Below are 57,671 nucleotides of genomic sequence, written 5' to 3' on the forward strand. Positions count from 1 at the left end.
GCTGGCCTTTATCCATAGTATTATTTTGTGTTCCATTAGCCTATTTGAGTCAAACCGCCCATGTAAGGACGCAGAACTTCAGGGACTGTGATACTGCCATCAGCATTTTGATAGTTTTCTAAAATAGCCACTAAAGTACGACCTACAGCTAAACCTGAGCCGTTTAACGTATGCAATAGCGCAGGCTTATTATCTGCTTTCACACGGTAACGCGCTTGCATACGACGGGCTTGGAAATCCTTCATGTTTGAGCAAGAAGAAATCTCACGATAGGTATTTTGTGCTGGTAACCAGACTTCGATATCGTAGGTTTTGCTTGAGCCAAAGCCCATATCGCCAGTACATAAAATCACAGTTCGATACGGTAAACCTAAACGCTGCAGCACGGTTTCAGCATGACCAGTCAGCGCTTCAAGTGCCGCCATTGAATCTTCAGGCTTAACAATTTGCACCATTTCAACTTTATCGAATTGGTGCTGACGGATCAGACCACGGGTATCTTTGCCGTATGAGCCCGCTTCGCTGCGGAAACATGCAGTATGCGCAGTTAACTTTATTGGCAGCTCGTCTTCATCAACAATGCTATCGCGAACTAAGTTCGTTAATGGCACTTCTGCGGTTGGGATAAGGCTCAAGCCTTGGCCTTCTTCAGTCGCAGGTTTAGTGTGGAATAAGTCTTCACCAAACTTAGGTAGCTGGCCTGTGCCGAGTAAGCTTGCCTCGTTAACCAGTAATGGCACATAGGCTTCGGTATAACCGTGCTCTGTGGTATGTAAGTCCAACATGAACTGACCAATGGCGCGATTTAAGCGGGCGACTTGGCCTTTCATTACGATGAAACGTGAGCCAGTAATTTTAACGGCATTTTTAAAATCTAAGCCGTTTAAGCCTTCACCTAAATCGATATGATCTTTAATCGGGAAATCAAAAGTGCGTGGCGTCCCCCAACGTCTCACTTCAACGTTCTCTGTTTCATCGGCACCCATTGGTACTGATTCATCAGGCAGGTTAGGCATAGACATGGCAATGGCATTGACTTCTTCAAGTACAGCGGCCAGTTCAATCTTTTTGGCATCCAACTGTGAACCTAAATCGCCCACTTGCGCCATGATTGCGTCAACATCTTCACCACGGGCTTTAGCTTGGCCAATGGATTTGGAGATGGCATTACGCGACGCTTGTAATTCTTCGGTAGCCACTTGCAGTGACTTACGCTTTTCTTCTAATTGAATGAGATGAGCTATGTCTAAAATAAAGCCACGGGTAGCCAGTCGCTCAGCGGTAACTTCTAATTCGTTGCGCAAAAATTTAGGATCTAACATGTGATATATTCTTAATAGTTAAATGCGAGAAAAAACCAGTTGTTGACCTAAGTACACCATGAATAAACATAGACTTAGATTCAACACCACATTCAAAATCGCCTTCAGCCAATCCCCTTCTTGCATCAGCAACAAGGTTTCATTAGAGAAAGTCGAAAACGTTGTCAAAGCACCTAATAGACCGATACCTATAAGCGCTTTGAGTTCAGGGCTGATATGACTCATTTGCCCCAGAGCGTAAATTACGCCCATAAAAAATGAACCTATAACATTAACCAACAGTGTACCAAAAGGAAAACTGCTGCCAAATACTTGGATCATGAATATTGAAATAAGATAGCGTAAAACTGCTCCAATTGACCCGCCGAAAGCCACTAATAAGATGTTAGTCATATCTTTTGTTCTCACTGGCTTGATCTAACTGGGCTAATTGCGCCAATTTATCTTTGATCCGCTTCTCAAACCCTCGCTCAGTCGGAAAATAAAACTGTGCTGTTTGCAGGGATTCGGGGAAATAATTTTCACCACTGGCATAGGCATTGGCTTCATCGTGGGCATATCGATACCCAGCTCCCATGCCGATGTCTTTCATTAACTGAGTCGGTGCATTGCGTAAATGGTGCGGCACTTCGACTTGCCCTGTTTCGCGAGCTAACGCACGCGCCGCCTTAAATGCGGTATACACAGCGTTGCTCTTAGGCGCACTGGCAAGATAAACAATGGCTTGTGCTATTGCTCTCTCACCTTCGGCGGGGCCAACACGGTGAAAACAATCCCAGGCATTTAGTGCGATTGTCATCGCCGCAGGATCGGCATTGCCCACATCTTCAGAGGCAATCGCCAGTAAGCGCCTTGCCACGTAAAGCGGATCGCCACCGCCTTCTAATATTCGACAAAACCAATACAACGCGGCATCAGGTGCTGATCCGCGAATGGATTTATGTACAGCCGAGATTAAATCGTAAAACTGATCACCGTTCTTATCAAAACCAGCAACTTGGTGCCCCGCCACTTGAATTAACATTTCAGTGGTAAAGGTGCCACCGTCGATGAGCATATCACTCATCAACTCAATAAGATTTAACGCTTTACGGGCATCACCATCACAAAGTTGTGCCAATGTGGTGAGCACATCGGTTGGCATTACAAATTGTCGTAGGCCTAAACCGCGCTCGTTATCGTTTAAGGCTTGAGTCACTATATGGGCGATTTCATCATGGCTTAAGCGCTTGATAAGATAGACCCTTGCCCGCGAGAGTAAGGCATTATTGATTTCAAAAGACGGATTTTCTGTGGTCGCGCCGATAAAGATCACTGTGCCATCTTCAATAAATGGCAGAAAGGCATCCTGCTGACTCTTATTAAATCGGTGGACTTCATCGACAAACAATAGAGTACGTTGGCCACGGGATTCTGCAACGGCTTTTGCTTGCTCAATCGCGGCGCGAATGTCCTTAACGCCAGAGGTGACCGCGGAAATGCGCTCAACGTGAGCATTTGAATAATGTGCGATTAATTCAGCTAAGGTTGTTTTACCTGTGCCCGGCGGTCCCCACAACATCATGGAATGGGCGCGCCCAGCTTCCAATGCTTTGCGTAGTGGTTGGCCCTCACCCAGTAAATGGGCTTGACCTATGTACTCGCCAATCGTTCTTGGCCGCATGCGTGCGGCCAAGGGACGAAAATCGGGTGCAAAATTAAACGATAAACTGCTCACGCGATAGCCTAATGCGCTGCTTTACGACGTTGATCATCAACATCGACGCTGTCTGGGATCACAAAGGTGAACAAGGCTTTGTCTTTATTTGTGATGGCTTGCTGATTGCTTAAATCAAACAGGCTTAAATTACCTTTATCATCGGCAACATTAAAGTTGACTAACTGGGTATTTTTGAAACACACATTGACGGACAATATGCCCGAATCAATCGCCTTAGGTTTGATCTCATAGCAATCTTGTTTCTTGGACACTGAATACTGTGACCAAGTCGCATCGTCGCGGTGGACGAGCAATGCGATGGGAGATGCATTGATTGCTTCAGCAAAATCCATGATGACCACCTCCTCGGCGAAAGGATTGTAGATCCACAAATCTTTACCATCAGCGACAATCTGCGATTCATCGGGCTGGGTTAAATGCCAATAAAATTGATTCGGATACGCTAAGGCAAAAATGCCAGACCCCGTTTGAATAACCTTTTTATTGACATCTGTTACGGTTTGTTTGAAATCGGCTTTTAGTGAAGCGGTACCAATCAATTTTTCCCTGAGCTGCTGCGCATCATCGGCAAACACAGCCGCGCTAAATAGCAAAGGTGAAGCTAACAACACAGCGCATAATCGTTTTTTCATTTTATTCCTTACCCTGTAAACCCTTGGGTGTATCAAAGCTACGCCTTAGCGCGGCTTAATAATGTTTTGGTGCTGGCGGCGCTAAGACTTCACGGTTACCGTTGTGGCCTTGAGCAGAAACAATACCTTGTGCTTCCATCTGTTCAATAATGCGGGCTGCACGGTTATAACCAATCTTAAATTTACGCTGTACGCTTGAAATCGAGCCGCGACGAGTTTCAGTCACAAAGGCGACTGCTTCATCGTATAACGGATCATATTCTTCGTCTGATTCAGCGGTTTCACCAGGCAATAATACTTGTTCACCATCACTGGCACCGTTGAGGATTTCTTCGATATATTGCGGTTTGCCACGGGCGCACCAGTCGGCAACGACACGGTGAACTTCATGATCATCAACGAACGCACCATGAACACGATTCGGTACCGCGGTACCCGGTGGCAAAAATAACATGTCACCCATACCAAGCAAGGTTTCGGCACCCTGTTGATCTAAAATGGTGCGCGAATCGATACGAGATGACACTTGGAACGCCATACGTGTGGGAATGTTGGCCTTAATCAAACCTGTGATCACATCCACTGACGGTCTTTGGGTTGCCAAGATCAAATGTATCCCTGCAGCACGCGCTTTTTGGGCAATACGGGCAATCAACTCTTCAACTTTTTTACCAACAATCATCATCATGTCAGCAAATTCATCGACCACGACAACAATCGATGGCAGCTTATCTAACGCAGGCGCTTCAGGCTCCATGCTGTCGGATGACTTCCACATAGGATCTAAAATCACTTCGCCATTGGCTTTCGCTTCGGCAATTTTAGCGTTATAGCCCTTGATGTTACGCACGCCCATCATAGACATCAGCTTGTAGCGACGTTCCATCTCGCCGACACACCAACGCAGCGCATTGGCAGCTTCTTTCATGTCGGTCACGACTTCACATAGCAAATGCGGAATACCTTCATAGACAGACAATTCCAACATTTTGGGGTCGATCATGATAAAGCGTACATCTTCTGGGCCAGACTTATACAGTAAGCTGGTGATCATCACGTTTACACCCACAGACTTACCAGAGCCTGTAGTACCGGCTACCAATAAATGTGGCATTTTACCAAGATCAACAACAACGGGGTCACCAGCAATATCTTGGCCTAACACCATAGTTAAGTTGGATTTACTCTCAGTAAAGGCGGCACAATCTAACACATCGCGCATAAACACGGTTTCGCGGAATTTATTGGGCAATTCGAGTCCGACATAAGCCTTACCCGGAATAACTTCAACCACGCGCACACTTTCAGCCAGTAATGAACGAGCTAAATCCTTTGATAGATTAGAGATTTTTGACGCTTTAACGCCCGGCGCTAATTCTAATTCAAAGCGTGTGATCACAGGACCTGGATACACACCCACTACATTGGCGATGATGTTGAAATCGGCCAGTTTAAGCTCAACAAGGCGGGCGACTTGATCCAATTCCTCTGGGCTGATCGGATTCTTCTTACGGTCAGGTATGTCGAGCAAGTTAATACTCGGCAGAGGATCCATCGGTTTTTTCGGTGCGGGTTTATCTTCTTGTCCTGGCAATACCACAATGCCATCGACAATTTTAGCTTTTTGATCTTGCTTATTACGCTGCGCTTGATTCACTGCACCTGTTGACACTTTAGTATCAAAATCAATGACGTCATCATCGCTAAAACCTAGACTTTCATCATCATCCTCATCTTCTGTAAATGCTTGACTGCTAAACACTGGCTCATTGTCATCATGATCGAATGAATGCGAATTAAAATCGGCACTGTCTTGCTCATTGGCATTTGAATGTTGAGGCTCAGCTAACCAAGGTGGCGCTTCAAAATTGCCATGGGCGGCCAAATCATCATTATCGATTTGTGGCTCAACCCGTTGTGCACTCTTACTTTTACTGCCATTCAAGCTCAGAATTTTTGCAAGCGCCGATAGTTTGTTTTTTGGCGACGAATTATTCTCAGTTTCAGTAATAATACCTTCTGGTTCAATGACCATATCATCAGTGGCAGCATATAGCGTTGGGGTTATCTCAGCTCTACGACCAATATGACGCTCACGCACCTTAGGCTTTTCAACTATGGGGGGCTTTTCTAGCACGTACTGGGATTCACGGCGCTGTTTAAACTTATCCACCACGGACATAAAACCACGGGTATCCTCGGTTTCATGCTCACGCTTCATCGCTTGCGGCAATAATTTTAACTTTTTATAAATCCAAATAGAGACTAAGCCGATTTTCTCGACCACAGTCAGCCAGCTAATCCCAGTCAACAGCGTAAAGCCTGAGCCCAAGAAACACAGCAGTAATAAGGTAGTGCCGAGTTTATTAAAATACGGCAACATGGCTTGGCCTATGACATCACCCGCCACTCCGCCTGCCGAAAACTCGTAGATGTTGTTGGCATTCATACTCGCCAAAGCAGAAAATCCTAGAATGATCAGTAAAAATCCAATCAATCTCAGGGCCACAGAAAAGTAATCAATTTCAAGTAAATGATGGGCACGTTTGAACAATAACCAACCTGTCGATGCGACAATGATTGGCATGATATAAGCCGTAACGCCGAAGAAATATAACAGAATATCGGCAATCCAAGCCCCTACTGCCCCGGTCCAGTTTTTAATATCGCCTTGAAAATGCGACTGACTCCAACCAGGATCAGACGGACTAAAACTCGTCAATGCGAGCAAAATATAAGTGGCGAGAACACAACAAATGATGAGTCCGCCTTCCAGCAGACGTTGCAGGCCAGTGAGCGTGCGTACACTATTTCCTTGAGACAAACGACGTAATCCATAAAAGTGAAAACAGGTGGGCTAACGATACCAGAATCCCACTAAATGTGGAGCACATTAGCCTGTTTTTCTATACAGAATTGGTCATGATTGGCAAAATTTAGTCTATTGAGGTGTTTTAGTGTGCTTTTAGGGAGGAATGAGTTATTACACAAACACTTCCGTTAACAAATTTGTTTAAAAATGCCACAAAAAGAAGCCCCTAAGTTAGCAAACTTAAGGGCAATACAAGGCTAATAGCAATAAGCGTTAAATGAGATGGATATATCGACGTTACTGATAAATAAGGGGCCTAAGCCCCTTATTGTAAAACCAAACAATCAGGATAATTTAGATATCTGAGAGTAGATGATTTATCGCTACACGACTGGTGTGCTTAACTTCTTCCATCACAACATAAGTACGCGTGTCGGAAACAGAAGGTAATTTCAATAAAGTTTCACCTAACAAGCGACGATAAGCCGACATATCTGAAACACGAGTTTTCAGTAAGTAGTCAAAATCGCCTGAAACCAGATGACATTCTTGAATATCATCTAGTAGTTGCACTGCACGGTTAAACTTATCAAACACTTCGGGAGTATCACGGCTTAATGTGATTTCCACGAATACCAGTAGGGATGCACCCAAGAAATGAGGATTCACCAATGCGGTATAGCCATTGATGTAACCTTGCTTTTCGAGACGTTTTACTCTTTCTAAACACGGAGTTGGACTTAGTCCGACTCTTTTTGACAATTCCACATTTGAAATGCGGCCATCAAGTTGTAGTTCATTAAGAATGTTGCGATCGATGCGATCCAAGTCTTTTACAGGACTCTTTTTATTATATGCCATTTATTTAACCTTGCTTTATCACTAAAACAACATTTTATTCTACGTATGCCGAAAGTTCAGCAGCATAAACTGCGTCGCCGATACTATACTAGATATCCCTGAATTAATCACGTTCAGGTCACGATAAAATAACAATTATGCCCATTAAAAGTGGGATTTCAGGCAATTGAGGCTCAAAGATGATTATTGGTGTTCCCAAGGAAATTAAAAACCACGAATATCGTGTCGGTATGGTTCCTTCTAGTGTTCGCGAGTTGGCGATCAAAGGTCACGACGTTTTTGTTGAAACAAATGCAGGCATAGGTATTGGTTTTTCAGATCAAGATTATATTGATGCTGGCGCCACAATTTTAGCGACTGCTACTGAAGTTTTTGCTAAAGCGCAGATGATTGTAAAAGTAAAAGAGCCTCAAGCAGTTGAACGCGCTATGTTGCGTCACGATCAGATTTTATTTACTTATCTGCATCTTGCTCCAGATTTACCGCAAACTGAAGATTTAATCAAAAGTGGTGCCGTATGTATCGCTTACGAAACTGTGACAGACGATCGTGGTGGCCTGCCTTTGCTTGCTCCTATGTCTGAAGTCGCTGGTCGTATGTCAATCCAAGCTGGCGCTATGGCATTAGAGAAATCTTCTGGTGGCCGCGGTATGTTGCTGGGCGGCGTACCGGGAGTTGAGCCTGCTAAAGTCGTCATTATTGGCGGCGGTATGGTTGGTACTAATGCAGCACAAGTGGCAGTTGGTATGGGTGCTGATGTTGTTGTTCTTGATCGCAGTATTGATGCTCTGCGTCGTTTAAATGTGCAATTCGGTTCTGCTGTAAAAGCCATTTACTCAACTGCAGATGCAATTGAACGTCATGTTATTGAAGCCGATCTTGTGATTGGTGGTGTACTAATTCCAGGTGCTGCGGCGCCAAAATTGGTTACTCGTAGCATGATTTCACGTATGAAGCCTGGCAGCGCTATCGTTGACGTGGCGATCGATCAAGGCGGTTGTGTTGAAACTTCACATGCCACTACTCACCAAGATCCTACCTATGTCGTTGATGATGTTGTGCATTACTGTGTTGCAAATATGCCTGGTGCGGTCGCTCGCACTTCAACATTTGCGCTTAACAATGCAACCTTACCGTACATTCTCAAGTTAGCAAATTTAGGCTATAAAGAAGCGCTGTTGCAAGACAAGCATTTTCTTAATGGCTTAAACGTCATGCACGGTAAAGTGGTGTGTAAGGAAGTGGCTCACGCCCTAAACTTAGCGTTCACATCTCCTGCGACACTATTAGTATAAGTTTTTAATTAACTTAACTTTTTATGTGGATTTAAGCTGACTTTACTTAGTATGTAATTCAAATCGGTCTCGATACAATTGAGGCCGATTTTTTTATTGGGTAGAAATACGCTCCACTACGATCACACCATCATATTTATACAAGCTCATCCCGTGCTTCATTTCGTGGTTCACACTTAAGCTATTTATGTTTTCACAGTAAAGTAAAACTGACACTCTCCATACCAAAACGGATGGACTCGATTAGTGCAATCTAAAAGAATCGCCCTCCAACACTTTACCCCCACAGGTAAATTCCCTACAATCCTTGCAATTTGCTAAAGGCACGGAGATAAAAATGAGCCAGGTCAGACATTGTAACTTATTGATTTTGGGTTCAGGCCCAGCAGGATATACCGCAGCCGTTTATGCTGCGCGTGCGAATTTAAAACCTGTGATGATCACAGGTATGCAGCAAGGTGGTCAATTAACCACGACGACTGAAGTTGAAAACTGGCCAGGCGACGCGGACGACTTAACGGGTCCCGCCTTGATGGAACGTATGCAGAAGCATGCTGAAAAGTTCGATACTGAAATCTTGTTCGATCATATCAACGAAGTGACCCTTACCGAGCGCCCTTTCCGTTTGAAAGGCGATAACGGCGAGTACACCTGTGATGCGCTGATCATCGCAACTGGTGCATCTGCCCGCTACTTAGGGTTAGAGTCAGAAGAAGCTTTCAAAGGTCGCGGTGTATCAGCCTGTGCAACCTGTGATGGCTTCTTCTATCGCAATCAAAAAGTCGCAGTGATCGGTGGCGGCAACACCGCCGTTGAAGAAGCACTGTACTTAAGCAATATTGCTGCTGAAGTTCACCTCATCCATCGCCGTGACACCTTCCGCTCAGAAAAAATCTTGATCGACCGTCTGATGGACAAAGTCGCCAATGGCAACATAATCCTTCACTTAGATCAAACCATGGATGAAGTGGTTGGTGATGCCATGGGTGTGACGGGTCTGAAGATGAAGAGCACTAAAGATGGCTCGATCACTAACTTAGCCGTTGCTGGTGTGTTCGTCGCCATTGGTCACAGCCCTAATACCGGTATTTTTGAAGGCCAGTTGGAAATGAACCACGGTTATTTAAAAGTTCAGAGTGGCTTGCAAGGTAACGCCACGCAAACAAGTATCGAAGGTGTTTATGCCTGTGGTGATGTGATGGACCAACATTATCGTCAAGCCATTACTTCTGCCGGCACAGGCTGTATGGCCGCACTCGATGCAGAGCGTTATTTAGACGCTAAAAAATAACTAGACTCGATTATTCAACGAATAGCAGGCTTAGCCTGCTATTTTTTTAGGCCAAAATCGTTAAGCAATAGCAAAATTTTTTGCAGGCTGTGCCAATTAATATTGTTCACGCACGCACATTTCTTTCCTTTGCGATTCTTAATTCCGCACCACTTAGATAGTACTTATATAAGTTCTTAGGTAAGTAAAATCATTTCGTTAAGCCAAAAATGGCGCACAAAAAAAGGGACCAAATGGTCCCTTCTCTACAGCAACAAACTAATTTCTTAGTTTAACGCTTCTTTTGCTTTTTCAACTAAAGTTGCAAATACAACTTTATCGAATACAGCGATGTCAGCCAAAATCTTACGATCGATTTCGATAGACGCCTTTTTCAGACCGTTGATGAAACGGCTGTAAGACAGACCATTTTGACGAGCAGCAGCATTAATACGTGCAATCCAAAGTTGACGGAATTGACGTTTTTTCTGACGACGGTCACGGTAAGCATATTGACCAGCTTTAGTTACTGCTTGAACAGCAACACGGTAAGTACGGCTACGAGCGCCATAATAACCTTTAGCTAGTTTTAAAACTTTCTTGTGACGAGCACGAGCGGTTACACCACGCTTAACTCTTGGCATTTTCTAATCTCCTAAATTAAGCGTAAGGTAATTGACGCGCGATTGCTGGAACGTCAGCTTTTGATACTAAACATTTGGCACGTAAGTGACGTTTACGTTTAGTGCTTTTTTTCGTCAAAATGTGACGTAAGTGTGCTTGCTTGCGCTTGAAACCATTAGCGGTTTTCTTAAAACGCTTCGCTACACCCTTGTCTGTTTTCATTTTAGGCATTTCTAAAACTCCGCATTGGGATGTTTAATAAAAAGCAAGGCGAGCAAAGGCCATAGACCTTTGCTACTTTAAGTTTTGCCCTACTTATTTCTTTTTAGGCGCTAGCACCATAATTGCTTGTCGGCCTTCCATTTTCGGGAAAGATTCAACAACCGCATACTCGTCCAAATCAGCCTTGATACGGTTCAATAGATCCATACCCAGGTTTTGGTGTGCCATTTCGCGACCTCGGAAACGAAGCGTAATCTTCGCTTTGTCCCCGTCTTCCAGAAAACGTATCAGGTTGCGTAGTTTTACCTGATAGTCGTTTTCGTCAGTTCCAGGACGGAATTTAATTTCCTTGACCTGAACCTGCTTTTGCTTCTTCTTTTGTTCCTTGGCTGACTTAGCCTTATCAAAAAGGAACTTACCGTAGTCCATAATGCGACATACTGGAGGTTCAGCATTTGGGCTGATTTCTACTAGGTCTACACCTGCTTCATCTGCCAAATTCTGAGCATCTCTGATGCTTACCACACCAATAGCTTCACCATCAATGCCTGTTAAGCGTACTTCTGGTACACCTGTGATTTCTTCATTGATTCTATTAGGGGCCGGCTGACGCCCTGCTGTTTTTTTGATCTTTATGACCTATTCCTCCAACAATTTGAGACTACGGAGCGAAATCTGTTGATGGATTTTAGTGGCGAAATCTTCAAGTCGCATCTTACCTAAATCGATACCATCACGGGTACGCACCGCTACTTCCTTATTTTCCATTTCTTGATCGCCAACGACCAACAAATAAGGGACACGCCTTAAGGTGTGCTCGCGTATTTTAAAGCCTATTTTCTCATTCCTCAAGTCAAAAGACGCTCGAATACCTTGTTCTTTGAAGAATTTTACGACTTCTTCAACATAATCAGCCTGTTTATCGGTGATATTCATCACGACAACTTGCATTGGGGCTAACCAAGTTGGGAAACGTCCTGCATATTCTTCTATCAAGATACCCAAGAATCGTTCCAAAGAGCCTAAAATAGCACGATGGATCATCACTGGGGTCTGACGGCTGTTATCTTCGGCAACGTAAGTTGCACCAAGACGGCTTGGCAACGCATAATCGAGCTGCACAGTACCACATTGCCACGCTCGGTCCAAACAATCGTGTAAAGTAAATTCGATTTTTGGTCCGTAGAACGCGCCTTCGCCTGGCAAAATAGTGAATTCAATATTATTGGCACGCAGAGCTTGCTTAAGTGCTTCTTCCGCTCTGTCCCACATAGCATCGTCACCGATACGTTTCTCTGGGCGAGTCGACAGTTTTACTACGATATTTTCAAAGCCGAAGGTGGCGTAAGTATCGTAAACCATCTGGATACAGGCACTCACTTCTTCTTGAACTTGGCTGTCAGTACAGAAAATATGGGCGTCGTCTTGCGTAAAACCACGTACACGCATTAATCCATGTAACGAGCCTGAAGGTTCATTACGGTGACAGCAACCAAATTCCGCCATACGCAATGGCAGATCGCGGTAAGATTTCAACCCTTGGTTGAAGATCTGCACGTGGCCTGGGCAGTTCATTGGCTTGATGGCGTATTCGCGGTTTTCGCTGCTGGTCGTGAACATGGCTTCTGAGTATTTATCCCAGTGACCAGAACGTTCCCACAACACGCGGTCCATCATTAATGGACCTTTCACTTCTTGGTAAGTGTATTGGTTTAGCTTACGGCGAATGAATCTTTCTAATTCGAGGAAGATGCTCCAACCGTCGTTATGCCAAAACACCATACCCGGCGCTTCTTCTTGCATGTGATACAAGTCGAGCTGTTTACCGATTTTACGGTGGTCACGCTTAGCCGCTTCTTCAAGACGGGTTAAGTGTGTGCTCAGGGCTTTTTTGTCGGCCCAAGCGGTACCATAGATACGTTGCAACATCTTGTTTTCTGAGTTGCCACGCCAATAAGCGCCGGCAATGCTCATTAATTTAAAATGTTGGCAGAAACGCATGTTAGGTACGTGCGGTCCACGACACATGTCAGTGTATTCTTCGTGATGATACAGCGCAGGCGTCGCGTCTTTGCTGATGTTCTCATCCAGAATGGCAATCTTATAATCTTCACCGCGCGCAGCGAATGTATCACGGGCTTCTTGCCAGCTAACGACACGTTTTACTACGTCATAGTTAGTTTTTGCCAGTTGAAGCATGCGCTTTTCTAATGCGTCGATGTCATCTTGAGTCAACTTGTGCTCAAGGTCGATATCATAGTAGAAGCCATTATCGATAACAGGACCAATCGCCATCTTGGTTTCTGGCCACATTTGCTTAATCGCGTGACCTAATAAATGCGCGCAAGAATGGCGAAGAATTTCAACACCTTCTTCGTCTTTGGCGGTAATGATTGATAGCTCAGCATCGGTTTCAATGAGATCGCAAGCATCTTTTAATTCGCCATTAACGCGGCCAGCGATACAAGCTTTCGCTAAACCAGGGCCAATATCGGCGGCAACATCGAGGGTCGATACAGCATGAGCAAACTCGCGTTTGCTACCATCGGGAAGTGTAATTACAGGCATGAAATGTCCTTTCCAGTGGTGACCCACACGTAGGGCCACTTGGTTTTAGTTAATGTAAGAGAAATGCTCGCTAGGTTAAGACAGTACAGGAGTCTTAGCCGCCTTGCGTAGCAGGGCGTTTATTCTAAGGGATTGTAGCTAAAAGGCGCAAGCATATTGACCAGAATTTGGATTGGAAACAAAAAGCAAATTCATGATTTTGCAGTGTCTTGGTAACTTCTTGGTCATCTAACTCCCCTATTCTAGCGCCAGTTTATTGGGCATCACTGAAAACATGACAAGGGAGTTGATATGTTGAACTGCATTCTACTGGCTGTAACACTCACGCACACTGCAACCGCTTTACCTGAGCCGCAGGTGAAAATTACAAGCAAACCTTTGATTGATACTCAAGTGTTACTCGTTGATATTAAAAGTGAACTTGAGCAACAGATGCAGCGTTTAACGCTGGATATTACCCAAAATGCCCGCGATGGCGTGTTACACAGCAATGAAATGGAGGAGTTAGTGACGGCAAAGGACTAGTTTTTAGAAGAGATAATGATCCAACAAGAAAATATTTAACCAGAAGGTCTATCATGCTGCGTTTTGAGACCGACTTCATCTAAGTCAGTGCACTGCACTCTGCTGTATACTCAAATGGAAAGCACATAAAGCGCACTCAGGTTTCGAATATCGACAAAGCGCAGACAATATAAGCGTACGAAGTATGAGATGCATTGATTGAGCAGAGCGATTCGCTCTATTGGCGATAAGGAGTTGCACCATGAGAGTCATGAACAAAGTTATTGCTTGTCCCCACTGCGGGCACCATCAAGATATCAGTATCGATGCCAGCTGTGGAGACCAAGATTATTACGATGACTGCCGAATTTGTTGTAATCCGATTCACTTACGCTTACACATCGATGAATCGAGACGGACGGTTGAGTTGTATATCGATTCAGACGACGAGCAAATCTATTAAACAAGATTGCACTAAAGGCTGCGATGTCACGAAACTAACGGGCTTGTTCGTTAAAACGTCTGGCCAGCACACGCTCGACTGTGTCGACGATAACTTGCGTTTGGCTGTCGATCTCAATATTGAGTTCATCACCCACTTTATACTGACTTAAATTGGTCAGTTTTAAAGTTTCAGGAATTAAGTGCAACTTAAAGCCGGAGTCACTCACCTCGCCTACCGTTAAGCTGCAGCCGTTAACGCCAACAAAACCTTTATAAAAAATGTAATCCATCCATTTAGGCTCAATGCCCAGTGTCAGATCATAATGCTGTTCTGTATGGCTAATATCAACGATTTTAGCCTTGGTATGAATATGGCCAGAGAGAATGTGGCCACCAATCTCACTACCAAAAGTTAACGAGCGCTCAACATTAACGCTTTGACCTATAGACAAATTAGCCAGATTCGTCAGTCGCAAGGTCTCTTCCACTACGTCGAAAAATACCCTATCATCGACTACCTGAGTCACAGTAAGACATACCCCGTTATTTGCCACACTTGCACCAATCGCAAGTCCCTCATGCAAATCAGGTTCGAACGCTACCTCAAGGGTATTTAGGCCATCTTTCTTATGTATTGCAACCACCTCGCAGGTGGCTTGAACTATACCTGTAAACATTTTCTGCTCGCTTAATCGTTAAAGGCTGTATTTATGAATAATTCAGGCTATCAAGCCAAACGTTTAATCCAATTGGCGCTGCCAGTACTGATAGCTCAGGTCACTCAGACCATGATGGGCTTTATTGATACTGTTATGGCGGGCCGTGTTAGTGCTGTCGATATGGCCGCCGTCGCAGTCGGCACTAGCCTTTGGTTACCCGCTATTCTGTTCGTCCAAGGTTTGCTGATGGCTTTTACGCCTTTATTTGCCCACTATAATGGCGCGAATAATCAAAAAGCCATCCAACCTTTGGCCTTTCAAGGTGCCTATCTTGCCATTATAGGCGGCATTGGTGTGATGGTTTTCCTTGCATCAGCCCCCTTTGTGCTTGGCCACATGGACTTGGAGCCTGAATTATACCGCTTAACCATAGGATATCTCGACGGTATTTTATGGGGCGCGCCCGCATTTGTGCTTTATCAAGTACTACGTGGCTGCAGTGAAGGTATATCCTATACCTTACCGACCATGGTCATTGGTTTTGTTGGCCTAGCCGTAAATATCCCCGCTAACTATATTTTTATTTATGGACACTTTGGCATACCGGCAATGGGCGGCGCAGGCTGTGGTATCGCCACTGCCCTCGTATTCTGGGCCATGCTAGTTGCCATGACCATTTACATGCAGTTGCATAAAAAATTCGCGGCTTTAGCTCCCTTCAGTAAATTTCATCGCCCAGACTTTGAAACGATGAAGAAAATGACCAAACTCGGCATGCCAATAGCAATGGCGCTGTTTTTTGAAGTGAGTTTATTTGCCATCATAGCGCTGTTACTCGCGCCACTTGGCGCAACAGTGGTCGCAAGTCACCAGATTGCGCTCAACTTTTCTGCCATCGTATTTATGCTGCCGTTATCTATCGGTATCGCGGTATCGATTCGGATTGGTTATTACTTAGGCCGTGATCGCGCTGATATTTCCGCGGTGGTCACTAAAGTGGGCTTATGGCTGGCACTATCCCTTGCTCTAACGACAGCGGTTTTGACCGTCTTATTTAGATTCCAAATTGCGAAACTTTATAATGGTGATCCTGAAGTGGTTGCCTTAGCCGGCAGCTTGATGTTGATGGCAGCCCTGTATCAATTATCTGATTCAGTTCAAGTGGTCGCAGCGGGTGCTCTTCGCGGTTATAAAGATACACGCAGCGCCTTTTATATCACGCTGTTTTCCTACTGGGGGATTGGTATGTCACTCGGTTATACCTTAGCTTATACGGACCATATCGTTCCCGCGATGGGCGCCCATGGATTCTGGGCAGGATTGATTGCGGGCTTGACCTCAGCAGCGCTGTTATTTTTCATTCGTCTGCGTTACATCCAAAAGCATGGCGTGCATTTGAGCCTTATTGAAGGTGACAGTGTTCACCATTGATTGCATTAATGGCGAGCGACAGTGCTCGCCTTTTGGTTTATCAGTTTGATTTCGATGCATTCTCTGAAGTAAAGCGAATAAAAAATTGCGGTTTTATCGGCGGCATTGTTGAAACACTGGGCAAGTTGCACAGCAATTCACCATTTGACGACAAATTTGTTTTTTTTGCTTGCCAGCCCTGCGCTATGCCCCTAATATAGCGCTCGTTCCAAGGCGCAACGCTTTTGAATAGCTTGTTAAATTTTGCGATGCACGCGTAGCTCAGTTGGTTAGAGCACTACCTTGACATGGTAGGGGTCGGTGGTTCGAGTCCACTCGGGTGTACCACTCTCTTCAAAGAGTATAAATTTTGAAATTCAAACAGTGCACCCGTAGCTCAGTTGGTTAGAGCACTACCTTGACATGGTAGGGGTCGGTGGTTCGAGTCCACTCGGGTGTACCATTTCTTACTTTAACTCCCTTTAACTCCCTTTAACTCCCTTTAACTCCCTTTAAAACCTCAATTTAATATTGTCTTACCTTAAGACGCTCTGTTTATATTTGTGACAAATAAAAAATTTTCGTGCCTAAACTAGGTGTTTTGCAGAAATATTCAAACACACCCTGCCCCCTCTGATCTGCCTAACTATGCCTCGATTGCTTAACCCACATCTATCACTGTTACCCCCCAATTAGCCATTTTTCTAAATTTGTGCCCGTTTCGTGCCAAACATGTTGGCACAAGATGTTTTTTATGTTTTTGACACTGACCACTACCAAGATAGGCACACCGCTGTTGATTGTAATAGCCGTAAAGATAATAGTCGCCTCCGTAGAAACGAGTCTTAAGTGTCTTAGTTCAATCGATTTAGGAATATTATACGCCGAGATACAACAGCTAGAATCATCACTACAGGTATTTATACAACGGACTCTTACATTATCGCTAGGCACTTAAACTTTACATGCTGTACAAAAAGTGGTTTTAGTGGTTTTAGTGGTTTGTTGGTTGAGACATTGGTAGCCCATCTACTATTCACCTAGGAAGTGGCTAAATGTGTTTAGGGATTGAAGACTTGCTCATTATTTTCTAAATTTCGCTAATGGACTGTTCAGTCCCTTTATGCCGACTAACGGATAAATAAATACATCACCTGCCTGGGACTCTTTTGATAATTGTTCAGCACTTAAAGAATGCTTTGCGCTGGTGATGATAAGCCAGTCCATGTTTGGCCCACCTATGGAGATACTGGTTGGATTGGTAACGGGTAATGTCAGTGTAAGATCGACTTGGCCGTTGGGACGATAACGAACCACTTGACCGCCACCCCATTGAGCGTTCCAAATATATCCAGCGGCATCGACTTCAGAACCATCAGGGAAAATCATTTGGCCTGTTGTGACAAATGATCGTTTATTGCTGACTGATGCTGTGTTTGGATCAAAATCATATTGAAATATTTCATGTTTTGGTGAGTCGGCATGGTACATAGTCAGTCCATCTGGACTCCAGCAGAGCCCATTTGAAATGCTGATGTTCTCGCACACTTTTAAGCATTGGCCTTGATGGTCTATGCAGTAGAGTGCCGCATCACTGCTTGGATAAGAGCCATTTTCAACCATAGTTTCAACCATCGTACCGGCCCAGAAGCGCCCCTGCCTGTCGACTCGACCGTCGTTGAATCTATTATTCGTAAGGTGTGATTCTGGCGTAGCAAGCCATTGTACTTCATTATTTTTTAAATGGTATAACGCTATACCACGGTCAAACGCGACTATCAGTTGTTCTGCATTTTGCGTTAGACCAAATGAACCGACTCGATACGGCATGGCAATAGTTCGAAGACTTTGAGTCGTAATTGAGTAATTGAGTATCTCAGCAGCTTCAATGTCAGTCCACCAAATGGATTGGGTTTTATCATCCCAAAGCACGCCTTCCCCTAGAATATTACCTACGGAAATGGTCATCAGTAATTTGTCAACACCAACAATATTGTTCATAAAATCACTCATTTGGGATGAGGTATTATCTTTCAACAAATAAACATTTATAGCAATGCTACCAAAGAGAATGAGAAGTAAGAACTGTGTAAATACTGTAAATAAAAAAGCACCCTTTCGGATGCTTTCGTGATAAGCGTCAATAGCTTGGGTGTTGCTTGCCTATTGATTGGATTCGCCAAACAGATCTTGCACGTCTTGCTCGGTTATCGCTTCGTCATAGAACTTGATTTCATCGACAGAACCGGTGAAAGGTGTATCCCAGAAGTTAACGCCGACCGCAAATTTTGTGGTGGGTACAGAGAAAACGTTCGGGAAGTTGGCGCCAGTAAACAGTAAGTTACCATTGATGTAGACCTTCACATCCCCACCATTAACCGTGTACACCATGTGTGACCAAGTCTCTTTTGGCATAGTAAAGCCAGTTCTACCGTCATACCAAGCTTCACCAGACCATAATACCGCATGTTCATAGTCGTTTTGTCCGCCAGGTAATACGCTGGTCCAGCTTGAAGCACTGGCATAACTAAAGAGCGCACTGGTGTATTTGTTCAAGACTTTAGGATTCAGCCACAAAGAGACTGAATAGCTATTGTCTTTGATCAGGTTGTTTGGCAGTTCAATACCCGATTTTCCGTCAAATACTGCCGCTTTGCCCACAGCACCATCAGCGTAAGCAATGGTTCCACCAGTTGTACCAATTAAGTTACCCACCACAGTGCCAGCACCAAAGTGAGCAGTGCTGTCCGTTAGGTTATCTTCAAAGCTATAGACAGCTACAGGTGTTGGTGGCGCCATTGACTTCACATTTGCTGTGAACACTTTGGTTTGAGTGGCTTGTCCCAGCTTTATGGTTGCCGTCAAGGTCACCACTTTATCGATTTCCTCACGACCAGGTTGAGTCACACCGCCAGTGGTATTAATGATAGTCGGATCTGAAGATACCCAAGTTATTGCTGCCGCATAAGGACCCGTGACAGGTAAATGCAAATCTTCACGTACTGATGATAAATCGCCTAAATCGAGGATATCCACTGCAGATGCTAGTAATTCGCTGTCTGGTAATTTATCAATATCCAAAGCTTTGACTTCACCTGCAGTCAATGCCGCTTCATATACTTTAAGTTCATCAATCAAACCGTTATAGGGTAGATCCCAGTAGTTAACCCCAAGCCCAAAGACGCCCTGTTGGCCGCTGAAATAATCGCTGAGATTGCCGCGACTGAATTTTTCAACACCGTTGATAAAGACACGTACCAGCCCATTGCTCACCGAAAACGCGACATGTGACCAAGTATTTTCAGGTATGCGCTCACCGGTAACGCCATCAAACCAGGCACTGCCGTTACTCCAAAACATGGTATTGCCATCCCAGCCTTGGGGCAGCATGCTGATCCAAGTGTTAGAGAACTTACCGCCATCGGCTGCGGTTTCCTCATTGACTGCACCAAAAAATGCCGTTGAAAACCCAGTGATGACTGTCGGATTGGCCCAGAATGAGACAGTGTACTCATAGCTTGAAATGATCCCTGTAGGCAGTAACACGCCGTGGGTGCCATCGAGTGCCAGTGCTTCTCCTTCAAGTCCCATGCTATAACTAACTGAATCAGCAGGTTTAAATATTCTATCACCTGTAGGTTGACCAGCTGCAAACAGCCCTAATGAGTCTGTCAGGTTGTTCTCGAAACTGTACTGCGCGATACGGTTATAGGTTTTTCTCGCAAACACAGTCACTTGATACGTCTTCGAGACTTTTTTACCGTTAATCATAATAGTGGCGGTCAAAGTTACTACCTTGTCACCTTCCCCTACATTGGGGAGAACCACTGTGCCGTCGGGGTGAATTACAGTAGCATCGCTTGATGTCCACTCTATTATCGCACCGCGTGTACCGCGCGTTGGTAGCGCAATCACACCATCCGTCGCTTCACTGACAACATCTATGCTGTTGCCTATGTCGGTTAATAGTTGTTCTGAGGTCTTATCGAGCAGTTTTGAGCCCCAAACGGAGACGCCCTCATTTGACAATGCGCTGAAGGTGGGTACCAATTTAGCGAGGGTCTCATCCCACTGCCATGCGAGAGTACCTTCGAATGTACCCAAATTATCAAGGGTTAACGTGATTCTGTTCGGTTCGTTATCGTATAAACGATATTTACCCGTGACTTCCCCTTTCACCAGACGACTCTCAGTCAGTGTGAGGTAAACGGATGTCTTTGGTGAAGTGTTGGTATCTTTTTCAAAATTAATAAAGCGATAGTCACCGACGAGATCGAGTGAATCGACAACATTATCACCGTCAATTGGCGCATAACGATGTGGTGATACCACTAACCAACCATCTGCATTGATAAACATCTCATGAACACGTACAGAGTGTTGCTCATCGCGGTTAGGGAAACGAGTATGAGTAACGAGAAAATATTTACCTGTATTTTTATCAAAATAGGCTGAGTTATGGCCTGGTGATAAATAACCCTGAGTGCTTCCCGTATCGCCTTTCTCCGCAACAAATTCGAAACCACCGAGTATCTTATTACCATGTTCTTCAGGATTTTTATAAACTTGAGTCATGTCAAAACCACTGGCATCGACATAGGGGCCGTCAGGATTTTCAGAGCGGGAAACGCGAATGTTATAACCACCATTGGCTGCAAAGCCACCAATAGAAGTAAACAAATAGTAATAGTTAGTATCAGGGCTATAGAGAATGTATGACCCCTCATTAGCCGCAAATTCACCACCGGTTAGCCGCTTACCATAGCCTTGATTCGGGAATGGTTTTGCTGTGGTCTCATCTATTTTTAAGATCCAGATCCCACCGAAGTAAGATCCATAGGTCATCCACAGTTGTCCATCTTTGTCATAGAAAACAGCGGGGTCAATGGTATTTGGCATAGTGCCACCGTTATAGGCGGTTACACCATCAGGTCCTAAACCTTGAGTAATCTCATCCGCCGTTAAGCCTGAGCGCAAAAATACACCTTTATCGACATATGGGCCTTCTATCGCGTCAGCTACGGCAACGCCGATAAAAGATCGTGGGGCATTACAGACAGGTGTTGGATAGACAGGGTCATCTGGATTATTACAAAAATCGTAATAGAAATAATACTTTCCATCTTTAAGCTTGATAACATCCGGCGCCCACGAGCCTTGAACTTTATCGCCAGTCCATTTAAAAGCGGCCGCCATTTCGCTCGAAACTGTATTAAATAATGGATTTTGATCTGTGGGTGCATTTGCAATGCGTGTGATGGTGACAGGATTATTATCATCATCGAGAACCGGTTCGCCATTGGCATCAAGTACTGGCTCAATACGAGTCAAATATTGCCAGTTCATCAGATCCGTTGATTTAGCCGCAGCTAAATGTGAACCAAAAACGTAATAGGTATCGTCAGCTTTAATGATTGACGGATCATGCACTGCAAGATCATTAAAATCTAACATTTCCTGCTTGATTGTCGGATCCGGTAATTGTTGGTTCTCTGGAACCATATTGGGAGGTAATGAACCAGAATCCCCATCGCCGCCACATCCCCCAAGAATGATGATCCCCGTCATAGCAAGCATCAATTTACTCAATTTCATATAGTCATCTCCCCCATTAATATTTATGTACTTAATTTTAAAGTGCTTTTAAAGAGTTCTATGTTTTTAGGTTGATCACTTTTAACCCATGCCCTATGGGAGATGATCACGACAATCACAATTCATCATACAATAGTATGTTTGTAAACAGCAAAGATATCTTTTAACAAGAAACTGACAAATTAGGTGTTGACAGGTTATTAGTCATACAATAGCATCATTATAATTAACATAACAAAATATCTACCAAAAATTAAACAAACTTATGAAATAACTGCACTTGGGGAGCTCTTTCATGTTTACACGTTCACTGCTCAGCATAGCGATAGCCTCATCAATATCTTTGATGTGCCAAAACGCTTATGCAGAAGAAGAAGAAGAAGAAAAAAAAGTTGATGAGATAGAAGTGATTCAGGTTACTGGCATTCGTGATTCGTTAACGAAGGCTATCGAGCTGAAGCGACAGAACGTTCAAATTGTTGATTCCATCATTGCGGAAGATATTGGTAAGTTTCCCGATAATAACGTGGTTGAGGCCCTGCAAAGGGTTACAGGCGTTCAAGTGACTGGTCGAGGCGGCGGAGAAGTGAGTGGAGTCACTATCCGTGGTCTAGGTGATGTATCTACCACGATTAATGGTCGTCAAATTTTTACTTCAACGGGTCGTTCTGTGGCATTAGCGGATATTCCCGCCTCACTACTGAACAGTGTTGACGTGTATAAAACGCGTTCTGCCAACCTGATTGAAGGCGGCATCGCGGGTCAAATTGACATAAAAACCCAGCGGCCCTTCAACTTCTCTGGGGAGAAGATTGTCGTTGCCGCCCGTAGTATCTACAGTGATGCAACCGAAAAAGTTGATCCTAATTTCAGTATTCTTGCCAGTGATCGTTGGGATACCAGTTCTGGTGAATTTGGCGCCTTGATTAATGCTTCGTACGCCGAAAGTAATTATCGCGATCAAAATATTTGGGTTGGTTCATCTGATCCTTATCGTGCCGATAATTTTGAACGTATTAACTCCGCATTTGTGAATCGTGGTGAAGCACTATCAACAACACCGGGCTCAACGCTCAATGTTAACGGGGTTGATACTGAGTATGTGTTGCTGCGCGATGCGATGGGCTTAACCGATTATACTGGTACCCGCAAACGCCCTGCCGTTAACTTATCGCTACAATGGCAGCCTAATGCCACTTCAGAGTATCTCTTTGAAGCTTTCTATAACGGTTATCGCAATGAAGATTTCAACTCGCTGCTGTTTTCATTTGTTAATGGTAACAGTCACTTCAGAAACCCAGAATTCTACGACAATACGAATGTGGTGAAGAAGAATTACATCAATAACGCAGCCTTGTTTACCAGCGGTGATGGTTCTACGGGCGAGACTGATAGCTATGTTTATGCATTAGGGGGTAAATGGGATATTGGTGACGACTTAAGATTACGATCCGAAATCAATTACCAAACCAGTCAATACACCCGATCTTTTGTGGCAATGCAAACCAATGCAATACGCAATCAGTTAGCAGTAGATTTTAACTACAATGGCACAGGTAATCCCGCCTTTGCGTATTTAGATGATCCTAGCACAACCGATATTAATGAAGGCAGTTTGACCAACGCTGCCGACTTCAATATGGGCAGTTTGTTTGACAATAGCGGTAAAGATGAAGGCGATGCGATATCGTGGAACTTAGATGGCGACTATGCCATTGAACTAGGTCTATTTGACACGATCGATTTAGGTGTGCGTTATGATAAACGTACCGCCAAATCGAAATCGAAAGATCAAAGCAGTGGTAGCTGCTCTATCAATGGTTCAAATTGTCGTTTAACGGATATTACTGGCTTATCAACAACCACGGAACCTGGCTTTTATGACGGTCAAGCCTATGTGCCAAGCAACTGGTTGTCAGCTGACGGCGGTTATTTATTGGATAATGTAGGGCAGATGCGTGAATACTATGGCCTAGCTGTCAATGGCGGTGGTTATTTAGATTCGCGTTCTTTTGATATTGAAGAACAAACCATGGCGGCCTACCTGCAAACGAACTACAGCACTGAGCTCTTTGGTTTGCCTTTAGATGGTCAGATAGGTGTACGTGTGGTTAACAGCAGTACCGATTTGGCTTTTAATGAATCGGCGGCGAGTAAAGTTACACAATCTACAGACTCTACCGATGTGCTGCCAAGCTTTATGGCACGTTACTATTTAACGGATGACCTGTTATTACGTTTCTCTTACGGAAAAACAATCAGTCGCCCAGCTTTTGGTGATTTAAACCCTACCATGACACTGACACCTCCAAATGCTGGCACAGAGGCTGAGTTTGGTTATGCATCGAGCGGTAACCCTGATTTAAAACCGGTTGAATCGCAGAACTACGATCTGTCATTAGAATATTATTTTGCGCCAAGTAGCAGCTTATATGGCGTGCTGTTTAAGCGTGAAGTCGATGGTTTTGTCTACACCACGAGTCGCAACATTGAAGTGACAGACAATTCTAATCCAGAGTACAACGCTAAATACGTACTCACACAACCTTCCAACGCGGGTAAAGGTAGCTTAGATGGTTTAGAGCTTGGATTTACCTACTTCCCCGATGAACTGCCTAATTGGTTGCAAGGTATTGGCATACAAACCAGTTACACCTACATAGATGGCAAAACCAAAGATCCGATCTTTGCCGCTGATACTGATGGCGGTGCGGGCGAGCTTATTGGTTATGAAACTAAGCCGTTAGTCGGTGTCTCTAAAAACTCATACAGCGTGGTATTAGCCTATGAAAAAGAAGAATATTCTGCACGCTTGTCCTATGTGTACCGTGACAAGTTCCTAACGGGTTATAACTTCTGCTGTTCAATGCCAACGGGGATTTACAGCGACTCAGAAGCGAACATGGACTTTCAATTTAGCTGGGATGTTACCCCTGACTGGGTACTTACCTTCGATGCTACTAACTTAACCGGTGAAGAGTTCCACTCTGCTTATACTGACTTTAACTTGTATAACAGTGGTTCATCTTTGTATAGCCGCACCTTTGCGATTGGTACGCGTTACTCTTTCTAAGCCTGATGCTTCAGCCATGACAGAAATCAAAAAGCTAATCAATTGATTAGCTTTTTCTTTTGGTCATCCACATGATGGCCTACTATCACGACATGCATCAACGATGCAGCTAAATCAGTTATTGGTTAACTTTCATAGATCGACTTTACTAAGTGGTCTGGGCAGGACTTACCCTAACTCGTTGAGACACCAGTGGGAATCTAAGTGACAGCTTATGAGCTTTGAAAGCCTCAAGCGATTTTGCTACTGTTGGCACCCTCACACTTCTCGAATACGACTTATGCCCTCTTCATGGTTTTCATTTAATGTGATCCCCGCTGACATGTTTGCCCTACTCACCCTTAGCGCCGCATTTACCTCTTTGTTACGGCCTGTTTTGGCATTGGTGGCGCAACCTTTGCCATGTTGATGTCACTGCAGCACGGAGTTAAAATTGCGGTGTTTGAAGGCATGGGGGTGTCGCTAGCGGATTGGTGGCCGCTTTTAGCATTGTGCTTACTTTGCGGCCATTCGATTAGTTTGGCAGGCGATGAGTAAGTGGTAGAGGTATAAAAAAGCAGTAACTGTTAAACAGTTACTGCACAGCGCTGAGCAACATAGGCTCAACCAAGATGTCGTTAAGCGACCTCAAATCAAACGACATTTCAAGCACTCGTTACAAACTATTTGTTGCTATTTCACCTCTCTGAAATAGAACTGCTGCGAAATGGTATTTTTCCAGACATCCTCAACGATATTATCGCCATTGGCATAGGACTCGCCTGCCACTTTCATCGATGAACCGCCCTTACGCGATACGACACGCAGTGAACCATTTGGCATAAACTCAGTTCGCCATTCACTGTCCGCCTGCTCGCAACCACCCAGTTGTAAGTTGCCATCAACACTCACTAAGCATTGGGCTTGTTTGTTCGCCGTTAGCTGCTTCGATTGCAGGCGGTAATAACCATCAGTGGTGGATGTTGCTTGCCATTGCTGGCAGGCATTGGCGGTATATTCATGTTGAACCACATTGGCATTGGCTTTAACGTCGCATTGTTGCGCCGACACCACTCGTCCACTGTGGGCATTTACAATCGCTAAATGAGATACCGGTTCAATCCGCCAGTCAGTACAATCGCTGACGCGGTTTTCACCAGTAACCACAGCTGCGCCCTTTTGGGTACTGCAATTGGCGGCTTGTAGATTTTGAATAGAACGCTCATTGGCAAAACGGAACCAGCCATCATGACTGGCATCCACTGACCAACGCTGACAACGAGAGGCGACCCAAGGCGCAGCATTCACGCCCAATGCTTCACTGTCTTGGCAATTTTCTTGGGTGAGAAAAGTGCCTTCGGCCACGTTAGCAAATCGATAAAGCCCGTCATTGGTGGGATCAATCACCCAAGTACTGGCTTTATCGTCACAACGGCTAACGCTGACATCGCCCTTGGCATTAGTGATGAGGCACTGGTCAGTATCATGGTTAACAATGCGGTATTTTACCCCTTCAACTTTGGCTTTCAATGGCCCAAACTCGCCACTAGGAACGCGTAAGGGTTGCTTATCTGCCATTGGCTCACCAAAGTGAGGCAGGCCTTTGTCATCCCACTTAAAGGGTTGGGCTCTAGCGGAACGTGTGCCACTGCAGCCATCTGTGGGTGAAGAGTTGCCGTGGTAAACCAACCAATCTTCACTGCCGTCGGGGGAGGTAAAGAATCCGTGATGTCCAGGACCATAAACCCCATTGGCTTTACTGAAAAAAGGCTTGTCGTATTTAGTCCACGCTGCGGGATCCATAGGATCGGCGCCCGTGAGCTCGACCACGCCAAGTGAGTAATCTTCTGTATTACAAAAACTTGCCGAATGCACAAGGAAGGTGCGCCCTTGGTGCTGAATGATTTCTGGTCCTTCGTTAACGTTTAGACCGGACTTTTCCCACGCATAAATAGGCTGAGTGATCACCTTATGCTCGCCTTCAACGGTCCAGGGATTGCTCATTTTAGCGATTAAATTGACTTGATCTTTACCGTGCCACTCAGACCAGAGGAAATACAACTGTCCCTTATATTCCAAATAACTGCCGTCGATATTCCAATGATCCGGCATAGGCGTACCTTTATAGGTGTATGGCCCCATGGGATCGCTGCCTTCACTTTCAAGGATATGATTGCGCTGACCGTCGAAGTTTTCTGCAACGCCTGAGGTATAAATGACATACCAGCGTAGACCATCGACGGTTTGCATCGGATGGAATTCAAATGCCCAAAAATTACAGCAACGGGATTTATCTGTACCAGTCCAAATATTGTGCGCGGGAGCATCGGCAAGCCCGGCAATCGTGGGCGATTTGCGCATCACTAATTCAGAAGTCCACGTTGTCGTGGTCAGATAATAGTTACCATTAAAGTATTCAAGCCAAGGATCTGCGCCATTTCTAAACAAAGGGTTGGCAAACGTTTCGCTGGTGATGCGGTTATCGTCCGTTGATATGGGCGATGCTTGAACCATACCTGCCCCCAAGCAGGATGACAGCGCCATTACGGCGACTAATTTAGTCAGAGAATGAGTCATTGTTATTTATTTCCTACTGAGTCAACTAATACACTTTGATATTGGGTGAGCGCGTTAGGGTCGACCACTGGCCAACCTTGGTTCCATGTCAGTTCAGCAATTTTGAGTTTTTGTAAGCCATTATCGACGGATTCGTAGGCGTGAAAGACTAAATAATCTTTTCCATCAAATTGATACACGCTGTTGTGCCCCAATCCTGGCCATGCCTTAGTACCGTTAAGCAACACGGAGCCGCCACCTTGAGCCATGTCTTTACCGGCTTTATCAAGATAAGGGCCCGTCACTGATTTCGAGCGGCCAACCGCTAAATGATAGGTACTGTCGTCACCACGGCAGCAAAGACCGTAGGAGACAAATAAATAGTAAAAATCCGCTTTTTTATAAATAAACGGGGCTTCAATTTGCGCTGGGCCGGGTTCGGTTTCTGCTAGCAGTGCAGGACGTGCTAGCTTGGCTAAGGTATGCCACTCCTGCGGCTCGGCAATCGAGATAAAGTCACTATTGAGTTTAACGAGCTTCAACCCTTGCCAGAATGAACCGAAACTCATCCAAGGCGTGCCTTGTTCATCGACAATAATATTCGGGTCAATGGCATTCCACGCATCGCGGTCGGGAATAGACTGCAACACCATGCCCTTATCAAGCCACTGATAATTTTTTGATTGTTTATCAAGAGTTTTATTGACGGTTACACCAATCGCGGAGGTATTTTTACCAAAGGCCGAGACAGAGTAATAAAGGTAAAAACTGCCGTTATGCTCAATGATATCCGGCGCCCATAGGTGACCATTAAAACCCGGTGCAACACTGCGGGCCCATGTGGGCTCAGTGTCGAATACCCTGCCCGCTAATGCCCAGTGCACTTTATCCTTTGAAGAATAATAAGTAATGCCAGGGCCTGTACTAAACAGATAATAGTTCCCCGCTTCTTGCGCCATTACCGGATCATGAATACTCACCTGTTTTGCGCTTACGTTACCGACAGTGCCAAGAAGGCCGAGCAGCAAGGCACAGTTGAGCCGCTTAAGGTGTTTTTTAGATGAAACATATAGTGGTGGCATCAATTCTCCTTAATGAAACAAGATCCAAATATAACAAAATAGCTATTATGCTATTGTATGATGATTAAGGTTATCATACTATCAAGACAAATAAGTAACAATCCAACATGGGAAAATTAACAGTTAGAGAATGTATTAACATGGGGAATACGGTATAACGTGTTGCTGATACATTAACTCACTGTTTATAAAAAATATAATAAGGATTTCTGATGAGTTCTCATAAACTGTCGGTCATTGAAAAGATCGGATACGGCTCTGGGGATATGGCCGTAAACGTGGTGATGTCTTCAATGATGTTAATTATTACCTTCTTTTATACTGACATCTTTGGCCTAAAACCTGCTGATGTGGGGATTTTGTTTTTGCTGGTTCGTTTAATCGATGCCATTACCGATCCACTCATGGGCATTATTAACGATAAAGTAACCACACGTTGGGGTCGTTATCGCCCTTACTTCCTGTTTATGGCGGTGCCGTTTGGACTGTCAGTCTTTTTAACCTTTAGTACACCGGACTGGGACTACAACGCCAAACTGATTTGGGCTTATTCCACTTATATTCTGGTGACGATTATTTTCACTACAGTCACTATTCCTTATATTTCCATTATTAGCGTATTAACAGACAACCCCAAAGAGCGCTTATCCGCCAATGGCTATCGACTGTTCTTCGCTAAAATTGCCGCTTTTTTAGTGACTATTATTGTGCCTATGCTGGCAGCATCTTGGGGCGGTGATAACCTTGCTGCTGGCTATCAAAAGGCCATGGGGGTAATGGCATTAATGGCAACATTGTTGTTTTTATTCTGTTTCTTTACCACTAAAGAGCGTGTGGCCTACAAAGTAGAAACTAAGCCTATTGGTACACAATTGAAGTTGCTATTAAAGAACGATCAATGGTTAGTGCTGTGTTCTATCTGCGTGATAGGCACAGTCGGTTACGTTATTCGCGGCTCAGTTGCCGCCTATTACGCGACATATTACCTCGGTGGCGACGCCAAAATGCTGTCGGCATTTCTCTCAACCGGTGTTGGCGCCGCGATTCTGGCGATGGTGGCCTCAACCTGGATCACTAAGCGTTACTGTAAGCTTAAGCTGTTCCGCTATAGCCAACTCATCGTTGGTATTTTAAGTGTACTGATGTTCTTTACCGTGCAGCCAGGCGATATCGTACTTGCCTTTGTGCTCTATTTTGCCATCTCCTTTGTGGTGGATTTACATGCTCCTGTCTTTTGGTCAGTGATTTCTGAATCGGTCGATTACGGCACGGTTAAAACAGGTCATAGGGTTTCGGGTTTAGCTTTTGGTGGGATCTCATTCGCCCAAAAAGCGGGTATGGGCGCCGCAGGTTTTGTAGTGGGCATGTTACTGACTTACTTCAACTATCAACCAGGGCAAGTACAAAGCAGTTTCACCCTGACAGGGATTTCCTTGATGTTAACTGTCATTCCTGGTGCTTTCCACGCGCTGATGGGGTTGTTGATGTTTAAGTACAAAATATCTGACCGTGTTTATGAAGATATCAAGCAAGCACTACCCGATATGGAAATTCTTAATGAAGAGGCCACGCCTAAGCCTAAGCACACAACTCAAGGCGGTAATGGCGATCCAAAAGTCTCGGTGTAGCGGTGTTGATTCAATGATAGATCTGCTATTTGGATCAGTGATGTTAATTTTTCAAGTTCATTTTTTGTAATCCGGTTTTGGAATAGTTTGGAGTAAAAGATGTTAAAGCTCAGCCCTTTAATTGAACAACGTGCCGACCCTTTTATTTATAAGTACACGGATGGTTTTTATTATTTCACCGCGTCAGTGCCGCAGTACGACCGCATTGAATTACGCAGAGCGACCACGATTGCAGGACTTGCCGATGCGACTCCGGTTGATGTGTGGCATAAACCGGATACGGGTGCATATTCTGACTTAGTATGGGCGCCAGAAATCCATTTTAATCAAGGTGCTTGGTATCTCTATGTTGCAATTGCGCCGAGCCGAGAAATTAAAGATGCGCTGTTTCAACATCGCATGTATGTGCTGCGTTGTAATGATGCCAACCCACTGACGGGCGAATGGCAGTTCCTTGGTCAGCTCGATACCGGTATCGACACTTTCTGCCTCGATGCAACAACCTTTGAACACAATGGTCAGCTGTACTATGTGTGGGCACAAAAGGCCCCAGACATCCAAGGCAATAGCAATCTTTACATTGCCAAAATGGACACACCAGACAAGATAAACTCAACGCCTGTCATGTTAACCAAGCCTGAATATCCATGGGAGATCAAAGGCTTTTGGGTTAACGAAGGTCCGTCCGTGCTAAAACGTCATGGCAAAATCTTTATCACCTATTCCGCCAGTGCTACCGATGAAAATTATTGCATGGGTTTACTGTCTATTGATGAGAATGCCGATTTACTCGATGCAACTCAATGGCATAAAGCATCAGAACCTGTGATGACAAGTTGTTATGAGCACGGTGTTTACGGTGCGGGACATAACAGTTTTACCTTAGCGGAAGATGGTGAAACCGATCTATTGATATACCACGCGCGCACCTACACTGAAATTGAAGGCGACCCGTTATGGGATCCTAACCGCCATACCTATGTGAAGGCATTACGTTGGGATGATGTGGGTATGCCAGTATTTGGTAAACCTTCTATTCAGGAATAGAGCGTTCTTGCATTTAAAGCTGCTGACCTAAAACCTTTAGCTTATGCCCTTAGCTCAAGCTCTTATTTTAAGTTCTGAGTTTAAAGCCCCTTCTATTTGGGGCTTTTTATTAGCGATATTTTTTGTGGTGCAAGTGTCCGCATTACGCAAATGTTTGTGAGACTGCAAGTCTATTATTGCCCACTGTTCTAAACCGAATAGCTAGTGTGAGATGAGTTTTACGTGCCTAAACTTTAAAGGGATCTGATATGAAATCCGCATTATTCTTAAGCCTCTGTTTATTCACACCACTCGGCTTTGCAGCACCAAGTGCTATCCCACTTAATGATGTGCGTATTACCGCCGGCCCTTTTCTGCATGCCCAGCAAACCGACTTGCACTACATCATGTCGATGGATCCCGAACGGTTATTAGCGCCCTATCGTAAGGATGCAGGCATAGCGACCACAGCTGAAAATTATCCTAATTGGGAAGATACGGGTTTAGATGGTCATATCGGCGGACATTATCTTTCAGCGCTTGCGCTGATGTACGCGGCGACGGGCGATGAAGCCGTATTAGCACGACTCAATTACATGGTGGCCGAGTTAGAAAAGTGTCAGCAAGCCCATGGCAATGGTTATCTTGGCGGTGTGCCCAATAGCCGTCTGCTATGGCAGCAAATCGAGCAAGGTAAGATAGAGGCTGATTTATTCACCCTCAACCAAGCTTGGGCGCCTTGGTACAATGTCCATAAAGTGTTTGCAGGCTTAAGGGATGCCTATCTGTACACCAATAATCCAACCGCGAAAAAAATGCTGGTGAATTTCGCCGATTGGATGCTGCATTTAAGCAATAAGCTGGGTGATGAACAGTTGCAACTGATGCTGCGTACCGAATATGGCGGCTTAAACGAAACCTTAGCCGATGTTTACGCCATCACAGGGCAAAATAAATACTTAGCTCTAGCTAAACGCTATACCGATCAATCCTTGCTGCAGCCACTGTTACACCACAAAGACAAACTCACGGGTTTACATGCTAATACGCAAATTCCGAAAATCGTCGGCGTCGCCCGCATTGCAGAGTTAAGTAATAACAAGGTTTGGTTAGACAGTGCCGATTTCTTCTGGCAGCAAGTCGTGCATAAGCGCACGGCATCCATTGGCGGTAACAGTGTGCGGGAGCATTTTCATCCCAGTGACGATTTCAGCAGCATGTTGGAATCGGCCGAAGGGCCCGAAACCTGTAACACCTACAACATGCTAAAACTGTCTAAGCTACTCTATGAAAACAAGCTACTCGATGAAAATAAAGCCGATTTAGCTTATATCGAGTACTACGAGCGCGCCCTTTATAATCACATTTTGTCGTCTCAACACCCTGATAACGGTGGACTTGTGTACTTTACGCCTATGAGGCCCGATCATTACCGCGTCTATTCCTCTGCCCAGCAAAGTATGTGGTGTTGTGTCGGTTCTGGGATTGAAAATCACGCTAAGTATGGCGAACTCATTTACGCCAGCGAGGGTGATGAGTTTTATGTGAATCTGTTTGTCGACTCCGAGGTACATTGGCAGAAAAAAGGTATCACCGTTACGCAGAAAACCTTGTTCCCTGATGCTAATACCTCAGAAATAACCTTAGACAAAGATGCGCAGTTTGCCCTTAATGTGCGATATCCACAGTGGGTGCAACATAATGATTTAACGCTGAGTATTAATAGTCAAGCGCAAAAGTTTAACGCCGTTGCAGGCCAGTACATCAAGATCAAACGTCAGTGGCATAAGGGCGATAAGATCAGCATCACCTTACCCATGACTGTGACGTTAGAACAAATACCCGATAAAAGCTCTTATTACTCAGTCCTGTATGGGCCGATTGTTCTGGCGGCCAAAACACAGCCGATTGCCAATGAATCCTTAAACTTTATCGGTGATAGTAGCCGCATGGGCCACATTGCCAAAGGCCCTATGTGTGAACCCGACCAAGCGCCGATTTTTATTAGCGATGGCACCACATTTTTGCAGCAGATCACCCGCTTGCCGTTCAGTGAACTTAAGTTTTCTACCGGCAAGGCGCGGATGAATCAGACTAAATCCTTAGAGCTGATCCCCTTCTTTCGCCTCCACGACAGTCGTTACACGGTTTATTTTGGGCAAAGTGCGCCTAATGAGTGGCAACAGCGACAGCAAGCCCTGAGTATGAAATCTCAATTTGAAGCTAAGCTTGCGGCGCAGACGCTCGATTTAGTCTTGCCCGGTGAGCAACAACCTGAAGCCGATCATTTCTTTAAGGCATCTAAGAGTGAAACTGGACTCAATGGCACCCGCCATTGGCGCCACGCCCACGATTGGTTTAGTTATCAGTTGAATGCAAAGGGAGAAACTGCACCGCTGTTAAGGCTCACCTACTTCGGCTTAGATACAGGCCGAGAGTTTGAGATCCACATTAACGGTAAGTTACTCGCAGCCGTGACATTGAGCGGGGAAAAAGGCGCAGACTTTTATAGCCAAGACTACCCTATTCCCGCCGAAATGCTGAGCGCCCCCACTCAGCCCTTTACCGTTAAGTTTGTCGCTAAAGCTGGCTCGATTGCAGGTGGTTTATATGAAGTAAGATTACTGAAGTCCACTGAACATCTGTAATAATGTGAGAGTAATAAAGTCTATTTCACAAATCGTTACAGTGAATCAGACTTGCCTAGTCTGGTTCACGGGCTGAACCCAATCATTTCACGTTAGCTTTTGGCTAACGTGTTTTTGCCCAAAACGGGGTTTCGATAAATAGTGTGCTTGTAAAAATCGAACACTCAGTAAAATCGGCGTTTATAGTTTATTTTAGAGTTGCTTCCAACATAGCCCTAACATCGTTAGTTTCCCGCAAACGTTTTACGCCAAGCACTTGGGCTAACTTGAAAACGTTGATTAAAATGTTGCCTGAATGACGTTGCGGTTTGAAAACCCATCATTTCAGATACCTTTTCGATAGAAAGTGACGTACTTTCAAGAAGTTCAATGCTTCGTTGTAGACGAGCGTTAATAAGCCATTTCCCAAATGACATACCGGTAGCATTGTTGAAATGTCGAGTAAAGGTACGGCGACTCATAAATAATCGCTCTGCTAAATCTGCAATGGAATGTTGTTTGTCGAGGTTTTCACGTAAATAATCCAGTAACCGATTGATCTCAGCATCTTGAGTTGATTTTGGGATAGGTTGTGCAATAAATTGCGCCTGACCTCCTTCTCGGTGTGGTGGTACAACTAAGATACGTGCAACTTTATTCGCTATTTTTGTCCCATAGAAAGACCTCAAAATATACAAGCAACAGTCTAAAGCCGCAGCAGTACCAGCAGATGTGACTATATGGTCACTCTCAACATAAAGTGCATTTGTATTTAGCTTTATATTTGGGAAGCGAACGGTAAAATCGTCCTCTGCCATCCAGTGAGTCGCCGCCTCTTTTTCATCTAATAGTCCTGAGTAAGCTAACGCATAAGCGCCATAGCAAAGCCCTACTACCATTGCCCCTCTCTCATGGGCTCGAACCAGTGCTTTAGATAAATTAGGTGCTGGTGCACTGTTTAACTCATGCCATCCAGGAATGATAACGATATCAGCCAATTCCAATAACTCTAGCCCACCATCTGGTTGTATCGTTATCCAATTATCCGCATGTTGTTGCTCACCATCAACTGACACAATTTTTAAATCAAAAATAGGTTTGCCATCTGGCATCATCGAAAACACGGCTTGAGGTACCGCAACATTGAACGCACTGAAATGGGGGTAGAGAACTAAAGCTACTGTTGGTGTTTGCATATGCAAAGTGCTCACTTGTAAACGTTATATCACTATTTGGCCTAATTGTTTCGAAGTTTGTCATTTGGGTCAATGTTTATACTCATAAGTACCAAGGATAATGGCTACATTAATCAACAGCCAAAGAGATACACTATGAAAAGCAAAGCTATCAGTACACTACTCACCTTAGGGTTTGCATCTATCATTAATAGTACCAATGCATTAGCCGAATCGGTTCCAGTTCTGCATGCAGAATCACAACAGGTACACTTTCAGCATATCCGAAATGCAACATCAAAAATTACATATGGTAATACCACATTTTTGATCGACCCTATGTTGTCAAAGAAAGATACCTATCCAGGCTTTGCAGGTACTTACCGTAGTGAAATACGCATACCGATGGTCGATTTACCCATGAAAGCTAAAACTGTAATTGACAATGTAGATGCCGTTATTGTTACTCACACACATCTTGATCATTGGGACGATATGGCACAAAGTTTACTACCTAAATCAATACCTTTATTTGTGCAAAATGAAGAAGATGCAAAGACTATTCGTGCTCAAGGCTTTAAAGATGTGCGTGTGTTAGGTTTTAAAACTAAGTTCAATGATATTAGTTTAACCAAAACAGGTGGGCAGCATGGAACGGATGAAATGTATGCAATCCCAGAATTAGCTAAGGCACTAGGCGAGGCTATGGGAGTTGTGTTAGAGGCGGACAATTACGACACTGTTTATTTTGTTGGTGATACTATTTGGCGCGATGAAGTAGAAGATACGTTACGTCAATTTAAGCCTGAAGTCGTTGTTCTTAACACGGGTGATGCACGAATGGAAAGCCTTAAAGGTTCAATTATCATGGGTAAAGAAGATACAGTTCGTGCCATTAAACACGCACCTCAGGCTAACATCATTGCTGTACATATGGACACTGTTAACCATGCGGCATTGACTCGTAAAGAATTAAGGGAATTTGTGCAAGAAGAAGGGATTGAAAATCATATATTAATCCCTGAAGATGGCGAATTTTTGAAGTTGTAATATAGCTTCTTGATTAATTAGTTGTGGGTGAGGAATAAACGGGATAAGTGAGTACTCGAAGTAGCGAGTGAATCACTCTACGGTAGTCTGATTCACTCGCTAGCATGAATGTAATATTATGGATTTCAATCTTTAAAACAGTGGCCAAATTTTGTTGGTCACTACATAGGTGAGTGGATACCATGGCAAGCCTGTATGAGTTAAACACAAAAATTCTAATATCTGCATCAGTCTGTGCTCACTCAAGGCTATTTTAACTCCGATTATTACTGCTTATGCCGCTTTATAAGTTATAAAAAATTTTGAGGTTCACTTAGCAAACGTTTGCGCATCGCTGAGCTCATTATCAAACTGTGGCATGCCATCTGCTGACCAAGATATCGCGCGATAATAGCTGTGGCGATTGCCGTCGGTGAGTGGCGTTCCTTGTAGTTCAAGGTAATTGCGGGCGTGGTAGAACATTAACTCCGTCTTACCGTCTTCTGCCAGTACAAAGCTGTTGTGCCCAGGGCCAAAACGTTTAAGTACTGGATTACTGCTAAATACGGATGTGGGTGCTTTGTGCCAGCTATTGGGATCGAGGAGATCGGCCGTTTGATCCGCCCACAGCAAGCCCATAGCGTATCGATCATCTGTGGCGCTAGCGGAATAGGTCACAAAGACTTTGCCATTTTTAATGAGCACGGCAGCGCCTTCGTTGACTTTAAAACCTAATCTTTCCCAGTCGAGCAAAGGTTCGGTGATGATGGTTTCCGCTGCTGACGCCTGCGTCGGCGACACCATTTTGGCGATCACCAATCCCGTATTGTAGCTTTTAGCCTCATCTTGCTGCGCCCAAATAAAATAACGCTGTTCGCCTACTTGAAAGCTGGTGGCATCTAAGGAAAATGCATCGTGCGCTGTCTTAAGGCGTCCGAGTTCCTCCCACTCACCCGTCATCGGATCATCGCCATTTAAGCCTAATACAAACATACGGTTATGAAAACGCAGGTCTTTATCACTGGCGGCATAATAGATATACCAACGGCCATCAATCTTATGTAGTTCGGGCGCCCAAATGTCGATGCTCATGGGCCCAGACTCATGCTTATGCCAAATGATCTTAGGCTTTGCTTGGCTTAGAGCCTGAATCGTGGCGGCATGGCGCAGTTCTATTCGATCAAATTCAGGTACAGAGGCGATAAAGTAATAGCTGCCATCGTCGGCTTTAATTACCCAAGGATCGGCGCTGCGGGCAATAAAAGGCGCGTTTTGAACAGTGGATTTGGTATTTTGTGCGGTAATGGCCTGATGAACGACAGCTTTATGCTCAAGTACAGGCACTGCATTCGCAGGGCCTGCCATACAAACCGACAGCGCAATTGACACCGCCAGTGCCGAAAAACGGCTTGATTTAGGGTGAATTTGATTAGCGTTACCATGTTGAGAGCTAACATGCTTATAGCTAATAGGTTTAGAGCGAGTCATTGAGGTTAACTTATCCATGGCTAGGTTTACGTCCATTCAAGAGTTTTTGTAACACGATGAAGAAAAATAGTAATAATCCAATCACTATCTTGGTCCACCAACTGCTGAGCGTGCCATCAAAGGTAATGTAGGTCTGGATCACCCCCATTAAAAACACCCCAAGCACAGTACCTAACACAAAGCCCCTACCGCCGGTAAGTAAAGTGCCGCCAATCACCACAGCGGCAATGGCATCGAGCTCGACTCCAATCGCTCCGAGCGCATAACCGGAAAAGGTATAAAAGGTGAATACAATTCCCGCCAACGTTGCGAGAAAACTACTGAGCGCATAAATACAGATAGTGGTTTTCGCGATAGAAATCCCCATTAACTCCGCCGATTGCGCATTACCGCCAAGGGCGTACACATTGATTCCGAAACGGCTGTAGTGCATCATGACGGCAACAATGATGAAAAACAGAATAAAAATCAGTGAGCTAATATCAAGCGAACCATGACCGGGTAAGGCAATGCTCAAATCAGCAATGGCATCGTAAAACGGATGATCAATCGCGATTGATTCTTCACTGATGGTGGTTGCCATGCCACGTGCTAAAAACATCCCCGCTAAGGTCACAATGAAGGGTTGAAGCTTGTAAACGTGGATAATGCTGCCCATCAAGGCACCAAAGAGTGTGCCAAGGGGCAGAACCAGTGCAAAGGCGAGCAGTGGATGCCAGTGATATTCGGTAATTAACACGCTGGTGAGCACGCCACTTAAGGCAATCACTGAGCCTACGGATAAATCGATGCCCCCGGAGATGATGACTAACGTCATCCCGAGTGCGGTGATCAGTAAAAAAGCGTTATCACGGAATAAGTTAGTCACGACTCTGACACTGGCAAAGCCTTCAAACTGCATTGAACCTATCAAAAACATCACTAGCAGTAAGGAGGCCGTGATCCATAGGGGAATAAAACGTTTAGCGATCATTTTTTGTCTCCAGCCTTGGCGCTGTTGAAGGTGCGAAGTTTGAATAGTCCCGATAGCTGACGTCTAAATTTCTCAGACTGCAGTAACAGTACACTTAAGATCACTATGGCTTTGATCAACAGGTTAAATTTGGCAGGTAAACCGCTGACGATAATCGTAGTGGCCAAGGTTTGGATGATCAGCGCGCCGATGATCGACAACACAAGTGAGAAACGGCCACCAGTTAACGCTGCGCCACCAATCACTACAGCTAAGATGGCGTCGAGCTCAAGCCATAAGCCCGCATTATTAGCGTCTGATCCTTGAATGTCGGCAGTGCTTATCATGCCGGCTAACGCTGCGCATAATCCGGCAATGGCATACACGAACAGCTTGATGGATTTATCATTAATACCAAGGTAACGACTCGCTTTGGCGTTACAACCTACGGCCTCAATAAAAAGTCCCAAAGCGGTTCTGCGCAGCAATAATTGGGTCAGTAGCAACATGCCAATGACAATCCAAATCGGCATAGGTAAGCCTAAAAACTGCCCAACACCGATTGCCGCAAATGCTTCATGTTGAAAGGTAATGATCTGCCCCTGATTGATTAGCTGAGCGACGCCGCGCCCAGCAACCATAAGCAGTAAAGTTGCCACAATGGGCTGAATGCCTAAAACACTGACCAAGGCACCATTAATACAACCCGCCGCGAGGCCAACCATCAAACCCGCCAATACCACTGTCACTAAGCTGATATCCGGCACCAGCAAAAGGTTAGCGCAGACCGCGCCTGCGATTGCCATCACAGCACCAACAGAGAGGTCAATCCCACCTGTGGCAATGACTAAACTCATGCCAATCGCGAGCAAAGCGACTGGCGCACTGCGGTTTAAAATATCAATCAAGGAGCCATAAAGACGGTCATCTTGATAGGTTAAATGGAAAAAACTGCTGTCGATAAACAAGTTAACTAGCAGCAATAAGGCTAACGCTAATAAAGGCCAAAGATAACGACCGAAGGACTTTGACTTACCCGCTTGATAACGGTCTGTTTTTTCTTTGGTCATTGTTTGCTGGCTATTCATAGGTAAAGCCTCCGGCGACATCATTTCTGCTGAGCTTTTCATTTATCCCTCCGCAATGGCTTGCATAACGTGTTGTGAGGTGAGTTCTGATCCCGTTAATTCACGCACTGCATAACGGTCGCGCATCACCACGACTTTGTTGGAGAATGCGACAAGTTCATCTAATTCGGAGGAGGCAACGAGCAGCGACATACCATCGTCACACAGGGATCTAATCAGTTTGATAATTTCGGCATGGGCGCCGATATCGATACCGCGGGTCGGTTCATCGAGCACTAACAAAATCGGTTCAATGGCAAGCCAGCGCGCTAAGATCACTTTCTGCTGATTACCGCCACTGAGCTGCTCTATGGGTTTGTCGGCATCGGGCGTGGCGATCTGCAATTTATCGATAAAGAACTGGGCAATTTCCTCTTGCCTCGCTTTCGATAAACTGCGCCACCATCCCACCCTCGCCTGCAAGGCTAAAATGATGTTCTCGCGAATGGATAAAGGTCCAATGATGCCGTCAATTTTGCGATCTTCAGGACACAGCGCGATCCCCGCATGAATCGCATCAACAGGTTGTGAAAGGTTTAATTTTTTACCTGCTAAGTGAATGCTGCCGCTTTCAAGCAAATCCAGTCCAAAAACTGCATTGCAAACTTCACTGCGCCCTGAACCTAACAAGCCAGCAAGACCCACTGCTTGACCTTTAGGTACAGTGAGCGTCATGGCTTGAATGGAGCCTTTAACGGACACGCCCTCAAGGGATAACAGTACCGCTGAAGTACCCTTTGCTGGATTATCTTCAATCTTTTTATCAACCAGTTGCTCTAGCAATGAACGCCCGAGCATAGCTTCAATCAATTGGGATTGGGGTAACTCAGATGTGAGATATTCACCAATAAAACGACCGTTTCGCAGTACCGTAATGCGGTCACTTATCTGATAAACCTGATCGAGAAAATGGGTGATAAACACTATGGCCACACCCTTTTGTTTAAGCTGTTTTAAAATGCCAAATAGCACTTGTACTTCATCCGCATCAAGGCTGGCCGTTGGCTCATCTAATACCAACACTTTGGCTGACATGGCTACGCCACGGGCAATGGCGATAAGCTGTTGTACGGCTATAGAGTATTGTGACAGTGGCGCAGTGACATCAATATCCAGCTTAAACTGAGTCAATACGCTGCGGGCATCGGCATACATCTTTTTAAAGTGAATTAACCCAAAACGTTTAGGCTCATGGCCCAGAAATAAATTCTGCGCCACGGAAAGATTCGGAACCAGATTCACTTCTTGATAAACTGTGCTGATCCCGATTTTCTGTGCCTCAATCGGCGTACAAAAATGTTGTTGTTCACCCAGAAAAATAATATCCCCGCCATCTTTGGATTGTGCCCCTGTCATCACTTTCACCAGTGTGGACTTACCCGCACCGTTTTCGCCCAAGAGGGCATGAACTTCCCCTGAATATAAACGTAAACTCACCTCTTCTAGCGCTTTCACGCCGGGGTAATGCTTACTGATATTCTGCAGTTCTAAGATAAGGCTCATAGCTTGTCTCCCCAAGAAACGCGTTATCGTCGATTAACGCAGGCGACGCTTTTCATATTCGGCGGCGGTTTCTTGGGTATAAACGTCACCCGTAGTGCTAATCAGTTTCGATTGGTCTTTTTTTCCCTTAAGGAATGCATCGATAACATCAAAGGCTGGTCCGCCTAAATAGGGGCTCAATTCTACTGTCGCATTGGCCTCCCCATCGGCCATGGCTTTAAAGTAATCCGGTACGCCATCAACCGAAACAATCAAGATATCTGTCCCCGGTTTTAGTCCAGCTTCTTTAATGGCTTGCACGGCGCCAAGTGCCATTTCGTCGTTATGTGCCCAAACGGCGCACAGTGCTTGGCCGTTTTGTGCTTTAAGGAAACCTTCCATCACTTCTTTACCCTTAGCACGGGTAAATTCACCCGTTTGGCTGCGGATAATCTTGGCATTGGGATAATTTGCGATAACGGCATTAAAACCGGCTGCACGATCGATGGCGGCAGTGGCACCAACAGTGCCCTGTAGTTCGGCGATATCACATTTGCCTTGGGTTTTATCCATTAACCATTGGGCGATTTTGCTGCCTTCTTCGGTAAAGTCAGAGGCAATGCGGGTCAGGAATAATGAATCGTCATCGACCTTAATATTACGGTCAACTATAACAACAGGAATGTGGGCACGTTTGGCTTCTTTCAGTACCGGTTTCCAACCCGTTTCGACTACTGGCGCAATAATAATCGCATCCACACCTTGGGCGATAAAGCTACGTACGGCTTTGATTTGGTTTTCTTGTTTTTGCTGTGCATCGGCAAATTTTAAGTCAATGCCCCTTTGCTTGGCTTCTGCTTTTACTGCCTCGCTGAAGCTAGTTCGCCAACCGCTTTCTGACCCTACCTGTGAAAACCCGACAGTTGTCGCGAATGCGCAACTGGTACTAACTGCCCATAAACTGAACGCTGAAACTAGTTTAAAATTTTTCATTATTATTCCCTTTCAAAATTTTAGTGACAAAAATCCCCAGACCTTCTTAATTCAGAAGATCAAACTTAAAACGTTTCGTTATTTACTGGTTATAAAATTTATAAAACTCAGATGTTTTTAAATGTGTGTACCGTAATTTGTTTGTACAAGATATTGGCTTCTAGGATCACAGTCGGAAAATGATCAATATTAACGGCGTTTGGATAGCCATGGGTTTCTAAACATAAACCGCGATATTGAATTAATGGCTGACCGTGATTATCGAAATGCGAGCCATCTAAAAAATTTCCGCTATAAAATTGTAATCCTAGTTCTGTCGTACTTATTTCCATTTCACGTCCTGAAATAGGATCGACCAAATTAGCAATGACGTTTAAATTTGATGTGCTACTGTATTTTTTATCCATGACAAAATAATGATCATAGCCATTATCTAAGGTATGAATATCACGTAAAATCATTTTAGGTTGTCTAAAATCAAAGGCGGTATTCTCTACTTGGATTAATTCACCCGTAGGAATTTGCTCTGCATCTAAGGCTAAAATATGTTTTGATTGGAGTTGCAAAGAATGGCCTAGTATTCCGTTTTGTTTATCGGAGGCTAGATTCCAATAAGTATGATTGGTTAAGCAAACTGGCGTTGTTTGATCCGATTTTGCTTCATAGGTAATAATTAACTCATTGTTTTCATTTAATCTGTATTCAACTTTTATCACTAGCTCACCTGGGTAGCCTTGGTCACCATCAGGACTGATTATGGTGAAACTTGCCGCGACAGCATCTTGGTAGCGCAGGGTTTCACATTGCCAGAGACAATGGCTTAATCCTTGGGCGCCGCCATGAAGTTGATTATTACCTTCGTTTGGCGTTAATTGAACGTGTTTGCCATTGAGTGAGAATTGAGCACCGTCTATTCGATTCGCAACGCGGCCTGCAGTAATACCAAAATAATAAGGGTTTTTTGCCCAATCTTGAATGTTTTTGTAACTCAAACTTAAATCAATCGGTTGTGCTTCTTTGTCATGAAGTTTAACCGACCAAATGCTCGCGCCATAATTAGATAATAATACCTCCAAACCATGGCTATTGGTTAAGGTGATTAAATGCAACTCTCCAGGAAATGCGGCATGAGTTAATTTTTGCGTTGATATTGAGAGTTGCATAACGGTAGTGTCACCTTTTAGTATTTAAATTTTTATCAGCAGCACTCCTCGCCTATCCACGCGTAATAAATAACGACTTAATGAACCACAAACGGTATTGTTAATGACTAAATCCAACCACCATCAACGATAAAGTTTTGTGCAGTGCAGAGTTTGCTATCATCTGAAGCCAAAAATAATGCCATGGCTGCGATATCTTCTGGCATCACATAGTCTTTGATACATTGATTATCTTCGATATGTTTTGCCGTATCTTTATCTACCCAGTGGGTTAATTGACGTTTAGTCATCACCCAGCCTGGCGTTAGGGTATTAATTCGAATTTTATCTTTACCTAAATCTGCGGCGAGTCCTCGGGTCAATCCCATAGCGCCGGCTTTAGAAGCGGTATAACCCGCCATGCCAGACTGACGATTGTGCCAACTCATCGAGCCTAAGTTGATCACTGAACCACCACCGAGGCGTTGCATTTGCTGCCTAACAGCCTGAACAGCAAAAAAGTAATGTCGTAAATTGGTATTTAAACAGTGATCCCAATACTCGGGCGTCACTTCATCTATGCTATGACGTTGATCGCAGGCGGCGTTATTGATTAAGACTGAGATCGCCCCTAATTCTTGTTCTACTGTTGCTAACACCGTTTTTAGTGCGTCGATATCAATCAGATCGCAGGGATAAAACTTTAAGACTGCATCAGCTTGATTAGTCAATAAGCTGTTAACCAGTTGATTTGACTCATCCACAAGAATATCTACAAATGCAACCTTTGCGCCCTGCTCTAAAAAAGATCTCACTAAGCAGGCGCCAATACCCGTACCGCCACCACTAATAAAAATGGTCTTTCCTTTTAAGCTCGGGTACTGATTACTCAACTTCATAACTCAACCTTTTTTTAAAATAATTATTTGGTTTCATTATAAAAGAAAAAGGTGCCATGTTTAATGGGAATGTGCCGGAATATCAGCACCTCGACATCCCACTAGAAAATCAAAGTCACAACCTTCGTCCGCTTGCAGCACTCTTTCTTTAAAAAGAGACAAATATCCAGTGCCGATGGGAACGGGTTTCACCGAGGCTAACTTAGCCAATCGATTTGCTAATTCGTCAGCGCTGATCTCAAGTTGCAGAATACCCGCAAAGGTATCAAGCGTGATCATATCGCCATTTTGCACCGCCGCTAAGGGACCTAAATCCTGCGCTTCGGGTGCAACATGCAAGACTACAGTGCCAAATGCGGTGCCACTCATGCGCGCATCGGAAATCCTGACCATATCTTTAATGCCTTTTTTCAATAGCTTAGGTGGTAATCCCATATTACCCACCTCCGCCATGCCCGGATATCCCTTGGGGCCGCAATTCTTGAGCACCATAATACTGGTTTCATCAATATCCAATTCTGGAGAGTTTATACGAGCGTTATAGTCATCAAAACTCTCAAAAACCACAGCTTTACCACTGTGTTTCATTAAATGAGGACTGGCCGCCGAAGGCTTAATTACTGCGCCTCGGGGAGCAAGATTTCCCCTTAATATCCGAATCCCACCATTTTCAACTAAGGGCGCATCGATGTTCATGATGACCTCTTCGTTGTAGCAAGGCGCATCCATTACATTTGCCCACAGGGTTTGGCCGTTCACTGTTAAAGTGTCTTTATTCAATAAATTTTTATTAAACAGCTGCTTTAACACTGCGGGCAAACCTCCTGCATAGTAAAAGTCTTCCATCAAGTACTGACCTGAAGGTTTTAGATTCACTATGGTGGGCACATCGTAGCCGTGTGACCAATCGTCCAATGACAATTCAACACCAATACGACCTGCTATCGCTTTTAAATGGATCACCGCGTTGGTCGAGCCGCCAATCGCCGCATTGGTTTTTATCGCATTGATAAAAGCCTCGCGGGTCAATACTTTCGACAGCGTTAAATCCTCATGCACCATGTCAACAATACGCATGCCAGACATGTGGGCCAACACATTACGCCGTGAATCTACGGCAGGAATGGCGGCATTTTGCGGTAAACTTGTGCCTAAACTTTCCGCCATACAAGCCATAGTTGATGCTGTGCCCATGGTATTACAGGTGCCCGTTGAGCGAGACATATCGGCTTCAGCATTCATAAACTCTGCAAGACTGATATTGCCCGCTTTATACTCTTGGTGCAGTTCCCAGACTAGAGTTCCTGAGCCCACGTCTTTACCTTTGTGCTTACCATTGAGCATAGGTCCACCAGTGACGACTATCGTCGGCAAGTTACAACTGGCGGCGCCCATCAATAATGCGGGGGTGGTTTTATCGCAGCCAACCAATAAGACAACACCATCAATCGGATTACCGCGAATCGCTTCTTCAGTATCCATCGCTGCTAAGTTACGTGTCAGCATAGCGCTTGGACGTAAATTGGATTCGCCATTGGAAAATACGGGGAATTCAACCGGTATTCCCCCTGCCTCACGTATGCCGTTTTTGACCCTTTGTGCTAAATCGCGCAGATGGCCGTTACAAGGTGTAAGTTCTGACCAAGTGTTACAGATGCCGATCACAGGTTTATTTTGAAAATGATGGTCTGGTATGCCTTGGTTTTTCATCCAGCTGCGATACATAAAGCCATTTTTGTCATCACTCCCAAACCAACTCGCAGAACGAAGTGCTTTCGTTTTTTTATTATTCATTTTCACACCTTCGTTATAACAATCTGTGCCTTAGTGAATGCACTCGGTTACCGCATTGACACTTACCTCGCCACTGTATGCCGCTCTGTCCTCGCCCAAAGTGGCAAAAAGACAGTCGTTAATCATTTGCGCTTTAAAGATTGCTAGTGGGTAAAAGTATTGGTATTACTATAATACTAAAATGTCAAAAAACAATAGAGGAATTATGAAAAAGGCACTTTTGAGTATTTGTTTAGTATTTAATTCGGCGGCATTTGCCGCTAATCCTGTGTTCCCCGAAGTGTTTACTGCCGATCCTGCCGCTATGGTCCATCAGGATACTGTGTACCTTTATACTGGGCATGATGTGGCCAAAGACAACAAAACCTTCTTTGAGATGCACGATTGGTTAGTCTTTAGTTCAAAGGACATGCTGAATTGGACCGAACACGGCAGTAAGTTAGCGGTTAAGGATTTTAGTTGGGCAAAAGGCGATGCTTGGGCAAGCCATGTAATTGAAAAAGAGGGTAAGTTTTATTGGTATGTTACAGCAAGACACGCCAAGATTAATGGCTTTGCGATTGGTGTGGCCGTTGCAGACAGTCCATTAGGCCCTTTTAAGGATGCGCGTGGGACGGCACTGATCACCAATGATATGACAACCGATACCGACATCGACTGGGATGATATCGACCCAGCGGTATTTATCGATGATGATCAGCAGGCCTATATTTTTTGGGGTAACTCAAAGCCTCGTTATGCCAAACTAAAGCCCAATATGATCGAACTCGATGGCCCTATTCACGCTATCGATGTGCCTAATTTCACCGAAGCATTATGGGTGCATAAAAAGGATAAAACCTATTACCTTTCTTATGCCTCAGGTTTCCCCGAAAAAATCGCCTACGCGACCAGCGATAATGTAAAAGGCCCGTGGAAGTACCAAGGCATACTGAATGAAGTGGCAGGTAACTCACCAACAAATCATCAAGCAATTATTGAATTTAAAGGCAAATCTTATTTTATTTATCATACTGGCGCCTCGCAAAATGGCGGCGGTGAGTTTAGACGAACCGTTGCCATCGACCCGCTTTATTACAATGAAGATGGCACGATTAAACGAATTCAGATGACGACGGAAGGCATTACTTCGGCGCAGTAATACTCTGATGATGGCTAATATGGTGCGAGGACAGTTGTAGAAACTAAAAAGGTGAGCCGAATATCGGATCACCTTTTTGTTGCCACCAAGCATGTGCGTGATGCTATTTGTGCTCGATATTTTTCTTTAGCGTATCTTGGGAGGTGGAGAGCAGTTTATTCATTTCTGCTTTAGCACGTTCACTGTCCCCTGCTTCAATCGCAGTATAAATGGCCTTGTGGCCTGGCAGTGATTCGAGGAAATCATCTTGGATGGTACTACTCAATCTAAAAATTTCGAGTAAAGCCGACTGAATTGATACGCCTAAAGAGACCATAAACTCATTGTTGGTCGCATCTAAAATCGCCATGTGGAAGTCAATATCCGAGGTATAAACCTCATCTGTGCCCACTTGCGCCGCTTCCATCTTGGCATAGGCTGCCGCAATGATTTTAAGTTGCGCTGGAGTACGTTTTTTCGCGGCAAGTTCGGCAGCAGCGGGCTCAAAAACCTCACGGATTTCATACAACGACGTGTAAAATTCGGGTGAGGGTTTAGATTGAGAAAACCAATTTAAAATCACGGGATCGAACATATTCCAATGGCGGCGCTCACGAATACGGGTGCCCAGTTTGGGACGCGATTCAATTAAGCCCTTTGCGGTAAGCACTTTAAAGGCTTCTCTGAGCGAAGTGCGAGACACCTCAAGTTCTTCACAAATGGTGTTCTCATTGGGAATATATTCACCCGGAGCATAAAATCCGCCAACAATACGCGAGCCAAGTTCGCTGGCCACCCAGTTGTGGATATTCTGCGGTCGGTTGTTTGCCTGATTTGCCATTGCGCCCTCTTATGTCCCGATATAGCCGAACAGAATCTAAAATAACTCGCTAAAAAAGCCGAAATTGATCAAATGTTATGATACTACCTTTCCTTAAAAACGTAACAGGTAATTTTTATAAAGCCAAGAATTTATGAGGGTTTCGCGCTAATTCATCTTTTCGCTTTCACCCCACTCTCACGCTTTTCTTTACACTGTAAGGCTGCGATGGACAGGGTTAATTTACCTGCTACGGCTCATTTTATGCCTATATTCGACAGGTTTTTAGTAGGATGGCTACGTTAGGAAATAATCGTTTTTAATATCAAAATCGATCAAGACATCGACCACAAACATGCCCGCTGATTGTGCTGCTTGAATACCTGCTTTTGCATCTTCAAACACGATACAACGCTCAGGGGTAATCCCCATCAACTCGGCGCAGCGTAAAAACGTATCTGGTGCAGGTTTGGGCGCGACGACTTGATCGGCACCAACCACATGGTCGACTAGCTCGAGTAAGCTGCACAGGGTTAAAATCTCAACCGCTTCCTCTGTATAAGCCCCTGTACCCACTGCCATCGGGCGCTTGCCCTTATTCTGCTTGGCAAATTCGGCTAAACGGGTTGGCTTAACATAGAGGTGCATGGTTTCTCGAACCAAGGCTTCTTTATAGTCATTCATTGCTTCACATGTGGCGGTCGGTGTTACACCAAAATGGGCAATTAAGATTTCAAGGGTGCCAATTGTCGGCACGCCCGCCAAGGATCGCATTAATGCGCCATCAATAGGGATCCCAAAGTGGGTTAATGTTTGTCGCCATGCCTGTTCATGTAACTGGCCGCTATCGACCAAGGTGCCGTCCATATCGAAAATAATGCCATCAAAATCTGCGTACATACTGCTTTCCCAACCCTTAAGACTGAAATAAATTGACCAGCTCAACTCGTCTGACGCTCACACATTAACGTGCACAAATTAAAAAGCCGCCCTGAGGCGGCTTTTCAGTATTAGCTTGAGATTATAGCCCTCTTGCTAAACCGTAATATACGGAATTCTGGCGAAGCTCATTTTTAAACTGACGAATGCGAGTATCAGCATCGATGATCACCAGTTCAGCCCCCGCCATTTCTGCAAAGTCGACTATATTGTCAGTGCTAATGGCTTGGCTGTAAGCTGAGTGATGCGCGCCACCCGCATGGATCCAAGCTGCTGCTGCAATAGACAGATTTGGACGCGGCACCCACAGTGCAGAAGCAACGGGCAGATTTGGCAATTCCTGTGGCGGCGTTACAGTATCTAATTCATTGAGAATAATACGGAAGCGGTTACCAAGATCGATAGTCGATACGTTAATGGCCGGTCCCGCTTTACCGGTAAATAGCAGACGCGGAACATCGCAGCGCACACCGATAGTATGACGGTGTACTTCTAAACGTGGTTTAGCGGCGGCAATAGACGGACACACTTCAAGCATATGCGCGCCGAGCACTTGGTCTGTCACGCCAAAGTTATAGGTGTAATCTTCCATAAATGAAGTACCACCGGTGCGGCCTTGGCCCATGACTTTCATGATGCGAACCATAGCCGCGGTTTTCCAATCGCCTTCGCCGCCATAACCGATTCCGTTTGCCATCAAACGTTGTGTCGCTAGCCCAGGTAAACCCGTCATGCCAGTTAAGTTTTCAAAGCAGTTAGTAAAGGCACCAAACTCGCCATCTTTTAAGAATTGGGTTAAGCCCAGTTCGATTTGCGCTTCTTTTCTTAAACGGTCAAGTTGGTATTCATCGTTAAACAATTCATTACTAATGACATATTCGCTCGCGTAGCGGTCGATTTGGGCAGTTATATCATTATCGGCAACCGCATTAATTGCATCATTTAGCTCACCTAAACTGTAGGCATGCACTTCGTAACCGAATTGAATCTGCGCCGCTACTTTATCGCCTTCAGTTACTGCCACTTGGCGCATGTTGTCGCCAAAGCGCGCAATACGAAGATTTTGGCTTTCGTTCCAACCGGCTGCAGCACGGCACCAATCGTCCACTTGGGCTTGTACATCGTTTGTTTGCCAATGACCTACTACCACTTTGCGCTCTTTGCGCATGCGGGTGCCGATATAACCAAACTCGCGGCAACCATGGGCACTTTGATGGGTGTTCATGTAGTTCATGTTAATGTCGGCCCAAGGCAGCTCGGCATTAAACTGAGTATGCAAATGCATGAAGGGTTTGCTGAGTTCATTCAAACCCGCAATCCACATTTTGGCAGGCGAGAACGTGTGCATCCACAGGATAACGCCTACACAGTTTTCATCACTGTTGGCCGCTTGGCAAACCGCATAGATTTCGCGGGGTGATTTAACTGTAGGTTTATAGACGACTTCCATTGAAATCGCGTCTGACTGATTAAAACCGTGGACAATTTGCTCACTATTTTTCGCCACTTGCTCCAACACTTTAGGCCCGTATAAATCCTGCGAACCGGTCACAAACCACACTTGCTTTTGTTTGAATGCTTTCATATTTCTCTCTACCCTATAAATTTGATGATTCTGGTAACGTGAAGCTGATTGATTTTATTCACTATTTACTAGTGACACTGTTTTGGCCGTAATAGGCGTCTTTACCGTGCTTACGTAAGTAATGTTTATCAATAAGCTCTTGTTTTAATGGCGTGATACTTGGCGACAAGGTTTTGGTCAGATAAGCCATTCGCGCGATTTCTTCGAGTAGCACAGCGTGATAAACCGACTTTGCCGCGCTGTCTCCCCAAGTGAATGGCGCGTGCCCCGCCACGATTACCATAGGTGACTCGCTTGGATTTCTATCAACAAAGCAATCGAGAATTTGTACGCCCGTTTCTTCTTCATAATCGCGGCTGATTTGGTCATCACGCATCACAGCTGTGCATGGGATCTCGCCGTAAACATAATCGGCTTGTGTGGTACCCAAACAAGGAATGGCGATTTGCGCCTGCGCCCATGCAGTTGCATAAGTCGAATGTGTGTGGGTGATGCCGCCAATACTCTGCCATTGACGGTATAAATAAGTGTGCGTTTTGGTGTCGGATGACGGACGTAAACGCCCTTCGACAATTTGGTTTTCAAGATCGACAATAACAATATCTTCGACCTTGAGATCCTCATAGGGCACACCGCTCGGCTTAATGCCAATTACACCGAGCCTGCGATCAACTTGCGACACATTACCAAAGGTGTAAGTCACTAAATTGCGCTTCTCAAGCTCCATATTGGCTTCATAAACTTCGCGTTTCAGTTCAAGAAATGACATGTTATTTCGCTCCATCAACATAATGCCCTAGGGCTAAATACGCTTGATAAAGCGCTTGGTATTTTTCAGCATTGGCAGGATTTGGCGCATAAGTTTTGGCGACATTAGAGGCCATCACGGCTTGCGCACTTAACACATCGGAATACACGCCTGCAGCGGTTGCGGCATAAATTGCGGCGCCCAAGGCACAGCTCTGCTCGCTTTCCAGTACGTCGATGTTGCAATTCCACACGTCAGCGCAGGTTTGCATGATGAAATCTGACTTTTTAGAGATACCGCCAATCGTGACGACTTGATCGATTCGCACGCCCTCTTCCTTAAAGCGTTCGATGATGGCTCTGGCGCCGTAGGCACTGGCTTCGACTAAGGCTTTAAACACTTGCGGTGCGTGGCTACCCATGGTTAAGCCGCTGATCGCCATAGATACTGATTGGTCGGCATCGGGAGTACGACGACCGTTAATCCAATCAAGCGCGACGATACCAGTGTCGCCCACAGGAATAGTCGCAGCAGCATTACCCAGCTCAGTTAAGGTTTCATCCTCGAGCTGTGCAATCAGTTTGGCTTTCACTTCTTCGTCAAATAATGCTGAAGTATTGATATTTTTAATTGGCCAAGTGGTGAGGTCCTTAAACCAAGCGTAGAGATCGCCAAAGGCTGACTGCCCTGCTTCAAGACCAATTAAACCTGGCATAACTGAGCCATCGACTTGGCCGCAAATGCCTTTAATACAGCGGGAGCCAATATCTTCATAACTGGCAACTGTTATATCGCAAGTCGACGTGCCCATCACTTTGGTGAGTACGCCCTCCTTCACATTGGCCCCCACCGCACCCGCATGACAGTCGAACGCGCCGAACGACACGATAACGTTGGTTGATAGTCCTAGATTGGCGGCCCACTCGGGTGTTAAGGTGCCGCAGATTTTATCTGAGGTGCAGGTTTCAACGGGTAAGCGATCACGAATTCCGTCCAGTAATGGATCTATATCAACAAAGAATTCATTAGGGGGGTAACCATTCCATGACTCGTGCCACATGACTTTGTGACCCGATGCGCAGCGACCCGCCTTGTATACATTAGGGTGAGTTGTGCCTGTCATTAACGCTGTGATCCAATCACAGTGCTCGACCCAGCTGTAAGCCGCTTGTCTCACTTCAGTGTCATGGCGCAGTAAGTATAATGCTTTGGCCCAGAACCATTCAGATGAGTAGATCCCGCCCTCATATTTAAGGTAATTCTCTTTGGCGACTTTAGACGCTGCGGTAATTTGCTGGGCTTCAAGAATCGCGCTATGGTCTTTCCACAATAAAAACATCGCATTAGGATTAGACGAAAATTCTTCTTTAAGCGCTAATGCCACGCCTGCTTCATCAACGGCAATCGGTGTTGAGCCTGTCGTGTCAAAGCTTAAACCACACACGTTTGCCGCTGCGCCTGCTGGTGCTTTAGCCCAAAGTCCTTGTACAACCTCAATTAAACTTTCAATGTAATCTAAAGGATGTTGCCTAAATTGATTTTTAGCAGGGACGCAATACAGTCCCTTTTTCCAACGTGGGTAGTACACCACATTGGTAGCAACTTCAGCGCCGCTTTGTGTATCAACCAATAACGCGCGAACAGAATCAGAGCCGTAATCCAGCCCTAACGCGTAAGACCCTAAAACATTAGACATTAGCATCCCCGTACATTGAACTCTGCAATCAGCCAAGTGATCACAAACATTGTGAATATCATTTAGTACTACAATACTACTATAGCCTAATGGTATTACAATATTATTTTTATCAAAGAGTGATAATTTTTTTAACATCAGCAACAACTTTATCAAGGCAATTGTTTTGTAAGGATTTACTGTTTTTGTCAAATCGCGACAAAAACGCATCGGCAGAAAATTCGTGAAGCGCAGAAAATCGGCGATTTGGGGTGGCGTGGTCAATCTGGTGATTGACATCTAGCGGATGAGTGAGAATAATACGCGGCAGGTTGCATAGAAGCCTGTCCGCAAAAGATGATATCACTCTGATAAATTAACAGCGTTGCGAATCGATTTAATATCGAACCCACAGCAATCAAATAAGTTTGGCTTAGCGGAATGCCAATAAACTTAGGAGAATTGTTTGTGAAACATGCAACAGCTAACACTTTCAAGCCCACCAGTATCAATGTTCAACCTTCTGACATTGTGCCCTTGGCAGAAACCGAAACACCCTCCCACGGGAAATCTCACTCAGGCTCTCCGTCAACAGAGTCCTTCAGTACGTTAGCTATCCCAGCTTTGTATTTGCGCTTGCTCTATCCATGGCATTCGCCATGATGCTTAGTAATCTATACGCGACTCACCCTCGGTAACGCCTACCATCTATGCATTGGATAGTTAGGCTGATAGTTCAGGTTTTTGAGGAATGGCTTAAAGTTAACTATTGGAATGGTGATTATACAGACAGATCGTCGCTATTGGTCCTTATGCTAGACTCATCTATAACGTCGTTAAGGTGAGTCTAAGCTCAGAATATACGTCACGAACTCCGTGATACTAATCGTTATCACGAATCTATGCAGCTATCCTTTTGATTAAGCCAATGAAGCCATTGTTCTGCAAAGACAAACAATTTGTCGCTATAGTCCTGATCTATCACGCTGGGAATAATGTCAGGATCCATATTAACGTAATCGTGAACCAGTATATTACAAAGACCTATCACCTTACGCCAACCACTAAGCTCCTCAACAAGTTGTGCCCCACATTAACAGAGGATCTCAAATGTTTGATAAGCATCCTGTCGGCTATGTCCTGCTAATGCTTTACCCAATGTTTAGCAATTCAGACTTCAGTCGAAACCTGCAAGGATCGTTTAGCAGCACGATATCCACTCGGGTGTACCATTTCTTATTATGTATTTCATTAATCCCGCTCTGCTTATCAAGCTAAATACAATTAATCTACCTTTGTTTTTTTATTTAAAATTCATTCCCAAATATCTCAAAGTTCAAAATCCAAAGTAATATCCAGTGCTAAATCAAATATTCGCAGTGGTATTTCTGCGCCCTCTCCAATCCTTTTAAACGAGCTGCCTAAAAATTTTTGACTAAGTACGGCATCGAACAGACACTCGACGGTTAAGGTCGCAAAATAATGCATTCAAAGTCTGTTCGTTGAAAATAGCGTTCAGACAATCATCTGCAATTATCATCACCGCTCAATAGTGAGCGATCCTATCTGCATTTAGCGAGGAAATCCCAATGTCGAATGAAGGTTATCATGAACCCATTACTGAACTCACCGATAAAACCAAGGACATGCACCGTGCACTTACATCACTGATGGAAGAGCTTGAAGCAATAGACTGGTATAACCAAAGAGTTGATGCGTGCAAAAATAATGAGTTGAGAGAGATACTTATACATAATCGAGACGAAGAAAAAGAACATGCTGCAATGCTACAAGAATGGATAAGGAGACAAGATCCGAGCTTTGATAAACAGCTAAAACATTACCTTTTTACAGATACGCCTGTTGCTCACACAGCTATTGTTCACAAATAAGTATTCAATCTGGCTGTTTGAGTAAGCCATTTTCGTGAGCAAACGCCTTTAGTCACTAAGCTGCCGTTCTTATAATACAAACCTCTGTATGTGTTATTGCACCATTTAGCTCATCTCATACAACCTTGCAGAATACTAGCGTGCAAACTGTAATGCTTCGGACTTAGTGACTTTCATTTTTAGCGTGAAGGACTTCACCTAATGCTACCTTAACGAAATATCTTGCGTGTAAACCATATCTCGCGTGTAAATCTTAGGCGTACAGGACCTTTCAATCTCAGTATGGCGAGCACTGCCGTGCAAGAAAAACGAGCGATGTCAGCCATTTTTGAACGACTAAAAACATCACTCACTATTTTTAGCTACCTACGGCAATTAGAAATGACGACTCAATATTGAGGTCATACATGACTTAGGCTTTATCACTCAAATTTTACCGAGTAGAAGGAGTATAACGAGGATCAATACTACCAAACCTAATCCACCGCTCGGGCCGTACCCCCAGCTCTTACTGTGTGGCCAAGTCGGAGCCACACCTATCAGCATCAGAATCAAAACCACTAATAATATTGTTCCTATACTCATAAGAGTCTCCTAGACATTATGGATATAACTCGAACCAGAAATCTTAATCAATATGACTAAGATCCTTTTAAATACCCACATTAAGCTGCCAAACTTTATGCTTAAGGTGCTTACTTAATTGTAAAAGCCTCTGACATCAACTGTGTTTGTCGGCATCCTTAGCCGCTTCTTTTACATTACCAATTGCTTTTTGAGTTTTACCTTTTATCTGTTTCTGAACCCCTTTCATCTGCTGTTTCGGGTTGCCAACTATCTCACCAATTTTTTGCTGCACTTTGCCTGCAGCATCTTTTATTGAACCTTCTATTTGGTCTTTGTTCATGGTCAATTTCCTTTTGTTTTTGATATAACATCTAAATAATAATGAGCGCTAACAATCAGCTATGAGCTATTTTTCATTTTAGTAAATAGCGTTTAGCAAACATCTAAATATTTTTAGTAAATATCTTAGTTGGTAAAATATCAATAAAGCGACATAAAAATTAGACTAAAATTAATTCCGCGGTATTTTCATAAAATTGTGTGACTGGCTCTACATCAATCACGCCGCGTCAACTTAGGTATTAACGCTACAATATGACATTGGTTTGAATAGGAAAATATTTTGTAGCAATCTTGAATTTTATCTTAAACATATTGTGGTGATCATTTTATTTACTGAAAATTTAGTATTAATCATGACTGAATTCCATTATTTAATTATCTAGTGATTTTTCAGTTAAAGCGACATCTTAATGATGAGCCGCAACATCAAGATAAATAACATAAAATATTTTATTAAGACAAAGATTACCCATTAAAGGCATATCAATCTAAACTCTGTATCCAATTTATAATTTATCTAAAAGTGTGTCTGTGCGATAGCGTACACATTATAAATATTTTAATCCGCAATTTAACTAAAAACACAATGAAACATCAGCTGATACCTAATGTAGCTACATTTTGGCATATTATAGATGCCATTAAACATATGAATATTCAGTGAATAAGCTCAGAAGGAACTAAGAGGTATAACTCTAAAACGTTAAAATGTTCTAGAGGTGTTTATAGCATCTTGTAGAGCTTAGAAAACCACAGCTGGTAGTCTAAGGTTGTTTAGCACCAATTAGCCTCAACTGCTGATTTTTACAATAATGCTTCTATATTCGCAAGAAGAACACGATAACCTACGTTACCATAAAATATTTGTCTACCTTCGTCGATAATATAGCTTGGACTGCCTTGTAGATTTTGTTGTGTTGACTTTTGATAGTTGCTCATTAATGCGGCTATAGCTGAACCATCATGAACGCTTGAGATGATTTTTTTCTGTTCCAGCCCATAGAAATCAACCAGATCATAAAGTATTTCAAGCTTACCAATATCCAATGCGTCGATAAAAAATGCACTCCGAAATTTCAATGCCATATCGATACTGGTGTTTTTGTCATAGATAAGTTCAATGGCTTTAAGCACTAAATGAGCATTGGCCGACGTTGTCGGTCTGACTTCTGTCCATATTTTTGAGTTCGTGGGAACGTCATCACGGATAGATGCAGATTTATGTACATGCTCTGCAAAACCATTATATTGACCTTTCTGTTTCCATTGCGTCTCAATTTTTGTTTGAACATCACCAAATACATCAAGATAATGATATTTAAAATAAATTTTATTTTCTAACTTTTGATTTAACTCATCAATACGTTGTTGTGCAACCCAAGCCCACACACAAAGAATATCAGAATAGTAATCAATGATCAGGGGTTGATTCATGTTAATCCTTAATAAGGAGGCAGTTTAAGTCATACACTCTAGTTTCAAGGCTAATCAATAATTATTGTGATGGCAGATCTACTTGTTACCCACATGAAGTCAAGATTTCAATATCTAAACTACAGAATAAATACCGAAGCTACACCGAGCAATAGGTACAAGGATGTGATTTTTAGCAGACATGCTAGAAGTCATCAATTTGTTTCATATTACGTGCCAGTAATCGCTTTTCAGCTTCTTCAAGGGACAGTATATTGCTAAGAAATTCTGTTACGGAAGGTGCAGAACTGCAGTTTTGTAGATATTCAAACAGCCCTACAATATTTTTATGATACTCAAGTGTGGCCATCGCTATTTCATCCGTATCCATCCTCTTAAACGGATGTTCACCTATGGTGTTAAAAGGAATAGCGGTTTTTTCATAATAATGCCGACAATAAGTGTTAAGTGCATTGCTATTGCCATTATCTTCGAACTGTCTGATAACCAGTGCCATTTTTTTCTCGTGGGCTGAAATATACTCCAACAGTAATCCGCTTCTTTCGCTATCATTTGTAAG

At 44.2% G+C, this 57,671-nt stretch carries 48 protein-coding genes and 2 tRNA genes (2 of these 50 cut by a window edge); 15 read left to right on the forward strand and 35 right to left on the reverse strand.

Annotated elements, in window-relative coordinates:
• The 7 genes from L5L77_RS12670 to lrp form a co-directional block, all read right to left on the reverse strand.
• Nucleotides 1–16: the 5' portion of a hypothetical protein gene (locus L5L77_RS12670; protein ID WP_028759944.1), read on the reverse strand. It extends 107 nt beyond the left edge of the window; 16 of the gene's 123 nt are visible here — the first part of the coding sequence; the start codon lies at nucleotides 14–16; its stop codon lies beyond the left edge, outside the window.
• A gap of 19 nt (nucleotides 17–35) precedes the next feature.
• Nucleotides 36–1,322 carry a serine--tRNA ligase gene (gene serS / locus L5L77_RS12675; protein WP_028759943.1) on the reverse strand — a complete coding sequence of 429 codons (1,287 nt, stop codon included), beginning with the start codon at nucleotides 1,320–1,322 and terminating at the stop codon, nucleotides 36–38.
• Nucleotides 1,323–1,340: 18 nt separating this feature from the next.
• Complete coding sequence (gene crcB, locus L5L77_RS12680) at nucleotides 1,341–1,715, reverse strand: fluoride efflux transporter CrcB (protein ID WP_028759942.1); 375 nt, start codon at nucleotides 1,713–1,715, stop codon at nucleotides 1,341–1,343.
• Entirely contained in the window at nucleotides 1,708–3,039 is a 1,332-nt protein-coding gene (locus tag L5L77_RS12685; RefSeq protein WP_198573993.1) for a replication-associated recombination protein A, read from the reverse strand. The genes crcB and L5L77_RS12685 overlap by 8 nt, the downstream gene beginning before the upstream one ends.
• Nucleotides 3,040–3,047: 8 nt before the next feature.
• Complete coding sequence (gene lolA / locus L5L77_RS12690; RefSeq protein ID WP_131525571.1) at nucleotides 3,048–3,674, reverse strand: outer membrane lipoprotein chaperone LolA; 627 nt, start codon at nucleotides 3,672–3,674, stop codon at nucleotides 3,048–3,050.
• 55 nt (nucleotides 3,675–3,729) lie between these two features.
• Nucleotides 3,730–6,498 carry a DNA translocase FtsK gene (locus tag L5L77_RS12695; protein WP_263143195.1) on the reverse strand — a complete coding sequence of 923 codons (2,769 nt, stop codon included), beginning with the start codon at nucleotides 6,496–6,498 and terminating at the stop codon, nucleotides 3,730–3,732.
• Nucleotides 6,499–6,840: 342 nt separating this feature from the next.
• On the reverse strand, nucleotides 6,841–7,347 hold the full coding sequence (gene lrp, locus L5L77_RS12700; protein WP_006081649.1) for a leucine-responsive transcriptional regulator Lrp: 507 nt from the start codon (nucleotides 7,345–7,347) through the stop codon (nucleotides 6,841–6,843).
• A 179-nt stretch (nucleotides 7,348–7,526) separates the two neighbouring features.
• Here lrp and ald point away from each other — a divergent pair, with 179 nt between their 5' ends.
• Nucleotides 7,527–8,642 carry an alanine dehydrogenase gene (gene ald, locus L5L77_RS12705; RefSeq protein WP_263193090.1) on the forward strand — a complete coding sequence of 372 codons (1,116 nt, stop codon included), beginning with the start codon at nucleotides 7,527–7,529 and terminating at the stop codon, nucleotides 8,640–8,642.
• A 337-nt stretch (nucleotides 8,643–8,979) separates the two neighbouring features.
• A complete protein-coding gene (trxB, locus tag L5L77_RS12710; protein WP_263185815.1) occupies nucleotides 8,980–9,933 on the forward strand; it encodes a thioredoxin-disulfide reductase in 954 nt (317 codons plus the stop codon).
• Nucleotides 9,934–10,199: 266 nt separating this feature from the next.
• Here the strand turns inward: trxB and rplT are convergent, their stop codons facing one another.
• The 4 genes from rplT to thrS all read right to left on the reverse strand — a co-directional run bounded on the left by rplT (nucleotide 10,200) and on the right by thrS (nucleotide 13,326).
• Complete coding sequence (gene rplT / locus L5L77_RS12715; protein ID WP_006081652.1) at nucleotides 10,200–10,556, reverse strand: 50S ribosomal protein L20; 357 nt, start codon at nucleotides 10,554–10,556, stop codon at nucleotides 10,200–10,202.
• A 16-nt stretch (nucleotides 10,557–10,572) separates the two neighbouring features.
• Nucleotides 10,573–10,767, reverse strand: a complete 195-nt coding sequence (rpmI, locus tag L5L77_RS12720; protein ID WP_006081653.1) for a 50S ribosomal protein L35 — start codon at nucleotides 10,765–10,767, stop codon at nucleotides 10,573–10,575.
• Nucleotides 10,768–10,851: 84 nt separating this feature from the next.
• Nucleotides 10,852–11,394, reverse strand: a complete 543-nt coding sequence (infC, locus tag L5L77_RS12725; protein WP_012089240.1) for a translation initiation factor IF-3 — start codon at nucleotides 11,392–11,394, stop codon at nucleotides 10,852–10,854.
• A gap of 3 nt (nucleotides 11,395–11,397) precedes the next feature.
• A complete protein-coding gene (gene thrS, locus L5L77_RS12730; protein WP_028759936.1) occupies nucleotides 11,398–13,326 on the reverse strand; it encodes a threonine--tRNA ligase in 1,929 nt (642 codons plus the stop codon).
• Nucleotides 13,327–13,617: 291 nt separating this feature from the next.
• On the opposite strand from thrS, the gene L5L77_RS12735 reads away from it, so the two are divergent.
• A complete protein-coding gene (locus tag L5L77_RS12735) occupies nucleotides 13,618–13,851 on the forward strand; it encodes a hypothetical protein (protein WP_263185816.1) in 234 nt (77 codons plus the stop codon).
• Nucleotides 13,852–14,092: 241 nt separating this feature from the next.
• A complete protein-coding gene (locus L5L77_RS12740) occupies nucleotides 14,093–14,293 on the forward strand; it encodes a CPXCG motif-containing cysteine-rich protein (protein WP_028759934.1) in 201 nt (66 codons plus the stop codon).
• A 34-nt stretch (nucleotides 14,294–14,327) separates the two neighbouring features.
• Here the strand turns inward: L5L77_RS12740 and L5L77_RS12745 are convergent, their stop codons facing one another.
• Nucleotides 14,328–14,951: a riboflavin synthase subunit alpha gene (locus L5L77_RS12745; protein WP_259524411.1), complete on the reverse strand. Its 624-nt coding sequence runs from the start codon at nucleotides 14,949–14,951 to the stop codon at nucleotides 14,328–14,330.
• 33 nt (nucleotides 14,952–14,984) lie between these two features.
• On the opposite strand from L5L77_RS12745, the gene L5L77_RS12750 reads away from it, so the two are divergent.
• The 3 genes from L5L77_RS12750 (at nucleotide 14,985) to L5L77_RS12760 (ending at nucleotide 16,806) form a co-directional block, all read left to right on the forward strand.
• Entirely contained in the window at nucleotides 14,985–16,364 is a 1,380-nt protein-coding gene (locus L5L77_RS12750; protein WP_263185817.1) for an MATE family efflux transporter, read from the forward strand.
• Nucleotides 16,365–16,614: 250 nt separating this feature from the next.
• Nucleotides 16,615–16,691 (forward strand) — tRNA-Val (locus L5L77_RS12755).
• A gap of 38 nt (nucleotides 16,692–16,729) precedes the next feature.
• Nucleotides 16,730–16,806 (forward strand) — tRNA-Val (locus L5L77_RS12760).
• Between the two features lie 620 nt (nucleotides 16,807–17,426).
• Here the strand turns inward: L5L77_RS12760 and L5L77_RS12765 are convergent.
• Nucleotides 17,427–18,344 carry an SMP-30/gluconolactonase/LRE family protein gene (locus tag L5L77_RS12765; protein WP_263185818.1) on the reverse strand — a complete coding sequence of 306 codons (918 nt, stop codon included), beginning with the start codon at nucleotides 18,342–18,344 and terminating at the stop codon, nucleotides 17,427–17,429.
• A gap of 162 nt (nucleotides 18,345–18,506) precedes the next feature.
• A complete protein-coding gene (locus L5L77_RS12770) occupies nucleotides 18,507–21,938 on the reverse strand; it encodes a LamG-like jellyroll fold domain-containing protein (protein WP_263222868.1) in 3,432 nt (1,143 codons plus the stop codon).
• 295 nt (nucleotides 21,939–22,233) lie between these two features.
• On the opposite strand from L5L77_RS12770, the gene L5L77_RS12775 reads away from it, so the two are divergent.
• The gene (locus L5L77_RS12775) at nucleotides 22,234–25,011 is read left to right on the forward strand and encodes a TonB-dependent receptor (RefSeq protein WP_263222871.1); all 2,778 of its coding nucleotides are present in this window, start codon (nucleotides 22,234–22,236) and stop codon (nucleotides 25,009–25,011) included.
• Between the two features lie 672 nt (nucleotides 25,012–25,683).
• Here the strand turns inward: L5L77_RS12775 and L5L77_RS12780 are convergent.
• Nucleotides 25,684–27,567, reverse strand: coding sequence for a family 43 glycosylhydrolase (locus L5L77_RS12780; RefSeq protein ID WP_263185822.1), 1,884 nt, complete (start codon nucleotides 27,565–27,567; stop codon nucleotides 25,684–25,686).
• A 2-nt stretch (nucleotides 27,568–27,569) separates the two neighbouring features.
• On the reverse strand, nucleotides 27,570–28,628 hold the full coding sequence (locus L5L77_RS12785; protein ID WP_263185824.1) for an arabinan endo-1,5-alpha-L-arabinosidase: 1,059 nt from the start codon (nucleotides 28,626–28,628) through the stop codon (nucleotides 27,570–27,572).
• 212 nt (nucleotides 28,629–28,840) lie between these two features.
• Between L5L77_RS12785 and L5L77_RS12790 the strand changes: the two genes are divergently transcribed.
• The 3 genes from L5L77_RS12790 to L5L77_RS12800 all read left to right on the forward strand — a co-directional run bounded on the left by L5L77_RS12790 (nucleotide 28,841) and on the right by L5L77_RS12800 (nucleotide 33,930).
• Nucleotides 28,841–30,256, forward strand: coding sequence for an MFS transporter (locus L5L77_RS12790; RefSeq protein WP_263185826.1), 1,416 nt, complete (start codon nucleotides 28,841–28,843; stop codon nucleotides 30,254–30,256).
• 99 nt (nucleotides 30,257–30,355) lie between these two features.
• Complete coding sequence (locus tag L5L77_RS12795) at nucleotides 30,356–31,303, forward strand: glycoside hydrolase family 43 protein (protein WP_263185828.1); 948 nt, start codon at nucleotides 30,356–30,358, stop codon at nucleotides 31,301–31,303.
• Between the two features lie 248 nt (nucleotides 31,304–31,551).
• A complete protein-coding gene (locus L5L77_RS12800; protein WP_263185829.1) occupies nucleotides 31,552–33,930 on the forward strand; it encodes a glycoside hydrolase family 127 protein in 2,379 nt (792 codons plus the stop codon).
• 224 nt (nucleotides 33,931–34,154) lie between these two features.
• On the opposite strand, the gene L5L77_RS12805 is transcribed toward L5L77_RS12800, so the two are convergent.
• Nucleotides 34,155–35,105: a GlxA family transcriptional regulator gene (locus L5L77_RS12805; protein ID WP_263185830.1), complete on the reverse strand. Its 951-nt coding sequence runs from the start codon at nucleotides 35,103–35,105 to the stop codon at nucleotides 34,155–34,157.
• A gap of 135 nt (nucleotides 35,106–35,240) precedes the next feature.
• Here L5L77_RS12805 and L5L77_RS12810 point away from each other — a divergent pair, with 135 nt between their 5' ends.
• Nucleotides 35,241–36,134, forward strand: coding sequence for an MBL fold metallo-hydrolase (locus L5L77_RS12810; RefSeq protein ID WP_263185831.1), 894 nt, complete (start codon nucleotides 35,241–35,243; stop codon nucleotides 36,132–36,134).
• Between the two features lie 309 nt (nucleotides 36,135–36,443).
• Here the strand turns inward: L5L77_RS12810 and L5L77_RS12815 are convergent, their stop codons facing one another.
• The 8 genes from L5L77_RS12815 to L5L77_RS12850 all read right to left on the reverse strand — a co-directional run bounded on the left by L5L77_RS12815 (nucleotide 36,444) and on the right by L5L77_RS12850 (nucleotide 45,990).
• Complete coding sequence (locus L5L77_RS12815; protein WP_263222873.1) at nucleotides 36,444–37,619, reverse strand: family 43 glycosylhydrolase; 1,176 nt, start codon at nucleotides 37,617–37,619, stop codon at nucleotides 36,444–36,446.
• Complete coding sequence (gene yjfF, locus L5L77_RS12820; protein ID WP_263222875.1) at nucleotides 37,612–38,574, reverse strand: galactofuranose ABC transporter, permease protein YjfF; 963 nt, start codon at nucleotides 38,572–38,574, stop codon at nucleotides 37,612–37,614. The genes L5L77_RS12815 and yjfF overlap by 8 nt, the downstream gene beginning before the upstream one ends.
• Nucleotides 38,571–39,683 carry an ABC transporter permease gene (locus L5L77_RS12825; RefSeq protein ID WP_113940442.1) on the reverse strand — a complete coding sequence of 371 codons (1,113 nt, stop codon included), beginning with the start codon at nucleotides 39,681–39,683 and terminating at the stop codon, nucleotides 38,571–38,573. Before L5L77_RS12825 ends, yjfF begins: the two co-directional genes overlap by 4 nt.
• A complete protein-coding gene (locus L5L77_RS12830) occupies nucleotides 39,684–41,183 on the reverse strand; it encodes a sugar ABC transporter ATP-binding protein (protein WP_263222877.1) in 1,500 nt (499 codons plus the stop codon).
• A 33-nt stretch (nucleotides 41,184–41,216) separates the two neighbouring features.
• The gene (locus L5L77_RS12835) at nucleotides 41,217–42,155 is read right to left on the reverse strand and encodes an ABC transporter substrate-binding protein (protein ID WP_263222878.1); all 939 of its coding nucleotides are present in this window, start codon (nucleotides 42,153–42,155) and stop codon (nucleotides 41,217–41,219) included.
• Nucleotides 42,156–42,262: 107 nt separating this feature from the next.
• Nucleotides 42,263–43,318: an aldose epimerase family protein gene (locus L5L77_RS12840; RefSeq protein WP_263222880.1), complete on the reverse strand. Its 1,056-nt coding sequence runs from the start codon at nucleotides 43,316–43,318 to the stop codon at nucleotides 42,263–42,265.
• Nucleotides 43,319–43,425: 107 nt separating this feature from the next.
• Complete coding sequence (locus L5L77_RS12845; RefSeq protein ID WP_113940438.1) at nucleotides 43,426–44,196, reverse strand: SDR family NAD(P)-dependent oxidoreductase; 771 nt, start codon at nucleotides 44,194–44,196, stop codon at nucleotides 43,426–43,428.
• 60 nt (nucleotides 44,197–44,256) lie between these two features.
• Nucleotides 44,257–45,990: an IlvD/Edd family dehydratase gene (locus tag L5L77_RS12850; protein WP_263185838.1), complete on the reverse strand. Its 1,734-nt coding sequence runs from the start codon at nucleotides 45,988–45,990 to the stop codon at nucleotides 44,257–44,259.
• 205 nt (nucleotides 45,991–46,195) lie between these two features.
• Here L5L77_RS12850 and L5L77_RS12855 point away from each other — a divergent pair, with 205 nt between their 5' ends.
• Nucleotides 46,196–47,131 carry a glycoside hydrolase family 43 protein gene (locus L5L77_RS12855; RefSeq protein WP_259215996.1) on the forward strand — a complete coding sequence of 312 codons (936 nt, stop codon included), beginning with the start codon at nucleotides 46,196–46,198 and terminating at the stop codon, nucleotides 47,129–47,131.
• 103 nt (nucleotides 47,132–47,234) lie between these two features.
• On the opposite strand, the gene L5L77_RS12860 is transcribed toward L5L77_RS12855, so the two are convergent.
• The 5 genes from L5L77_RS12860 to L5L77_RS12880 all read right to left on the reverse strand — a co-directional run bounded on the left by L5L77_RS12860 (nucleotide 47,235) and on the right by L5L77_RS12880 (nucleotide 52,898).
• The gene (locus tag L5L77_RS12860) at nucleotides 47,235–47,951 is read right to left on the reverse strand and encodes a FadR/GntR family transcriptional regulator (RefSeq protein ID WP_012587648.1); all 717 of its coding nucleotides are present in this window, start codon (nucleotides 47,949–47,951) and stop codon (nucleotides 47,235–47,237) included.
• Nucleotides 47,952–48,227: 276 nt separating this feature from the next.
• Nucleotides 48,228–48,830, reverse strand: a complete 603-nt coding sequence (locus L5L77_RS12865; RefSeq protein ID WP_012587647.1) for a beta-phosphoglucomutase family hydrolase — start codon at nucleotides 48,828–48,830, stop codon at nucleotides 48,228–48,230.
• A gap of 121 nt (nucleotides 48,831–48,951) precedes the next feature.
• Nucleotides 48,952–50,454, reverse strand: coding sequence for an L-arabinose isomerase (gene araA, locus L5L77_RS12870; RefSeq protein WP_263185840.1), 1,503 nt, complete (start codon nucleotides 50,452–50,454; stop codon nucleotides 48,952–48,954).
• A 61-nt stretch (nucleotides 50,455–50,515) separates the two neighbouring features.
• On the reverse strand, nucleotides 50,516–51,223 hold the full coding sequence (locus L5L77_RS12875) for an L-ribulose-5-phosphate 4-epimerase (RefSeq protein WP_263185841.1): 708 nt from the start codon (nucleotides 51,221–51,223) through the stop codon (nucleotides 50,516–50,518).
• 1 nt (nucleotide 51,224) lies between these two features.
• On the reverse strand, nucleotides 51,225–52,898 hold the full coding sequence (locus tag L5L77_RS12880; protein WP_263185842.1) for a ribulokinase: 1,674 nt from the start codon (nucleotides 52,896–52,898) through the stop codon (nucleotides 51,225–51,227).
• A gap of 447 nt (nucleotides 52,899–53,345) precedes the next feature.
• On the opposite strand from L5L77_RS12880, the gene L5L77_RS12885 reads away from it, so the two are divergent.
• Nucleotides 53,346–53,540, forward strand: coding sequence for a hypothetical protein (locus L5L77_RS12885; RefSeq protein WP_263185843.1), 195 nt, complete (start codon nucleotides 53,346–53,348; stop codon nucleotides 53,538–53,540).
• 229 nt (nucleotides 53,541–53,769) lie between these two features.
• Here L5L77_RS12885 and L5L77_RS12890 read toward each other — a convergent pair whose 3' ends face one another.
• Complete coding sequence (locus L5L77_RS12890) at nucleotides 53,770–53,928, reverse strand: DUF86 domain-containing protein (RefSeq protein WP_263185844.1); 159 nt, start codon at nucleotides 53,926–53,928, stop codon at nucleotides 53,770–53,772.
• A gap of 538 nt (nucleotides 53,929–54,466) precedes the next feature.
• On the opposite strand from L5L77_RS12890, the gene L5L77_RS12895 reads away from it, so the two are divergent.
• On the forward strand, nucleotides 54,467–54,769 hold the full coding sequence (locus L5L77_RS12895) for an encapsulin-associated ferritin-like protein (RefSeq protein WP_219234161.1): 303 nt from the start codon (nucleotides 54,467–54,469) through the stop codon (nucleotides 54,767–54,769).
• A gap of 426 nt (nucleotides 54,770–55,195) precedes the next feature.
• Here L5L77_RS12895 and L5L77_RS12900 read toward each other — a convergent pair whose 3' ends face one another.
• From L5L77_RS12900 to L5L77_RS12915, 4 genes are all read right to left on the reverse strand, one after another.
• Nucleotides 55,196–55,348, reverse strand: a complete 153-nt coding sequence (locus L5L77_RS12900; protein WP_301553935.1) for a DUF3309 family protein — start codon at nucleotides 55,346–55,348, stop codon at nucleotides 55,196–55,198.
• Nucleotides 55,349–55,490: 142 nt separating this feature from the next.
• On the reverse strand, nucleotides 55,491–55,676 hold the full coding sequence (locus tag L5L77_RS12905) for a CsbD family protein (RefSeq protein ID WP_131524760.1): 186 nt from the start codon (nucleotides 55,674–55,676) through the stop codon (nucleotides 55,491–55,493).
• An 806-nt stretch (nucleotides 55,677–56,482) separates the two neighbouring features.
• Entirely contained in the window at nucleotides 56,483–57,112 is a 630-nt protein-coding gene (locus L5L77_RS12910; protein ID WP_263185845.1) for a DsbA family protein, read from the reverse strand.
• Nucleotides 57,113–57,296: 184 nt separating this feature from the next.
• Nucleotides 57,297–57,671, reverse strand: the 3' portion of a protein-coding gene (locus L5L77_RS12915; RefSeq protein ID WP_263185846.1) for a hypothetical protein. Its footprint extends 84 nt past the window's final position; the window shows 375 of its 459 coding nt (coding positions 85–459); its start codon lies off the right edge, out of view; it ends in the stop codon at nucleotides 57,297–57,299.

The sequence above is a fragment of the Shewanella sp. SM29 genome (assembly GCF_025654245.1).
GTDB classification, from domain to species: Bacteria; Pseudomonadota; Gammaproteobacteria; order Enterobacterales; family Shewanellaceae; genus Shewanella; species Shewanella oncorhynchi.

Bases quoted from the DNA above. Each gene is read 5' to 3' on its own strand.
- lolA (WP_131525571.1), bottom strand. From the start codon at position 3,674: ATGAAAAAACGATTATGCGCTGTGTTGTTAGCTTCACCTTTGCTATTT.
- lrp (WP_006081649.1), bottom strand. From the start codon at position 7,347: ATGGCATATAATAAAAAGAGTCCTGTAAAAGACTTGGATCGCATCGAT.
- L5L77_RS12785 (WP_263185824.1), bottom strand. From the start codon at position 28,628: ATGCCACCACTATATGTTTCATCTAAAAAACACCTTAAGCGGCTCAAC.
- ald (WP_263193090.1), top strand. From the start codon at position 7,527: ATGATTATTGGTGTTCCCAAGGAAATTAAAAACCACGAATATCGTGTC.
- L5L77_RS12780 (WP_263185822.1), bottom strand. From the start codon at position 27,567: ATGACTCATTCTCTGACTAAATTAGTCGCCGTAATGGCGCTGTCATCC.
- trxB (WP_263185815.1), top strand. From the start codon at position 8,980: ATGAGCCAGGTCAGACATTGTAACTTATTGATTTTGGGTTCAGGCCCA.
- L5L77_RS12860 (WP_012587648.1), bottom strand. From the start codon at position 47,951: ATGGCAAATCAGGCAAACAACCGACCGCAGAATATCCACAACTGGGTG.
- L5L77_RS12805 (WP_263185830.1), bottom strand. From the start codon at position 35,105: ATGCAAACACCAACAGTAGCTTTAGTTCTCTACCCCCATTTCAGTGCG.
- thrS (WP_028759936.1), bottom strand. From the start codon at position 13,326: ATGCCTGTAATTACACTTCCCGATGGTAGCAAACGCGAGTTTGCTCAT.
- L5L77_RS12750 (WP_263185817.1), top strand. From the start codon at position 14,985: ATGAATAATTCAGGCTATCAAGCCAAACGTTTAATCCAATTGGCGCTG.
- L5L77_RS12735 (WP_263185816.1), top strand. From the start codon at position 13,618: ATGTTGAACTGCATTCTACTGGCTGTAACACTCACGCACACTGCAACC.
- yjfF (WP_263222875.1), bottom strand. From the start codon at position 38,574: ATGATCGCTAAACGTTTTATTCCCCTATGGATCACGGCCTCCTTACTG.
- L5L77_RS12810 (WP_263185831.1), top strand. From the start codon at position 35,241: ATGAAAAGCAAAGCTATCAGTACACTACTCACCTTAGGGTTTGCATCT.
- L5L77_RS12865 (WP_012587647.1), bottom strand. From the start codon at position 48,830: ATGTACGCAGATTTTGATGGCATTATTTTCGATATGGACGGCACCTTG.
- L5L77_RS12800 (WP_263185829.1), top strand. From the start codon at position 31,552: ATGAAATCCGCATTATTCTTAAGCCTCTGTTTATTCACACCACTCGGC.
- L5L77_RS12830 (WP_263222877.1), bottom strand. From the start codon at position 41,183: ATGAGCCTTATCTTAGAACTGCAGAATATCAGTAAGCATTACCCCGGC.
- L5L77_RS12795 (WP_263185828.1), top strand. From the start codon at position 30,356: ATGTTAAAGCTCAGCCCTTTAATTGAACAACGTGCCGACCCTTTTATT.
- L5L77_RS12850 (WP_263185838.1), bottom strand. From the start codon at position 45,990: ATGAATAATAAAAAAACGAAAGCACTTCGTTCTGCGAGTTGGTTTGGG.
- L5L77_RS12815 (WP_263222873.1), bottom strand. From the start codon at position 37,619: ATGGATAAGTTAACCTCAATGACTCGCTCTAAACCTATTAGCTATAAG.
- L5L77_RS12825 (WP_113940442.1), bottom strand. From the start codon at position 39,683: ATGAAAAGCTCAGCAGAAATGATGTCGCCGGAGGCTTTACCTATGAAT.
- L5L77_RS12790 (WP_263185826.1), top strand. From the start codon at position 28,841: ATGAGTTCTCATAAACTGTCGGTCATTGAAAAGATCGGATACGGCTCT.
- L5L77_RS12740 (WP_028759934.1), top strand. From the start codon at position 14,093: ATGAGAGTCATGAACAAAGTTATTGCTTGTCCCCACTGCGGGCACCAT.
- rpmI (WP_006081653.1), bottom strand. From the start codon at position 10,767: ATGCCTAAAATGAAAACAGACAAGGGTGTAGCGAAGCGTTTTAAGAAA.
- araA (WP_263185840.1), bottom strand. From the start codon at position 50,454: ATGAAAGCATTCAAACAAAAGCAAGTGTGGTTTGTGACCGGTTCGCAG.
- L5L77_RS12910 (WP_263185845.1), bottom strand. From the start codon at position 57,112: ATGAATCAACCCCTGATCATTGATTACTATTCTGATATTCTTTGTGTG.
- L5L77_RS12745 (WP_259524411.1), bottom strand. From the start codon at position 14,951: ATGTTTACAGGTATAGTTCAAGCCACCTGCGAGGTGGTTGCAATACAT.
- L5L77_RS12840 (WP_263222880.1), bottom strand. From the start codon at position 43,318: ATGCAACTCTCAATATCAACGCAAAAATTAACTCATGCCGCATTTCCT.
- L5L77_RS12875 (WP_263185841.1), bottom strand. From the start codon at position 51,223: ATGTCATTTCTTGAACTGAAACGCGAAGTTTATGAAGCCAATATGGAG.
- L5L77_RS12905 (WP_131524760.1), bottom strand. From the start codon at position 55,676: ATGAACAAAGACCAAATAGAAGGTTCAATAAAAGATGCTGCAGGCAAA.
- L5L77_RS12835 (WP_263222878.1), bottom strand. From the start codon at position 42,155: ATGAAAAATTTTAAACTAGTTTCAGCGTTCAGTTTATGGGCAGTTAGT.
- L5L77_RS12775 (WP_263222871.1), top strand. From the start codon at position 22,234: ATGTTTACACGTTCACTGCTCAGCATAGCGATAGCCTCATCAATATCT.
- serS (WP_028759943.1), bottom strand. From the start codon at position 1,322: ATGTTAGATCCTAAATTTTTGCGCAACGAATTAGAAGTTACCGCTGAG.
- L5L77_RS12880 (WP_263185842.1), bottom strand. From the start codon at position 52,898: ATGTCTAATGTTTTAGGGTCTTACGCGTTAGGGCTGGATTACGGCTCT.
- rplT (WP_006081652.1), bottom strand. From the start codon at position 10,556: ATGCCAAGAGTTAAGCGTGGTGTAACCGCTCGTGCTCGTCACAAGAAA.
- crcB (WP_028759942.1), bottom strand. From the start codon at position 1,715: ATGACTAACATCTTATTAGTGGCTTTCGGCGGGTCAATTGGAGCAGTT.
- L5L77_RS12845 (WP_113940438.1), bottom strand. From the start codon at position 44,196: ATGAAGTTGAGTAATCAGTACCCGAGCTTAAAAGGAAAGACCATTTTT.
- L5L77_RS12895 (WP_219234161.1), top strand. From the start codon at position 54,467: ATGTCGAATGAAGGTTATCATGAACCCATTACTGAACTCACCGATAAA.
- L5L77_RS12855 (WP_259215996.1), top strand. From the start codon at position 46,196: ATGAAAAAGGCACTTTTGAGTATTTGTTTAGTATTTAATTCGGCGGCA.
- L5L77_RS12770 (WP_263222868.1), bottom strand. From the start codon at position 21,938: ATGAAATTGAGTAAATTGATGCTTGCTATGACGGGGATCATCATTCTT.
- L5L77_RS12765 (WP_263185818.1), bottom strand. From the start codon at position 18,344: ATGAACAATATTGTTGGTGTTGACAAATTACTGATGACCATTTCCGTA.